Origin of the sequence: Paraburkholderia sp. GAS448, assembly GCF_050435685.1 — a bacterium.
Classification (GTDB): domain Bacteria; phylum Pseudomonadota; class Gammaproteobacteria; order Burkholderiales; family Burkholderiaceae; genus Paraburkholderia.
In genome coordinates this window covers 1-57671 of the sequence record NZ_JBNDKT010000001.1, presented here as the reverse complement: position 1 = coordinate 57671, position 57671 = coordinate 1, and the positions used below count along the sequence as shown (strand labels likewise).

Here is a 57671-nt window from a genome sequence, read left to right as displayed (position 1 = left end):
CGGACCTCCGTGCGACGTCTCGTCGGCTCTATCAGTGAACCGGCCGCGTAAGGCACGTTTTTATCGTCCACAACCTGTTCGGTATGCCGGTTGCAAAGCCGGAGGAACAACATGAAAGCACCTCGGACCGAACCCTTGCATGGACTGCCTGCGTGGCTGGAACAGAAGCGGGAGTTCGTTACCCGGCGGTGGGTCGAAGCGGTTCACGCGGACCCCACTCTCCAACAGGCCCGTCAAATTACTGCCGGGCAGCTGGTCGATCATGTGCCGGAGATCTACGCCGAAATCTGCGCCGCACTGAAAACCGGCCGGCAGGGAGAGATGCCAGTTACGCTTGAACACGACGCGCGCCGGCACGGTCATTTCCGCTGGATGCAGGGCTACCGGATGGATGAACTCTTTCGGGAAATGAACCTGCTTCAACAGGTCATTCAGGACGCGGCACGGGAATATTTCCTGGAAGGAGACATCCATCCTCGGACGGTCGAAGCGAGGGCACAGCGAACCATCCAGGAGCTATTCAGCGCGATGATCCAGAGTGCCATCGGGCAGCTACTGGAAGAACAGGACAGGCGCGTCGCCGAGTCTGTTCAGGCACGCGATCGCGCACAGGCTGCCGAACGGGACAGCAAGGAGCGGTTGCGCATTGCAGCTGCGGCAGCGGGATTGGGCATTTTCGAATGGGACCTGACGGAGCGACGCACACTCTGGGAAAATGCGCGGATGTATGAGATCACCGGACAGCGTCCCGAGGATGGCCCGCTATCAAGCGACGAGTTCATGCAAACCGTTGTTCATCCGGACGACGTCGCCGGACTGGCACAGAGCTTCGATGACGGGAAGGTGCCAGGCCGCCAGGTGCATACGTCCTTCCGGATCTTCCGGCGAGGTGATCAGGCTTTGCGCGTGCTCGAAATGTTCGGCCGCTTCCAGTTTCTGGACGACGGCGTCGCCCACTCCTGAAGAGTCATCGGGCCTTCCGGTATCTGGTTCAGCACGCCTGCCGCCAGGTGCATATCGTTAAATGAGGCAACGGTCGGTCGAATTCCCGTTCCCCGGTGCCATGTTTGATAGCGGCCACCAGACGTTCGACCCAACGATGGATTGAATATGCAGGGGACGCGCCGGTGTCTGACATCTACAAACTTCGTCTTACTCTCGTGCCGTCACCAGTCGACGAACCATTGTCGCGGACCGACGACGGTTTTCAGCAAGACATTCAACAGTTCTGTCACTTTGCGAAGGCTCAAGGTAGACGAATATCATCCCTGACACTCACGATAGATAGCGCTCAGGTGGCCGTGGTGGTGGAGTTTGCGCAGGTGTTGGCACCCCCAGTCGGTCCGGCGTTCGGTGCGGCGGTAGGCGCCTGGTTGCACGGGCGAGCCGGTCGCGAGGTGCGGATGAAGGCCGGTGACATCGAGATCGAAGCGAGTACGCCCGAACGAGCCATGCAGGCGCGTCAGGTTTGGGTCTATTGACCGTTTTCCATCTTACGGAGGGGGCATGCACATTCTCACGAGCGCGGGCCCGCTGGTTTCGCTGATCGCCGGCATCCTGATTCTCGCGGTGCCTCGCCTGTTGAACTACATCGTGGCGATCTACCTGATCATCATCGGGCTGCTCGGGTTATTCGGGGGACATCTCCACTGACCCGAAACCACCCGAAAAGGGCACGTCGCGAACATTGGCGTTTCTCAACAGTGGTTTCAGGTTATCAATCGGTCTGCTTGCCTGGAGCGCGGGCGCATCCGCGCACAGCATCGACACCGATTCTGGCACCCGAGCGCATCGACCCGCAGGTCGGGTCTGTTTTTCCGGCCGAGCTGTATCAAAACAGTAAATCTCGACATTTTGAGCGGTCGCCTTACCCTTGCCGAAGCCGTTGTAGGCCATTTTCGCAAGCCGATTTCGACAGCCATCGATAGAAGCGAACAGCGTTTCCGCGCAACGCTTGCCTTCGTCGTAACACGAGCGAGCGCGACGAGCCGTTCGCACACATGCGAGCCAGGAAAGCCGGTTCCACCTGCGACGAGGATATTCGCGAGGACTCTTTCGTCTTGCAAGCTCCGGTGTTAAGTCACGCGGCGTCATGCTGTGACCTGTAGCAGCGCGTCGTGCCAGTCCTGCACGAACCGGTCGATATGAAAGCGCTCGAGCGCCGTGCGGCGCGCGCCGTCGCCGAGGTGCCGCGCCTCGGCCGGATCGCGCAGCAGACCGACCATAGCGTCGACGAGCATCCTGACGTCGGTATGCACGAAACCGTTTTCGCCATTGTGGATCAGGGTAGCGAGTTCGGCCGTCGCAAGCCCGATGATCGGCATGCCGATCATCATCGCTTCGATGATCGCGAGGCCAAGGCTGGTCCAGCGGATCGGATTGAAGAAAAAACGATAGCGCGCACAAAACGCGGCAAGATCGAGATTGCCGATTTCGCCGATGCCGCCGAGACTCTGTGCGTCCATGCCGACGAGATCAAGCGGCACCTGGCTGCGGACCTGAGAAAAAATGTCCGCGCCCAGAGAGCGCCCACGCTGCGCGAGGTGATTGACGACGACGATCCCTCGCTCAAGTTCACCGCTGTAGTGCACACCTTCGGGCACCACGACGCCATGCTCGATCACCCGCGTCGGCGTGATGCCGTTGTCCCACATCAGCTGATTGAAATGCGTGACATGGACAAGCAGCGTGTGCGGATCGTCCACCCAGTGCCACTGCCCGAACGGACTTTCCTGCGGGGGATCGTGCTCGAGATAGACGCGCGGCAACCGGCGCTGCGCGGGCGACAACAGCGTCTCGCGGTCCCGCTCCCAGTGGCTCCTCTGCTGATAGAGAATCACGTCGAATTCGCGCGACGCGACGTCGTCGGCATTCACTTCGTGTACGTTGTCGTCCCACGGCAGCAAGCCGACCTTGCCCGCGTAACCAGTCGGATGATCGGGTTTCGTGACCAGATAAAAGTCGAACGGCGTCTGAGTGAGGTAGTAGAGGTAGTTGCCGTGCACGTGCCATGTCAGCACGCGAAGCCGGCGGCAGTTGCGCAGCATGATTAGTATCCTCCGTGAAAGGCGCCGATTCCATCGGCACGTGAAATAAGAATGGCGCTGCCGGTGTTGCGCGATCGTTGTGGGCAAGCTGCGCGCGGGCGGCGTCCACGACGCTCGCGAAGCTGACATTGAGCGCACATGGATGGTCATCGCTCTCTTGCGCGGCGCTCCCATTGCGCTACAGCGGGACTGGTCAGATCATGGCTCGCGCCGTCGAGGAATCCCGTGCGCGTCACTGTGCGTGATCGGGCACAGCCGACGGTGTGCTCGTCGGATCGCCGCCCTATGCTTTTTTCTCTGCATGCTGGATGTCGTCCGGATAATGCGGATCGTCGTCGGCAGGCTTATAACCGTTCTGCTCCAGTTTCTTCAGCTCGGCCTTTTGCGCCTTGCGGGTCGTTGTGCTGTTCCGTTGCGGCGACTGAGGCTGCTCCGATTGCATCTGTTGTGTTGGCTGCACCTGCTGGGTCTGCTGTGCCTAAGCAGGCTGTATGCCGAGGGAGATCAGTATTGCTATCGCGAGCGCACACTCGAACAGCACCAATGCCGCAATTCCACGGGTGCATTTGAGCGAGTTCTTTGTGCCTTCGATGGTGTTCATGCCGGACTCCTTTGAACTTTCTCTTACCGGTTGAGCAAGCATCCGTTGTGCCGCCTCTAATGAAGCAAATCGATAAGGCCGTCGAGCATACATTTCCCGCTAGCGATCCGCCGTCGATAGGTGGCACAGAAGCGCTGATGCTGCAGGCGTTCACTGACGGGGTCGGACACCGGGACGTTCGCCGCCAGATAGTCGCTCCGGCGGCTCTGAGGTCAGTACTTTTTAACCCGGCTGTTGCCTGCACACCGCCTGCAGGTGCCAGCAGCCTTCGACCGGCATGAGTCGGGTGGTCGATTGCCATGTCGCTGCGCCCTCGACAACGGACGTGCACTGATAGCGGTCCATATGCAGACCGCGCAGCGCGCACAGCGGCGTCTCCGAGCTGGGTGCACAGAGTAGGGTGAGACCGCCCGTGTCGTGTATCTCGCCGAACGGAGGAAGTTCGATTCCGTTACAAAGCTGTCGCGACCACGCTTGCTCGACGATATCGAGCCACAACACGGCGTAGTCGTGACTGACGGTCGGATCGGAACAATTGATCAGAATCGATAGGCGCATGCGGTTTCCCTTTGAGAAAGTTGTCCCTTGCCTCTGCGCGTTCTTACCCGCAACGCGCTCTTTTTGCAAAGCTTGCCGTGAGGCATGTAGATCGTCCATCAGCCGCAGAGTCCACTCGCCGCGTACGTATGTCTCCGCACGTGATCTGGATAGCGCAAGCATTCTTGATGCCGCGGACCGCGGTTAACGTCGAATTTCATTCATCGGTTTTTTCCGCATTCGATTGCCCCACCGCAGCGCAAAGCGCGTAGACGATCGAGCAGATAGAGGTTCGCCGGCGGGCCATGAGCAGCTAATTTTCGCTGCTGCGCATCCGCCCATACCAGTTCATCAACGCCGTGGCCGAGACACCATGGATCACCACCGACGCCCCGACAACGGCCAATGCAAGCGGCCCCAAGGGCATGACGTCGGCAGCAGCGCCATATTCGAGCGCGTACGCCAGGTAGTAAAACGAACCGATGCCGCGAATTCCGAACCAGCACGCCCAGCCGCAGGCGCAGGCCGATCGCAAACAGCGACACCAGCAGCGCGATTTCGGTGATGGTGCGCAGAAGGTGCGCGTCGGCGGCGATATCGAGGCGCAGCAGGTCGATGCCCGGCGGCCCGAGCCTGTAGTCGATGGCCAGATAGAACATCGCGGCTGCTACAGGGCAGCCGCCGCAAGGTCGTCGCCGCGATGCCCATAAAAACCAGCACCGCGCCGACGATGAGAAACCGGAGTGTTTCTTCGCGCATGGCCATCCGCTTGAGGCTGGCGCGCGAACATTGCGCGCGTTGCCGGTTGTGAAAGGCACGCATTCGGGCGCGATGCCCGGTCGCGCCCGCGCGCATGGCATCGGACGCTACCGGGCCGATGGTGCGCGCGGTGGCGCTTCAAGGCGCGCGTCCGAACGCCTCGCGTAATTTGCGCTTGGCCTGTTGCAACGTATCGCGGCGCTCCTTCGGCAGATTTCTGCCCGCGCGATTGATATAGAAGTTGAGCATCGACATCGCCGACTGGAACGGCGTGCCCTTGCGGCGGCGGCTCTGTGTCGACGAACGTTTGAGCGACTCCGCGATCGACTGCGGGCTACCGGTTTTGAAAATGTTGTGCTCGATATCCATCGCGTCACTGGTTTCCATCACGTGATGCGACCATTTCTGTCCGCTCTTCGTGGCGCCGCTTTTGGCGGCCTTCGCGCGATGGGCCGCGTGCGCTTGTGCATGCCGCTGGCGTGGCGGGCGTCCCCCTTTGCCGCGCGCGACTGGGCGTTTCGATTTGCCGCTGGTTTTCCTGGTGGCCATGGCTTTGCCTCGTATGAAGTCGGTTTGGCAAGTGCTTCGCGTTGCCTCTGTGCTCAATGCTTGCTCAAAGCGAAACGCGCGTGATACCGCGTCGGCGGCATGCCGCCACATCACGGCGGGCGCGGTCCGAATCTGACGCTGTCCGGACCAGCCCGCAACAGCGTCCGGATTACAGCTTCAGACCGCCGGCTTCCAGTGCATCCGAGGAGACCGCCGGAATCTCGCCGGCGCCCAGATCGTCGCGCCGGTCGAACGGGTAGCGTCCCCAGTACGGTTCGCTGCCGTAGTACTGGTGCACGGAGGTGGCCCACGCCTGATCCGCCATTGAAGGCCAGTGGTCCTTATCGAAGCCCGGCGCGTCTTTCACGCGCTTGGCCGTCATCGCCAGTACGAAGCACCTCTGTTGTGTATCGGGCGTCTGCGCGCGGCATGGAATGGCGAGCAGCTTGTCGTCGATGCCGAGAAAGCCGCCGCTCGACAACACGGCATATGCGATGCAGCCGGAGCCGACGTCGAGCATGATGTCTTTGATCTTGCCGATGTCTTTGCCGTCACTGCTGAGCACGTTGTTGCCGTCGAGGGTCGCCGCCGCCATCACGTCCGGCCCCGGGGCCGTCCGCGCTTGCGCGGCCACGGCCGACAATGCGCGCGCCCTGGCTCTGGCCCAGGTTGCCTTGTGTCTGTGTCTGGAACGGCATGATTTGCCTCCTCTACAGATTGGGTGCATGGGTGTCGCAGCAACGGGCGTTCCATTGGTTGCGCAGCCGCTGGCAGGGATCAACCCGCAACGAAATTCGATGCGCCGCGGTGCGGCTCGTGTAAAGGATGCTGGCGGGTTTGTAATTCTTTCGTATGAATAGACGAGGAGAACTGATGAATGGTTTTGACACGCGTTCCTGCGAATGCAGAAGGAAGCACGTCTCGCGCTGCATCGTTAGGGAATCGCCGACGAACAGGGGCATGACAGCGTTGCGCATGGTCCCTTATGCACGAACACGACGCGCGCCGCGTGCCAATGCTCTACACGCCTGGCATCACCGCTTTTTTCGCGAGCGCGCGCCCAGAAGGCACAGACCTTGCTCGATCCCGGGTGACAGCACGCAACAGTTGCGCTGCAAACGGAGGATGCCGCATTCACCTACGGAGACTTCGATGAAGGAGAGGGTGATGAGACACCTAACTAATCAAAGCAGGGGCAAACAGCTACTGATGGTGGCAGCGCTCGTACTGTTGACGGCCGCTGGCGGCTGCAAGCGCTCCACGAACTAGAGCACCGGCGCCGCGCTGGACAGCAGCGGCGTGATGGACGGTCACGCGGCCACCGCGGCGTCGGGCGCCAGCCAATGACATCGGTCCGGCGCCGATTTGCAGTAAGGCGGTCGGGGTTGAACGCCCGATGACCAGGAAGACGCCGGAGCAGAAATACCGGCAAGTTGGGGAGGTGGACAAGCGCGGACATACTGCTTCGGCTGTATCGATGCATGCGGCTCGGTTCTCGCGAGGGTGGGAATGAACGCATGCGCCTGCATCGTGGGAGATGCAATCATGGACTCAAGAATTCATTACCAGATGAATATCTTCGGCGGCGATTTCACGCACGTCAGAGAATGCTTCCTCGACTGGAAATCGCAGCCGCTCATGTACCGCTGGAACCAGCGGATGTTCGAGGGAAAACAGGAAGTGCGTCCTCTGTCGGGACGTGCGTTCAACAACGGCGAAGTCGCGCATCGGGCGCTCGAGCGCGTGTGTGGACCGGGCGATCCCTACGCGCTCGCCGCCGAGATTTGCGACGGCGAGCGCGATCTGTGGCTAGTGATGGCTGCGTTCGAAGAAGAAGCTTGAGGCGGTCCGCGCGCCTTGTCTCCTCTGCTCGCGGCCGCTAATCGGCGTGCTCAACGAGCCTGCCTCGCCGCACGCGAGGACGCCGCGTCAAAGGATGCCAACAGGCGAAAACAGGCAGCACCGATGGCAAAATCGTCTAAAAATAATCTGATCCGATCCTGATTTGAACAAGGAGAAGATAATGATTCGATTGATTGCATTAATGCTGATTGCTGGTACCGCAGTCCTGGCCGGCTGCAACACGGTGGCGGGCGCAGGCCAGGACATTTCGAAGGGAGGCCAGGCGATCAAGAATGAGGCACAAGAATCCAAGTAAGGGAACGAACTGAGCGAGTGCGCCAATGAAGTCAAGACCCGAAGTCAGGAACCCAGGGCTGTTAAGTTTTTCGGGCTGCGTAAGCGAAGCCCCGGGCACGCTCAAAGTTCATCGCGTTTCGATGCGCGGATGACGGCAAGGGTACGGAAGTGACTATTCGGCTGCCTATCGTCCGCAAGAGTCCCCAAGCACCCACCGCAGCCACGACGCACGGGAAATTACCGATGCGCATCCTGCTGGTGGACGACGACGCGGACGCCACCGAGGCGCTCGGCGCTGGAAGTTCACGAGGTCAAACTCGCGCAGAGCGGACCGGAAGCATTGTCGATAGTGGATTCGTTCACGCCGGACGTCGCCCTGATTGATATCAACATGCCTGGCATGCGCGGTCACGAGCTTGCTCGGCTGCTTTGTGAACGCGAACCATGTTCGACGAACAGACTGGTGGCACTGACGGGCTCCACTACCGCAGCAGAACTCGAAGCCAGCGAACGCGGATTCGACTGCCATCTCGTCAAGCCACTGTCGCTTGATGACCTTGCGGATGTTCTGCAGCGCTCATAGGACAACGTAAGCATGCGGTTCGACGCCGCCACAAAGCCTCGGAGGGGCGCTTTAGAAAGCGAGGCGAGATTGTGGCCGAATCCGCCACCACGTCGTCAGTTCGGGAGGCACCGACGACGCAGGCCGAAACCGCACCACTTCCACAGGGACTGGTGACACCCGCAACACACTCGCAGGTGATTATTGTGCCTGGCTACTTTGACTGGAGTCGGATTGCGAATGCGGATTTCGTACAATAAGACCGTGATCGTCCGTCATATCCAGGCGAACTTTGGACTCCACAATATCGCAGTTGAAGACACCGTAGCCGGCTGAACAACGCCGATACCCGAATGACGGGAATGACCGATTAACTGGCGCTCGCTTGATAGGCCAAACAAGGATTATCTGGTGTCACACGAGACGATCTATCGGAGACTCTATATACAGGCTCGTGGCGCACTAAAGAAGGAATTGCCGGAGCACTTGCGGCGTCCACGAGCCATGCGCCGTTCACGCCATTACACGGCGAAGACGGATGAGCGCGGCAGAATCTGTGACGCCGTATCGATCAGCGAACGCCCTGCCACGGCCGCTGACCGCGCGATACCGGGCCACTGGGAAGGAGATCTGCTGTTTGGCAGCGCAAACAGCCAGATAGCGACTCTGGTCGAGCGTCAAACCCGGTTCGTGATGCTGGTGAAGATCGCCGGCAAGGATACAGAGACCGTCATCAACGCGCTGATCAGTCACGCCCGCAAGCTGCCCGACGAACTGTACAAATCACTGACGTGGGATCGGGGCAAGGAGATGGCTGACCATACGCGCTTCACCGTGGCTACTGACATCCAGGTGTACTTCTGCGATGCGCATAATCCATGGCAACGTGGCTCGAACGAAAACACGAATGGCCTCCTGAGACAGTATTTCCCGAAGGGAATTGATCTCTCCGTGTATTCGCAGGCAAAACTCAATGCCGTCGCCAGGCGGCTCAACGAACGTCCACGGAAAACTCTAAACTTCGATACACCGGCTGAAAGGTTTCATCAATCTGTTGCATCGACCGGTTGAATCCGCAAGACGAAACGGCCGTCGTCGTGCATTACGTCGGTCGTTATGGGCGAACTGCGCTACCTGCGTGTAGCTGCTGGAGGTCGATTTGCCCTGCTGGATTGTGGGATGCCTCGTGCAGGTCCGTTCCGCTGGTCTCGGGCAAGAAGAGGGCGGCACCGAATGCGACGGCGTAGGCGCACAGAGCGCACGTGGCCATCGCCGTGCCGAGCGACAAAGACGCGGCGAGGAGTCCCGTCGTCGCCGGAACGATGGACCCGAAACCGCGCCCACCTCCGAGGCAAAAACCCTGACCACTGGCCCGAATGTTGGTCGGGAATAATTCGGCGAAGGTCGGAAGCATGCCAGACGCCAAAGCGGCCTGAAAAGCGCCCAGAAAGAAGCTGAGCGCGATAGTGACGGCGGCCCCTATCGGAGCGAGCAAATAGGCGGCGACGTTCGCGGCTTGAAGGACCAGGAACGCCATGAACGCCGGTCGTCGGCCCACGCGGTCCGACATCCACCCGTAGAAGAACGGCCCGACAAGGGAACCCAGGATATTAAAGGCGAGATAGCCAGCGCTCGTCGCGACCGAGAGGTGCAATGCGGTGCGTAGATAGGTCGGCAACCAGGTGATCATGACATACGCTCCCCCGTAGATGCCCGTTGCCATGACCACGGCGGCCACGGTGCGACGCAGGTGAGCTCGGGCGAAGATCTCCCAAAACGGCGCTTGCATGGCCCCACTGTCGCGAGCCGCTTTCGCGTCGGAGTACACGCCCGACTCGGGCACGAGGCGGCGGATGAAGAAAACCAAGCCGGCCGGCAAGATGCCGATAGCGAAGAACACGCGCCATCCAATCTGCTCGGGGAATAGTGAGGCTATGACCGGCAATAGTGCGACCGAGATAGCATAGCCGAGGGCATAGCCACTCTGAACAGAGGCAGCGACCCGGCCACGCAGCGCGGGCCGGATGACTTCGCTGATTAGCACGCCACCCACGGCCGCTTCGCCGCCGTAGCCTAGGCCTTGCATGAAGCGGATGCCGAACAGCACGGGAAACGAGTTGGCGAAAGCCGCGGCGACGGTGAAGATAGCAACCCACAAGATGGTGAACTGCAACACCCGGACGCGCCCGATTCTGTCGGCAAGAATTCCCGCACCCCAGCCGCCGATGGCAACCCCCAAGAGCGCCGCGGTGGCTAGATAGCCTACTTCTGGGCGAGTCAGGCCGAGCGTCGCGATCAGGGCCGGAATCACCAGCGAAAAGATAGTGGCGTCCATCGAATCGAGGCCAAGTCCAGCGAAACAGGCCCAGTATGTGCGCCGCTCAACAGGCGTGAGATTAGAGTACCAACCCAGACGCATTTTCTGTCCCTCTCAATTGCAGTGGAGTCGCGCTCGATGCTTCGGCGCCGTTTGGCGAGTCACACGAGCTGCCTGATTGGCGCGCCTGTGGACGACGTAGTCAATCGCACGGTGAGTGATGGCCGTAGATCTCAGAACGGGCGATTGTTCGAGGATTGCCGGGGGCATCGGATGGCCGCAGGCACGTCGATCAGCTTCAGTTCGAAGCGTACCGTCCCGCCGGGTGCTAGAAGGTGGATCGAGCAAGCTGCTATCAAGAGATTCGAACCGCCGTCTTGGAAGCACGATAGCGAAGTGGCGTGCGGCTTAAAAAGATCGGGTTAACCACATGCAATGACGCTCGCGTTCGGTTTTTTGCGTTTCCGCATACGAACCAGGGGGACCGGAAGTCCGCGAGGAGCCCCAACCGCAAAGACTCCGCGCGATTTTTCTGCATCTGAGAGGCAATCTTCGCGCCCCCTTGCTACAAGACCACGCAATAAGTAAATCAGATGGGGCGAGCAGGAAGTCGCAATAAAACCGGCGTGCGTCGTACAGCGACTCCGTGCCGTATTCATTTCGACCGGTGACGTTGGGCAGGTCGGTCCCAAGTCCCACAAATCTGGAGGGAGGTTCGCTCGCGCGGCACGCCCCCTCGGCCTGGAGTTCGCGAGGGTGAACGTCGCTTCATCGACTTTGGCCGACCTGTCCAGGCTCATACATTGCATGCCAGAGACGGTTCCATATGCCGATAAAGGCTCGCCTGTTCATCGGCGTGCTCGTCGAGCGTTTCGAGCAGAATAGGTACGAGCGGCATTGGACCGTATGACAGACGGATAAACACGACTCACGCCTGTCGCTTCTCCAGCTTCCCACCAACTGCGAAAGAGATTCCCTTTTCTGCTCTGTTTTGCGGAGTTTGGGAAATATACACTCGGTTCAAAGTCATGCAAGAACTCTGCTGGAGACGTGCAAGGCAGCAAGCAGCAACCTCTACCAAGCAGGCTTCTCCACGTTGAGAGACCATCGCTGCAAGTCGGCGTATGCATTATCACGCAGGCCGGTCGCACAACGAGGCAGCTTCAGTTCAGATGCCACACCCAGAAGGCATTGGCAGCGCCGTCTTCGTAATCGGTCTCAGGTGCATGGCAAGATTTTAATCGACCAGGGTATCGAGTAGGCGCCCCTTTAATGGGAGGCGTCAGCAGAGCGTCCTTGATCACCGGAAACAAAAGGCAGTACCAGATTGCCACGGGCTAATTCTAACCAGATGTGCAATTAACAAATTAACTACGCATAACTAAATATATAGGAGATGATATGAAAAAGGTCCTGTGTGGCTTGGTTGCAGTGACTGCGGCGGCGTCGGCAAGTGCGCAAAGTAATGTCACGTTGTATGGCATCGTCGATAACGGCCTTCAGTATGAAACGGGGTTGCCGAAAGGGAACGTGTTCGGTGCACAAAGTGGAGGGTGGGCTCAATCCCGCTTTGGTCTCAAGGGCGCCGAGGATCTTGGCGCTGGTACGCAGGCAATTTTCCAGCTTGAGTCGCGTCTGAATACGCAAAACGGAACCGTTGCGAACGGCACGTTCTTCGCGGGCCAGGCGACCGTTGGCGTGCGCAATGATACGTGGGGCCAGTTGAAGGCCGGGAATATGGGTTCAGCCGAAATCAGCCAGTTTTCGGGCGATGTTGATCCTCAGCAGACGAAGAAGTACGCCATTGGAACGCTGGTGCGAGGGCGAATTTTCTCGCAAGCAGGCAATGGTATCGAATATCTGTCGCCGACGATCGGAGGCTTCACGCTGCAGGGCCAATATGACCTGACAAATTCGCCGAAGTGGAACGCCGGCGATCCAGGCAGCGCGCCGAGCCAACTGGGAACGTCGACCGGTCTCGGCAGCGCGCAGGGACGCTCCGACGGTATCAAGCTATCGTATCAGGGTAGCGGCCTTTTCTGGCAGGCGACGTACGATGAGATTCGCGATCCAAACGGGCAGTTCAGCAACGTGTATTTGACCTCGCGTTCCATTCTCACGGGTGCGAGCTATGCATTTGGTCCTGTGCTGGCTTTCGTTGGATATCAGCATCTCAGCGCGCCGGATGCATCGATCGCAGGGTATTTTGGTGAAGCAACGCCGCCTGCGTTGCCGGCCGGCACAACGTTGCCGACTGCGGTGAATCACGTATGGGTTGGGGCGATCTGGCACACAACCCCGGCACTCGCTGTTTCCGGCGCGGTCTACCACGCGAACGCCAACAATGGCAATGGCAACGGGACACTTTATACGCTTGGCGCAAACTATTCGCTGTCCAAGCGAACGCTCCTGTACACCGAACTGGCCTACCTCCATAACAGTTCGACCTCGAACCTGGGTCTGGACAGTGGACTCTTTGGTCCGAACACCAACAATGATCCGATCAATGGCAGTCCAACCAGTAACAATCCGAATTACGGCAAGAGTCAGTTCGGGGTGATCACGGGCATCGCAACCCAGTTTTGACGGGACGGCGGACCGGGTTCGGGAAAAGCTTGTATCTAGAACCTCGTTCGGCACACCCGGACGCCTTTCCCGAGGATTGCCAACCAGCATTCGCGACGCAGGCTGGCCTCCCGCTGGACGGTTTGCCGCTGAGGGAATGGACGGCCGCCGGTCACCTGTCTGCCGTTGTCCTGAACGTTGGACCCTTCAACATTGTCATCAGCGAAATCGGCTCGCGATGTGCTCCGGAATATTCTCGGGCGTCACGACGACGACCGATGAAGACGACGATACGGCCGACGCCGGTAGCAGCTTGTGGAAGTGCAAGACGTGTTGGCATGCCGACCGCATGTCCTGGCGTAGCTCATGATGCAGAATCGCCTGGACCTTACCTTCGCGAAGGAGATGCACGTTGTCCCTATCAAGGTCGTGTCCAATGAAGCACACTGAGGACCGCTGTCGCGCTTCGAGCGCTCGAAGAATGGCGACGTTTCCGCCCCCCATGGAGTAGACCGCGTCGATTTCGGCATGTGTGGCGATGACATCGAGGACGCGTTCTTCGGTGAGCGTGTCAAGGCCGTGGCCGCCGCTGGCATCGATCAACGTAAGCTGCGGATATCGGGTTCTCAACGCCCGTCGAAAGCTTATTTCGCGTTCCTCTTCACCCCGGAAGTGTTCATCGCTCATCGTAATTAAAACGTTGCCAGGCCGTGGACCCAGCCACTGGGCGACAAGGTATGCCGCAGTGGCGCCTGCGACCCGATTGTCCGGCCCCGCATAGGCAATGCGTCCGGACAATGGGATATCGGTGAAGGTCGTGATGACGGGAATGCCGCGCTGCTGCAATTCGCCTATTGCTTTCGCAATCTCGGGAACATCGCGGGCCTTCAGAAAAACCCCATGGCTTCCTCTGCGTCCAATCGACTGAAGAGCTTCGATGACCTCATCCGTTGTCATTGTTTCGCGCATCAGGAAACGCGGTCGAAGGACGGCCGGGTGCAGCAGGGGCAATTCTGCCTCAAGTGCATCCTTGATCTCGTCGGCAAAGCGCGCGGGGGCTTCTACGACCACGTCAACCATGAGCTTCCGCCCGGTGTTTGCCAGGTTCAGCTCCTGCTTCTCAAGTTCTTTTATGGCTTGCTCAACCCGATTGCGAGTGTGCTCCCGGACGTTTGCGCGTCCATTCAGCACCCTGTCTACAGTTGCCACTCCGAGCCCTGCCTGAAGCGCGATTTCCTTAATCAAGAATCGGTGAGCCAATCCGGCCCTCCTTTGCTGATAGTTTTTTGATGCATTTCTGAGGCTTCGCTTGGTGCCTTCCGCGCTATCCTACATCGAAAATAGGAGAGACGGATGGACTGCGAACGCGGAGACAATCTCACCGAGCGAACTAATTGGTATCGCGAAAGCGACTGCCAGTTGGGCGACTTCGTAAAGGCGCTCGAAGCGGACGGAGAGCGACCGTTGCGCTACGCCGCAAGGTCGATTCAGGCGATTCCTGTATACGAATGCTGCGATTTGGAAGAGGTTGTCTCATCCGATGAGAGGATTCGGCTACTGTCGGAATGGGCCGGGGTCCTGCGGGATGGCGCAGGGGTCTTCGTGCTCAAGCGCGCGATTACCGATACCCGATGCGTGGACGAGGCGACAGCAGTCTTCGAGTCGATTATTGAAGCGGAGAAGAAGTCGGGGCCGGCAGCTGACCATTTCGCGAAAGCAGGCGCGAACGACCGTATCTGGAACGCCCAGGAAAAACTCTGCGTTACCGCACCGGGGGTCTTCGCCAGGTACTTTTCAAACCAGTGGCTGACGGCGGCCGCCGAGGCATGGCTCGGCCCGTGTTTTCAGGTTACGTCCCAGGTCAATGTTGTCAGGCCCGGTGGGGAGGCACAGCAAGCCCATCGTGACTACCATTTGGGCTTCCAGACGGCTGAGGTGGCCGCGTCTTTTCCCGCGCACGTACACGAGATGTCGGCTTTCCTCACGTTGCAAGGTGCCGTTGCGCACAGCGATATGCCCATTGAGAGCGGTCCGACCAAGCTCCTGCCTTACTCGCAGCGATACGCTCAAGGCTATGTGGCCTGGCGTAGAGCTGATTTCCGGGAGTATTTCGAGAACAACTTCGTCCAGATGCCGCTTGCCAAGGGCGATGCCATCTTCTTCAATCCGGCGCTATTTCACGCAGCCGGCTCGAACCGAACGAGCCACGTTCAGCGCATGGCAAACCTGCTTCAAATCTCGTCAGCTTACGGTCGGGCGATGGAAGCTGTGAATCGAACGCGTATGTCCGAGACTCTCTTCCCTGTCCTTCGAGACCGGCTGAAGACCGGCAGCATGACCGAGCTCGAGGCGCTATCCGTAATTGCATCGTGCGCCGAAGGCTACTCTTTCCCGACAAACCTGGACAGAGACCCGCCTTTCAAGGGACTCGCGCCGGAAAGCCAAGGCGAGATGATGGTCCGGGCGCTTCGGGAAGATTGGGCGCCGACCAGGTTTGCGCGAGCTCTCGCCACGCATGCGTGGCGTCATGGGACTGGCGAATCCGGCCAACTGATAGATTCTTGATGTATTTTAGTGATAAAAAGATGCAGTAGCAGCACTACTATGATGCCAACGCGATACACAAAATGACTCAGCGAAATCGCGCGTGCTTCCGTATCCGGCTCGGATGCGGGCTGAGACAAGGCGTAACGGTGCAAGGGCATGGACCAGTTCAAGGAACTACAACTGTTCGTCGAGGTGGCGGAGACGGGCAGCATCAGCCGAGCTGCGGAAGCTACCGAGCTTTCCATCTCGGCGGCGAGCCGGTATCTGATTTCGCTGGAGACGAGACTCGGAGTCCACCTGGTACGGAGGACGACCCGCAACCTTTGCCTGACTGAGGCCGGCGCCGAATTTCACCGGCGGTGCAGATCTATCCTTGCTGACCTTGGCGAAGCGGAGGCTGTAGTCAAGGAAGCGGTTGTGCGTCCAAGCGGCGTTCTTCGCGTTACAGGTTCTTTGTCGTTCTGCATGCTGCACATCGCGCCGATGCTTCCTGATTTCACGGCGCGTTACCCCGACATCACGGTGGACGTGGTAGCGGCCAACCGTTACTGCGACATTATCGAGAACGGCATCGACGTCGCGATTCGTACGAAAGTCCTTGAGCCAGACAGCAACATCACGATTAGAAGACTGGCGTCAACGCGCCGGATTCTGGCTGCTTCGCCAGGCTACATTGAGGCGAACGGCTGCCCCCAATTCCCAGCGGAGCTCGTGAAGCACAGCCTGCTGAACTATCAACTTGCCGACAATCCACGCGAGCTTTCGTTCACACGAGGGCGCGAAAACGTTGTTGTCAAAGTAAAGCCATTGGTCGAGTCGAATGACGGCCAGATATTGCGCGTCGCCGCGCTCGACAACATGGGCATCCTCGTACAGCCCAAATACATCATCTACGACGACGTCAAGGCCGGTCGCCTTGTCCCGGTGCTCGACGACTGGGACCTTCCTCGGCTCACCATGAACATCGCGTTTCAGACCCGCTCGCATCTTCCGGTGAAAGTACGGTTGTTCATTGATGCGCTTGTGGAGCGGTTCCAGCGGAACGACTACGAACGGCATTGGACGGCGTGAGGCCTGTGCTCACCGCAGTTGAGGCGTCTTCCCACTCAGCGCGAAAGACTTTCCCTTTCTAGCTCTGTTTTGCCAACCACGGCGAATATAGACTCGTCTCAAAGCTGCAGAAAAGATTGATGGAGACACTCGATGCAAAGCGCAACCTCTACAGTTCAGTCCACGTCGCCGTACTTCGATGAAGCTCGCTCGGCCGAAGTCGTCAATGCACGCATGAGCGAAGACGCCGACGCTCGCCTGCGCCAGGTGATGTCGGTCCTGGTCAAGCATCTTCATGCTGCGGTCAAGGAAATTGAGCCGACCCATGAAGAGTGGTTCACCGCCATCCGCTTCCTGACCGAGACTGGGCAAATGTGCACGGACTGGCGGCAAGAGTACATCCTGCTCTCGGATATCCTCGGCGTCTCGATGCTCGTTGATGCAATCAATCATCGTCGCCCGAGCGGTGCTACGCCGAACACGATTCTGGGCCCGTTCTACATCGCCAACGCACCCGCATATCCGAACGGCGCGAACATCTGCCTGGATGGGAAGGGCGAGCCCATGGTTGTCGAAGGTCGGGTAACCGATATCAAGGGAAACCCGATTCCGAACGCGAAGCTTGAGGTGTGGCAGACCAACGACGACGGCTTCTATGACGTGCAGCAGAAAGGCATCCAGCCCGATTCCAATCTGCGCGGCGTCTTTACGTCGGATGCTGAGGGCCGCTACTGGTTCAAGTCCGTCAAGCCCCGTCACTATCCGATTCCGTCGGACGGCCCGGTGGGTAAGCTGCTCGCTGCAATGGGTCGACACCCGAACCGAGCTGCTCACCTTCACTTCATCGTGACCGCGCCTGGTTTTGACCCGGTCATCACTCACATTTTCACGCCCGACTGCCCGTATCTCCCCGAAGACGCGGTCTTCGGCGTCAAGCGCGAACTCATCGCCGAATTCAACAAGATTGACGACCCGGAAGCGGGCAAGCGCGTCGGGTTCTCGTCGCCGTTCTGGACTGTTTCGTGGGACTTCAGTCTCGCGACGTCCACCAAGCCCACACGGGCAATCCCGTAATCGTTTGGGGCGCGGGAGCGTGCCACCGAAAAACCGATGACATTGAGAGACAAGGAGTACTACATATGAGCGCGAAGAAAGAACTGCTGGCTGCGTACTGGACCCTCGCTGGCGACGTTTATCCGTGTGCACCCAACGAAATCAGCCCGTTCCCGTTGCGCGACCGCTGCGAAGCGGCTATGCGTGCAGGCTGGAGCGGCATCGGCCTCATTCTCGATGACCTCGAATACAGCATCGGGAAGTACGGGGTGTCCGGCGTCAAGAATATGCTGGATGACACGGGCATGAGGTACTTCGAACTCGAAATCCTCATGGACTGGTACTTCGACGGAGAGGCGCGTGTCAAGTCGGACGATTGCCGTCGCCGTTTCATCGAACTGGGCGGCGAACTGGGCATGCGCAATCTGAAAATCGGCGCAAACCCCTTCGACAAAAATCCGGCCGACTTTCCGCGCATGACCGACGAATTCGCGAAACTTTGCCAGGACGTGGCGACGGTTGGCGCGACGGTCGCAATCGAGTTCATGCCATTTTCTCCCATCCGCAACGTCGCTGAGGCACTGAAGGTTGCTGAAGGCGCCAACCAGCCCAACGGGGGGCTGATGGTCGACCATTGGCACGTAGCACGCGCCAAGACGCCATATAGCGAGGTTGCGAAAATTCCCGCGCACTTCATAAAAGGTGTTGAGTTGGACGACGTCGGCGCACACGTCAAGGGCTCGCTGTTTGACGACTCGACTTTTAACCGCCAGCTTTGCGGCGAAGGTGCCGGCGACTGCCCGGCCTTTGTTGATGCCTTGGAACAAGCAGGCTGCACGCTCCCGTACTACGGCGTGGAACTCATCTCGGAGGTGCACCGGAAATTTCCGCTCGACGAGATGGCAAAGCGCGCTTACGACACCACCATCGCGCAGTTCCCGGCGAAAAGCGCAACTTCCGCCTGACTCTCTTGACCTTAAACGACAAAGTATTTGTGGAGACTCACATGATTCGAATCGCCGTACTCGGTGCAGGCCGCATTGGTCGCATTCACGCTGGCAACGTCGCCGCGAGCCCGAACGCACAACTGGTCGTGGTGGCAGACCCGGTCGAAAGTGCAGCCAGGTCGTTGGCTACCCGTCTGGGCTGTGAAGCCTCGACGGAGCCCTCGGCCGTCCTTGAGCGCAAGGATATAGACGCAGTCGTCATCGGCACGCCCACGGACACGCACATCAAGTTCATGCTTGAGGCCGTCAAGCGCGGCAAGGCTGTTCTGTGCGAGAAGCCCATCGACCTGGACATGGACAAGTCGCTTGCCGCAGCAAACGAGGTCGAGCGTCTGGGTGGTCGCGTCATGCTGGCTTTCAATCGCCGGTTCGACCCGACGTCGCAAGCGTTCCGCAAAGCGATAGACGCAGGTGACGTTGGCGAAGTGCGTCAGGTCATCATTTCGAGCCGGGACCCGGGCATGCCTCCCCGCGACTATGTCGAGCACTCGGGCGGTATCTTCCGCGACATGGTTATCCACGACCTGGACATGGCCCGCTGGCTGCTCGGCGAGGAGCCGGTCGAAGTGATGGCCATGGCCAGCCGCCTCATCGACGAGTCGCTTGAAAAACTGACTGACTTCGATACGGTGATGGTTCAGTTGCGCACCGCCTCGGGCAAGCAATGTCACATCAACTGCTGCCGCGAAGCCGTGTATGGCTACGACCAGCGCATGGAAGTGTCGGGTTCCAAGGGCATGCTCCTGCAGGAAAACCTCCGTCCTTCGACAATTCGTCGCTGGTCGAAGGAAGCCACGGACGTGCGGGAGCCGCTGCTCAACTTTTTCCTCGAGCGCTACGTGGAAGCATACAAGGCTGAGCTCGAAGCTTTCGTCGAGGCACTGAACACGAATTCACCGCTGCCGACGTCTGTGCAGGACGGGCTGAAGGCGTTGCGCCTGGCAGATGCCGCACTCGAGTCCGCGTTGTCGGGAAAAACAGTCAAGGTGTAACCAGGAATCCGCAGGAGATAAGAGTCATGACGCGAAAAATGGGTCCGAACGAAACGCTTGGCGTGGCATGTCTTGGAATCACTCACCCGCATACTTCCGGGCGAGTCAAGGCAATCCAGCGTCGTACCGATGCAAAAATGCTGGGGGCGTGGGATACAAGCCCGCTGCTCACGCCATTCGTCGACGCCCTCGGTATCGAGGCGCGCTCAAAGGAAGATATCCTGGCGGACGAGAATGTGCATGTCGTGCTGGTCCACTCCAAGAGCGAGAAAATGGCCGACCTGACCATTGAGGCGCTCGAAGCGGGCAAGGCAGTGTTGTGCGAAAAGCCCGCTGGCCGCAGTTCGGTCGACGCCAGGCGCATCGTCGAAGCGGTGGAGCGTACTGGCGGACTCGTGCAAGTCGGCTATTGCTGGCGTTTCGCTCCTTCGGTCGATGCCATGCAGGCTGCCCTCAAGAGCGGTCGTCTCGGGAAAGTCGTGCAGGTGCGCGCCCACGGAGGCTGCTCACATGACGAAGCGGGCACTGCGCACATGACTCAGCCAGGCGATATCGGCGGCGCAGTGTTCGTTATCGGCTGCCACCTCATCGACCGCATTCTTTTGCACTTCGGCCTGCCGCGCTCGGTGAACGCCCGAATCACGAAGTTTCCGAATTTTCACGGTGACGAATCGCGTGAAGATGCGGCAGGTGCAGTGCTGAACTACGAAGACAAGATTGTCACCGTCGACTTCATGTCGTGGGACGTCCTGCCGTGGACCGAGAGCTGGGACATCACCGCCTACGGGACGGAAGGCATCATGTCTTCCCGCTCGCTGCCCGCGAGCTACAAGATTTATGACGTTGGCAAAGGCGCCCATCCGGAAGGCTGGACCGAATGGCAAGAGACCAGCTTCCCTGAAATCTGGGCGACGAAAAAGACAGAGTATTCGCCCGATATCGCTGAAATCGGCAATCCGGTTTACTTCGACCGTGAGTCGAACGCGTTCTTCGACGCAATGCGCAACGGCACGCAGTCGGTTGTGCCTGCCATGCAGGCGTACAACATCAGCCGTGTCATCGAGGCCATGTTCGCTTCGTCCAATGAAGCCGGTGCAGAGGTCGTTATCGGTTAAGAGTTTGAATGGCTGACGCCCTCGAGCGTCGGCCGGGGATTCCGCACTTCACAAAACGAAATCATAGATACGTATTACTAAATAGGAGATGATGTGATGAAGATTCTGAAAAGTGTCGCGCTCATTCTGGCCGCTTCGGCAGCTTTCTCGGCTATGTCTGGTGCTGCTTTCGCCCAGGATAAGGGCGTTGTTGGAATTTCGCTGCCTGACAAGACCGAATCGCGGTGGATTACCGACGGCAAAAGCATGGTCGATGCACTGAAGGCGAAAGGCTACTCGTCTGACCTGCAGTACGCGAACTACGACGTTCCGACGCAGGTGAACCAGGTCGAGAACATGCTTGCGAAGGGTGTCAAAGCGTTGGTCATTGCACCGATTGACGGCAAGACTTTTTCTGACGCCCTGGCGCTCGCCCAGAAAAAAGGCATCAAGGTCATCTCATATGACCGCCTGATTAGCCAGACCAGGAATGTCGACTACTACGCTACCTTTGACAACTACGGCGTCGGCGTCCTGCAAGCACAGAGTATTGTCAGCGCCTGGCAGAAAGCTGGCAGCAAGACCCCGTTCAACATCGAAGTGTTCGGTGGTTCCTCGGACGATAACAACGCGCATATGGTCTACGCGGGTGGCATGTCCGTTCTGAAGCCGTACATCGATAGCGGCAAGTTCGTGATTCGGAGCAAACAGATTGCCTTCGAAAAAGTCGCGACACGCAATTGGGATGGCGCGACCGCTCAGGCCCGGATGGACAACTTGCTGAGCGCATTCTATGGCAAGGACCATCTCGATGCGGTCTGGGCGCCAAATGACGCGTTGGCGATTGGCATTATCTCGTCTCTCAAAGGGGTGGGATACGGGTCGGGTCAGCAAGCGATGCCTGTCATCACGGGACAGGACGCGGACGTACAGAACGTGAAGAACATCGTTCGAGGTGACCAAACGTCAACCGTGTTCAAGGACACGCGCAAGCTCGCCAGCGTGGCGGCGGACATGGTCGACGACGCGCTGACCGGCAAGCAAGTGCCCGTCAACGACACGAAGAGCTACAACAACGGAGCGAAAATTGTTCCGACCTACCTCGTGAAACCTATCCTGGTCGACAAGGCTAATTACCAGTCTGAGCTGGTGACCAGCGGTTACTACACGCAGGGCCAACTTAAGTAAGGCATCTGAACGTCAGCGTGTCGGGACCCACAGCGAGTGGGACCCGCTTCACGCAGGCACGCTCCCGAGCGTGACCAATCGGAGGAGTTTGACCATGGATACCATTCTGGAGATGCGCGGAATTCAGAAGAGCTTTGGTGCAGTCAAAGCCCTGAACAACGTAAATCTGAGGGTACGGCAGGGCGAGATTCACGCCATTTGTGGAGAAAATGGCGCCGGAAAATCGACCCTGATGAAAATCCTCAGCGGCGTCTATCCACACGGCTCTTATTCTGGCGACGTCCTTTACGACGGTCAGGAGCGGGCATTCGCCGATATTTCCGATAGCGAGGCGGTCGGAATCATCATCATCCACCAGGAGCTCGCCCTCGTACCGATGCTCTCGATCACCGAGAACATCTTTCTTGGTAACGAGCAGTCGAAGCGCGGCATCATCGATTGGCAGGTATCGCGTGCGAAGGCCAAGGGGCTGCTGGCGAAGGTGGGGCTCACGGACTCCCCGGATGCAGCAGTCGGCACGCTCGGCATTGGCAATCAGCAGCTTATTGAAATTGCCAAGGCGTTATCGAAAGAGGTTCGCTTGCTCATTCTCGACGAGCCTACGGCCAGCTTGAATGAGAAAGACAGTGACACGCTTCTCACTCTGCTACTCGAGTTGAAATCGCGTGGCGTCACGTCAATCATCATCTCGCATAAGTTGAATGAGATCTCGCGAGTCGCGGACGGTATCACCGTGATTCGTGATGGCTCGACGGTTGACGAGCTCGACTGTAAAACTGAGAGCGTAAGCGAAGACCGCATCATCAAGGCGATGGTCGGTCGGGAGATGTCCGACCGCTACCCGCCACGCACGCCGGACATCGGCGAAATAATCTTTGAAGTCAAGGATTGGCGTGTCCAGCATCCCACACAGCGGGACCGTGCGGTTATCAAAGGTGTGAACCTGGCCGCGCGTAAGGGCGAAATCGTCGGTATCGCCGGGCTGATGGGTTCTGGACGTACAGAGCTTGCCATGAGCGTCTTTGGCGAGACGTATGGGCAAGACATCACGGGCCAGGTTTTGATACATGGAAAGCAGGTTGACGTTTCCTCGGTTCAGAAGGCCATCAAGGCGGGCATTGCCTACGTGACGGAAGACCGCAAAGGCAACGGTTTGCTCCTCGACGACAACATCAAGCGAAACATCACGCTCGCGAACCTTTCGGGGGTCTCTAGATTAGGCATCGTCGACGAGCACGAGGAGATAACGGTTGCGACTGATTTCCTAAAGAAGCTTCGAATTCGCGCTCAAGGCGTCACCCACGTCGTTGGGAACCTGTCGGGCGGAAACCAGCAGAAGGTCGTGTTGAGTAAATGGCTGTTCTCTGAACCGGAAGTGCTGATTCTCGACGAGCCCACGCGAGGCATCGATGTGGGAGCGAAGTACGAGATTTACAACATCATCAATCAGGCGGTTGCGGCAGGTAAGTGTGTGGTCATGATTTCCTCGGAAATGCCCGAACTTCTTGGCATGTGTGACCGCGTTTATGTCATGAACGAAGGCCGGTTCGTCGGCGAATTCACCGCAGAAGAGGTCTCGCAGGAAAAAATCATGCGAGCGATTATGCGAAATGGAGGTATCGAAAATGCGTAAGTCACTCTCTCCCGCGGCCGCCGAAGGCACCGAGATCAAGAAAAGTGAAGTTTTTGGTGTGGCCAAGCGTATTGGCAGCGAGTATGGACTGCTTCTTTCGCTCGTCATCATCATGGTGTTCTTCCAGATTTCGACGAGCGGCGTACTGATGCAGCCGCTCAATCTGACCAACCTGGTGCTTCAGAACAGCTACATCGTCATCATGGCTCTTGGAATGCTCATGGTGATTGTTTCAGGTCACATCGACCTCTCCGTCGGTTCAACGGCCGGTTTGGTAGGCGCGTTAGCGGCAGTATTGATGGTGCAGTATGACGTCAACTATATCTGGGCGACCATCATCTGTATCGCGGCCGGCGCGCTGATTGGCGCCTTGCAGGGCTACTGGATTGCGTTCTGGCGGATGCCGTCGTTCATTGTGACGCTAGCCGGCATGCTGGTTTTCCGTGGCATGACAAACCTCGTGCTCCAGGGTCAGTCCATCGGCCCGTTCCCTGATGCATTCGGCGCCGTGAGTTCGGGTTTCATCCCTGACCTCTTTAACGGACAGACGCTTCACATCACCTCGATTCTCCTCGGCGTGTTTGTCGGCGCGCTTTTCTTTGTGATTGAGCTTCGGCATCGTGCTGGCGCAGCGAAACATGGAGTCGAGAGCGGTTCGTTCTCAATGTTCGTGGCGAAAAATGTCGTCCTTACGGCGCTGATTGTGTTCTTCTGCTACCTGCTCGCATCCTATCGTGGCTTGCCTACCGTGCTCGTCATCATGGGTGTGCTGATTGGCGTGTACACGTTCATCATGAATCGCACGACCATCGGCCGTCGAATCTACGCGGTTGGCGGCAACGCGAAGGCTGCGCGGCTGTCGGGCGTCAGCGTTCCGGCAGTGAGCTTCCTGACCTTTGTGAACATGGGCATCCTTGCCGCGTTGGCAGGTCTGATTTTCGCCGCACGTCTGAATAGTGGAACGCCGAAGGCTGGCACCGGGTTCGAGCTCGACGTCATCGCAGCATGTTTCATCGGCGGTGCATCCGCCTCGGGTGGTGTCGGGAAGGTCGTCGGAGCGGTCGTGGGTGCCTTCATCATGGGCGTGATGAACAACGGTATGTCCATCATGGGCATCGGCGTGGACTATCAGCAGGTCATCAAAGGCATCGTTCTGCTCGCAGCCGTATTTGTTGACGTGTACAACAAGAACAAGGCTTGAGCTTCGGATTCCGGACGTGCAGCCAGACGGTGCGGACGAGAAGCCAATTTCAACGGCAGAGTGCCCGGCGGAGCCCAGGCAAAGCGTCTATCGATATGGATGCCCAAACGGATGGATCGCACGTGCATCATTAGTAAACATGGAATCGATATGATCAAGCACATCGTTATGTGGGATGTTCGCGGTGAGACGCCCGAGCAAAAGAAGAAAACGGCTCAACTGGTGAAGAGCGCCTTTGAAAGTCTCAGTGGAAAGATTCCGGGACTAAAGAAGCTCGAGGTCGGTATGGACCTGAGCGGCGTCGATTATGCCTGTGACGTCGTGCTCTACACGGAGTTTGAGGATTTTGAGTCGCTGGAGGCATACGCGTCCCATCCGGAGCATCTGCGTGTCAAGCAGGTGATTGGGGACAGTCGTATCGCGCGGCATCAGGTCGATTACATCTGAGTCGGCGAACGATAGGGAGCCTTATGTACCAATTTACCTATACGACGCCTGCCTCGCGGGTGGTGTTCGGCGCCGGCAGCATGAAGCTCATCCAGCAGGAAGTCGAAGCGCTGGGAGCTCGCAGGGCGCTGGTTCTGTGCACCCCCGAGCAGAGAGCGCAGGCCGAGATTGTTTCGGCCCTCCTCGGTCCGTCGAGTGCTGGCGTCTTTGACGGGGCGCAGATGCACGTTCCCATCGAAAACGCCCGCCGCGCGCGCGAGCACGCGAAGATGGTTGACGCTGATTGTGCGGTGGCCATCGGCGGAGGCTCGACGATTGGGCTCGGCAAGGCCATCGCACTAGAGTCGTCACTGCCGATTATCGCCATTCCAACGACGTACGCGGGTTCGGAAATGACGCCTATATACGGTATAACAGAGGCGGGCCTGAAGAAGACGGGGCGCGACGCAAAGGTCCTTCCGAAGACAGTTCTCTACGATCCGGAGCTTTCGGTCGGTTTGCCGGCTCATCTTTCGTTCGTGAGTGGCCTGAATGCGATTGCGCATGCAGCAGAGGGGTTGTATGCAAAGGATGGGAACCCCGTCATGTCGCTGATGGCAGAAGAGGGAATCCGCTCGCTCGCAAAAGGGCTCCGGGGTGTCAAGGCTGGCACCAGGGACAAGGGTGCACGCAGTGAGTGCCTCTACGGCGCCTGGCTATGTGGGATGGTTCTCGGCAACGTCGGTATGGCACTTCATCACAAACTTTGCCACACCCTCGGCGGAACCTTCAACCTGCCGCACGCGGAGACGCACGCAATTGTGCTTCCCCATGCTCTCGCCTACAACAGTGTTGTCGCAGATGAGGCAATGACGCGAATTGGTCGGGCACTGAATGTGGCCTCTGCCGCAGATGGCCTGTATGACCTGAGCCAGGAACTCGGCGTGCCTCGTGGGCTGAGTGAGATCGGCCTGCTTGAGAGCGACCTCGATCGTGCGTGCGATGTAGCAATGTCCAATCCCTACTGGAATCCGCGTCCCGTAGAGAAAGCGCCCCTTCGAGCATTGCTCCAGCGCGCCTGGGAGGGAAGTCGTCCCTGTCCTTGACGGAACGACTCGAGGCTTGGGCCACGGCGCAAACCTGCCGTCGACTTCGACGCGCGTGGCGAGATAGTCGTGAAAGATGCGTTTAGGGTGACAGCAGCATTTCCGCGTAGGGGTGGGAGCGAGGGATCAGATGTGTGCAGCTTGCACAGTAGGGGTTCATGTCCAATGACGATCTGGTCCAACCGGATGATCTGTCAGCGGCAGATCGGTAAACGGCGCCACTCACCTCTCATTCACTGCCGGAGTCCGGCCGGAGCCCCATATCGCGCGAGCGGTTTAGTCCCTTTGGGCGAAACCCGCCGTTACCGGAACGATATGTTGTAGGACCGGTATGGGTCAGACCGGCCACTAAGCGTCATTCGCCCGCCGCGTCTTTCGGACACTCAGGCGACGGCCGCGCCCAGCAAACGGCCATTCGACTGCCGGACACTCTCTGATCAACCGCGCGACCGGTCGGCAGCATCCATTGTGTGATGATATGAACTATCTCGCGACCACAGCGGCGTAGTCAATGACCAAGCTTGCCTTGGTTGGGCGAGCATACCGAGGAGGTGGTGAAGACACTGCAGACATGATCATACAAACAGGAGGCCGACGCCGGTTCGCACCGGTCTTGCTGAACGCGCCTCACCCTTTACTGTCACTGCCCTTCGTCCCCTGCGCGTGACTTAGAAAATCATCCTGAAGATGCTGATCGAGCCGCTTGAGATGCATCCGCATTTCGGCCGCAGCGGCGTCCGCGTTGCGCGCGCGCAGGTGACGCAGGACGTTGCGGCGGGTGGCAATTACGTCAGTGCGGGGCGTTGCACTGACTCTGAGCAGTAACGCACGGGTCAGCTCCGAGAGCGACTCGAGCAGCATTACCATGACCTGATTGTGGGTCGCCTGCGCGAGGACGCCGTAGAACTCCACGATGTAGGCGTCGCGCCGGCTGAAGTCGCCGCGCAGCGTGAGATCTTCGGTGCGGTCGATGTTCTGCTCGATGGCGTCGAAATCCGCCTCGGTGGCGCGCTCGCACGCGAGTCGGATCACCTGCTCGGTGAGAATCAGCCTCGCCTCCATCACGCTCGACGATGGAATCTTGCCCAGCATCACCATATCGCTCACCGCTTGCGTCACGGCGTGCGAATCGCGTTCTCGAATGAAAGCGCCTCCCCCCATCCCTTGCTGGCACTGTACCAGTCCTGCGTTTTCCAGACTGCGCATCGCCTCGCGAATCGCGGTGCGACTCACGCCCAACTGTTCGGCGAAGTCGCGCTCCGGGGGCAGGCGATCACCGGGCCGCAACACACCGAGCGCCACCTGCTCACGAATCTGCTCGCACACCTCCTCGAAGGCACGCTTCGTCTTGATCGCCCGATAGGTCGGCAACGTCTGGGCGTCGTCAGTCGTGTTGGCGGGGACCAGTTGGCGTCTTGCGTTCATGTGGATTCTCAACGATTAAAGGCTATAAGGTGTGACCATATACCACACTGATGGGGCGTCGTCTATTCGTAATTGTCGGCGGTATAAGGTATAACCTTATGAGCTATTATTCGTCCATCGACCGGTTTGACCGGTTCGAGAGGAGGGCCGCCAAATGCGGAGCACGGTTTGGCATGACGACAGGCGCCCAGAAAGAGACGGCCGACGCGTGCATGCGCCGGACCCATAGTGGGGAGACATAGGTGAAAAAGACATTCCTGTTTGCCGGGTTAATGGGGGCGGCGTCCCTCGTTCACGCGCAGTCGAGCGTGACGCTTTATGGCATCGTGGATGCCACGTTCGCGTACGTGAGCAGCGAGGCGAAGTCGGTCGCTACCAAGGGCTCGCGGGTGTTCCAGTTGAGCAACGGCGCGCAGGCATCCAGCCGTTGGGGGATCAAAGTCCAGGAGGACCTTGGCGGCGGGCTGAAGGCCATCGCGACCCTGGAGAACGGCTTTAGCGCGACGACCGGCTCGGCCTTGCAGGGCGGACGCCTGTTCGGCCGGCAGGCATTTGTCGGACTGGACAGTCCGGCCTACGGCCAACTGACCGTTGGCCGCCAGTACGAATTCGGCTTCCAGTTCGTCGGGGACATCACCGCAGCCCGAACCTTCGGCACGCAGTGGGGCGCGCACGTTGGCGACGCCGATAACCTCTACAGCACCTGGCGCTTCAACAACTCGGTCAAGTACGTCTCGCCGAACTATGCCGGCCTGACGCTTGGCGCGATCTACGGCTTCGCGAACCAGGCAAATACGGGCGGCGGCACCGGTTTCGGCAACAATCGCAGCTTCGCGCTGGGCGCACGCTACGAGCACGGGCCGGTCACGGCAGCACTGGCCTATACCGGGCTGGACACCCCATCGGCCGGTATCAGTGGCAACAACACCGGTGGCGCCGTGACTGACGCCGTGCCCAACACGGGCATTTTCTATCTCGCCTACGTGACGAAGCAGACCATCGTCAACAGCGGACTTCGCTACCGCTTCGGCGAGTTCGCGGTCGGTGGCGTCTACAGTCACGTCCGGCTCGACTATCTCGATCACACCAGCCTGCATCTCGACAACTACGAGCTTAACGGCACGTGGAGCCCGACGCCGGCACTGCTGCTCGGCATAGCCTACATCTACACCGACGGCAAGGCCAATGGCGGCAGCAGCATCCTGAACTTTGCCAGTGGCAACAAGCCTGCCTGGAACCAGTTCGAGGCAGGTGCGGTGTACTCGCTTTCCAAACGCACGAGCGTCTATGCGGCGGCCATTTACCAGAAGGCCAGCCGCGATGCGACCGAAGCCTCCCTCAACCTGGTGGGCGGACCCGCCGGTATCGGCACGAGCAAGCAGGTCGCCGTTCTCACCGGTCTCAAACACTTCTTCTGATCATGAAAAACGTAACAGTACTGATTGTCGGTGCCGGCCCCATTGGGTTGGCCCTCGCGGGCGATCTCGGCGAGCACGGCGTATCTTCGCTGTTGATCGAGCGCACCGACGGCGCGATCACCCAGGCCAAGATGGATATGGTGGGCATTCGCACCATGGAATATTGCCGCCGCTGGGGCATCGTGCCTTGGGTGCACGCGGCGGGCTATAACCGCGACTACCCGCAGGATTGTGCGTGGGTCACGAGCTTGACCGGTCACGAACTGGGCCGTGAGCCCTTTGCCCCGGTACGCGACGAAGCCAGGCCGCCACAGAGCCCGGAAAAGCGCGAGCGTTGCCCGCAGAACTTCTTCGACCCCGTACTGCGACGCTTTGCCGAGCGCTCGGGACACGCCGAGCTGCGCTACCGCACGCAGTTGATAAGCCTCGAGGAGCGCGAGGGTGCTGTGCTGGCTCGCGTCGCCAATGTCGATACCGGGGAAGAGGAGACGATCGAGTGCCGCTATCTCGTCGGCACGGACGGCGGGGCGAGCACGGTGCGCAAGTCGGTCGGCATTCCGATGATCGGCCCGGACGCGCTGACCTACACGACCAACGTCATCTTCCGCTGCGACGGGCTCGAAGTGCTGCACGACAAGAAGCCGGCGTACCGCTACATCTTCATCGGCAAGCAGGGCACATGGGCTACGCTCGTCGCGATCAACGGCCGGGACCAATGGCGCTTCTCGCTCATCGGCGATGCGAGCAAGCGGCAGTACACCGAGCCGGAATTGCGCGAAGCCATCGTGCAGGCCGTCGGCATCCCGTTCGACTTCGAGATCCTGTCGGTACTGCCGTGGGTGCGTCGTCAACTGGTCGCCGAACGCTATTCGACCCGTCGCGTCTTTATCGCTGGCGATGCGGCGCACTTGACTTCCCCGACCGGTGGCTTCGGCATGAACACCGGTATCCAGGATGCCGTCAACCTGTCGTGGAAGCTCGCGGCAACGCTTCAGGGGTGGGGAGGCGAGCACCTGCTGGCCACGTACGATCATGAGCAACGGCCCATTGGCGTGCGCAACGTCACGGAATCGACCGGTAATCTGAAACGCATGCTTGCGCCGCGTGTGAAAGAGCCGCCAGCCGAGCTTTTCGACGATTCGGAGGCCGGCGATCGCGCGCGCAAGGCATTCGGCGATGCGTACACCGATGCGATGAAGCGCGAGTGGTTCAGCATCGGCATTCACTTGGGTTATGTCTACGAAGGCTCGCCGATTGTCGTACCGGATGGCACGTCGTGCCCCGAAGATACGGTTTCCACTTACACGCAGACTGCGCGGCCCGGCTCACGCGCACCGCATGCCTGGTTGGGTGAGGGGCAATCGACGCTCGATCTGTTCGGCAAGACCTTCGTGCTGCTGCGTTTCGGCGCGCAGGCACCGTCCGGACAAGGGCTGATCGAGGCGGCCGGACGCGCCGGCGTGCCGTTGACGATGCACCTCATCGAGAACGACGAGGCTGCCCGGCTCTACGAGACGGCATTGGTACTTGTGCGTCCCGACGGGCAAGTATGCTGGCGCGGTAACGTCGAGCCTGCTGAGGCGAGCGAAATCATCGACGTCGTGCGTGGCGCTCACGCAGCAGTGGGTGGCGAGCGTGAGGCAGCGTAACGCGAGCGGCGCAAGGAATTCGAATTGAACGTCCACCAAAGACGCGGAGACAGACATGCAGCGGGAAATATTGAGCGAGATGGACACGCGGGCCCCTGCCGCGCGTTCGCTCAAGGCACGTGCGCGGGGCGTCGTGATCGGGGCAGGACTGAACCTGTTTCTCGGGACGGGGCAGGTCCTGCTGTTCAGCTTCGGTGTTTTCGTCAAACCGATTATCGAGAGTACCGGCTGGTCGCGGGCTGACGTCAGCGCCGCCGTCCTGTGGGGGCAATTGCTGGTGGCGCTTGCGTCGCCGTTGACGGGGCTCGCGGTCGACCGCTTCGGCGCACGGCGGGTTGCGCGTTTCGCCGGGCCGTCGCTGGGTGTAGGCGTGATGCTGGTCGGCCTGATGTCCAACAGCGCACAGAGCTTCGTGTTCTTCTTCGCACTGGCCTTCCTGTTCGGGGCTGCGCAGGTGCCGGTGCCCTATGTCAAGGCCGTTGCCAATTGGTACGACAAGCGTCTCGGACTGGCGCTCGGTTCGGCCATGATTCTCAGCGGCGTCGGCGTCGCGTTGTTCCCGCCCTTATCGGCCGCATTGATCGACGCCTTCGGATGGCGTAATGCCTACGTCGCGCTGGCCGTGATCGTCTGGGCCGTGAGCATTCCGTCGGTGGCGTTGCTGCTGCACGAGCCTCCCAAGGCAGTCGCGGCAGCCAGTGAGGGTAGTCGCGTCGTCCCGGGCGCTGGCAAGAACGAGGTGGCTGGCATGCGCTTGCGCCAGGCCGTCCGTACGCGGCCGTTCTGGCTGATCGCCATCGGCTTCTACTTGATCTCGATTGTCGTGGGGGCGGGCACGCACGTGCTGCCGATCATCCTGTCCGACTATGGACTCAAGACGCAACAGGGTTCATTCGTCATGACGATCGTCGGCGTCGCGATGATGGTCGCCCGGTTCGGCTTCGGCGCATTGCTCGACCGCTTCCGCGCGCCACGCCTGACGGGACTGGTGTTCTTCGGTGCCGCCGTCGGCTTCATCTGCCTTGCCGCCGGAATCTCCGCGATCACCGTGCCGGTGGCGGCCGTGCTGATCGGCATTGCCCTCGGTGCCGAGGTCGATGCGCTCGCTTACCTCGCCTCGCGGACCTTCGGACGGCGGCATCTGGGCTCGGTCTACGGCGCCCTGATGTTCTGTTTCAGCTTCGGACTGGGCTGCGGACCAGCGTTGTTCGGGCAGATCCACAAGCATACCGGTAGTTACCAGGACGCGTTCGTCATGGCCGCCGCCCTGGCGGTCGTGGCGACCTTGCTGGTGCTCGCCGTCAAGGATGCCGATCTCGATGGCGCGGCGGGAGGTGCCTGAATGAACAGAACACACGATATGCATGACGCGCAGGCGCGACGCGCACTGCAAGCGGATCTCGCCAAGTTCAACTATCGCGTTCACCAGCCGGACGATCCGCCGCTATTCACGCGAGCACCGGTGTCGGACATGCAGACCGTGCTCTGGCGTGGCGACGACATGCAGGCACTGCTCGCGCGACTGGGCGCCGAAATCAGCCTCGAGCCCGGCGGCCAGCGCCGCACGCTGCGTCTTCACAACCCGGGTCTGCCGTTCGGCACCACGCCGACGTTCTGGGCTTCGGTGCAGGTCATCCTGCCGGGCGAGGTCGCTACCGCGCATCGTCATACGGCCAATGCGTTTCGTTTCATCATGAAGGGCGGCGGCGCGACGACCACCGTCGACGGCGAGCGCTACACGATGAACGAAGGCGATCTGGTGCTGACACCGGGCATGATGTGGCATGACCACGAGTATCAAGGTGATGAGCCGATGGTCTGGCTGGACGTGCTCGATATCTCGCTGATGCGAAGCATGCATGCGACGTTCTTCGAGCCGGGTAGCGCCGCACAGCAAGCGGTCGACCGAATCCCCGACCGTTCTGCGCGCGCGTTCGGCAGCGGCCTGATGAGTCCGCCCGGCGCGCCGCGCCCCTATCCGCACAACCCGCTGCTCGCCTATCCGCAGGCGATGGCACGGGGCGCGCTACAGCAGGCGGCGGGGCTGGATCCAGACCCGTTCGACGACGTCGTTCTGGAGTACCGCGACCCGACCAATGGCGGTCCCGCGATGCGCACCATGGGCATGCAGTTGCAGACGCTCCGCCCGGGCTTTCACGGACTGGCGCGCCGGCATACAGGTAGCAAGCTCTACTACGTCGTGCAAGGCGAGGGCGCCACCATCGTGGCCGGCCGGCGCTATGACTGGCGTGCCGGCGATTTCCTTGCGATTCGTCCGTGGGACTGGCACGAGCACCTGAACGGGTCGGCATTGGAGGATGCCGTGCTGTTCCAGGTCAACGATGCGCCCGCCATGCGCGCGCTCGGCTTCTACTACGACGAATCGCATCCTTCTGGCCAACAACAAACCGCTTGATATCAACATGAAAATTGCATCGTTCAACGACTTCCGGGTGGGCATCGTCGACGGCTCCACGCTGTATGACATGACCGACGCGCTGCCGCGCTTTCTCGACATCATGCCGCGCCAGCGCGTCAACTTCCTGATCGCCCGATGGGACGAGTTCGGCCCGATATTGGCAGACTATCGGAAGACCGGGACGCAGATCGCACTCGACGCGGTCCGTTTGCGTTCGCCCAATCCTGCACCACAGCATGTGTTCGCCGCGCCCGCAAACTACCGCAAGCATATTGGCGAACTGGGGGAACGGTCGGTCACGACAGGTGGGCGCAGTGCGCGCGAACAGGGGTTCTTCCTCAAGGCGCCGGGCTCGCTCACCGGCGCCGGCGAGCCGATCGTGTTGCCGCGGGGTTCGGCGCGCCGCTTCGACCACGAGTCCGAACTGGCGGTCATCATCGGGCGAGAGGTGCGTAACGTGCATCGCAACGACGCGATGTCCTATGTGTTCGGGTACTCCTGTCTGATCGATGTGACGATGCGCATCGAGAAGGGCGTCGGCGAGGAGGAGCGTTCGATGCGCAAGTCGTTCGAGAGTTTTACACCCATGGGGCCGTATCTGGTAACGGCAGACGAGATTGCGCGGCCGGACGCGTTGCGCAATCGCCTCTGGGTCAACGACGAGATCCGGCATCAGGCCAACACCAGCGAAATGATCGTCGGCATAGCAGAGTTGATCGAGCTGGTGTCGTCCGTGCTGACGCTTCAGCCGGGTGATGTCATCGCCAGCGGCACGCCCGAAGGTGTCGGCCCGATCCAGCCTGGCGATGCCTTGCGCATCGAACTCGAAACGGTCGGCAGCATGTCCTTGCAGGTCAAGGAATGCGACGCGCGGGCACCGCGTCCGTTCTGACGTTGCCGGTATTGGCGCGACGAGCCACCGACGTGGAGCTGAATGCCGGGCTGAGTGATCGCGCAAGCGCGTGGACTCATCGCTGTCGATGCGAAATCAGGCAGCTTCTATGCTGCCGCGCATGTCAATCGAGGGAACACCATGAGGCGCATGATTGTCCGGCGATCGCCAGTTCACGGCAGGGGCGCGTTCGCAATGAAACCGCTCGCCGCGGGTGAGCGCGTGCTCAAGTACAAGGGTGAAATTACGTCATGACGCAATGCCGTGCGCCGTCACCAGCGCGAAGGCGTCGAAGGGCTTTGTCACATTATCGAGGTGTCGCTTAGAATCCTTGAGATGAAAATTTCAAACCGCTCTATCACGGACATCGCTTTTCAGCGGCGGTCATCAGTTGCGCCGTTCGCTGGTACTTTCGGTTTCAGTTGAGCTTGCGAGACATTGACGAGTTGCTGTTCGAGCGCGGCATCGTGGTGAGTTATGAAACCGTGCGCCGCTGGTGCGATAAATTCGGGACTGCGTTTGCGCATCGGGTCAAGGCTGTCCGGCGAAAACCGGGCAATACATGGCATCTCGATGAGTTGTTCGTGACGCTGCGCGGTGAACCTTATGTGCTGTGGCGGGCCGTCGACGAGCACGGCACCGAACTCGATGTCCTGCTGCAGACGCGGCGCGACACGGCCGCCGCCAAACAATTCTTCAGGCGCGTGCTTCGTTCGTGCCCGGTGCCGCGCAAGATCGTCACCGACCAGCTACGCAATTATCCAGCCGCGAAGGAAAGCTCGGTTCGTCACACTACCGCGACGCGATCAAATAACGTGACAAAGCCGTATTAGCTGATACTCGACGGTCAGCCAATATCAGTGGGACTAGAGCGACGCGTGTCGTCGCGTGCTCAAAGCCGCAAACGTCCAAGCGTTTGGGTCGAGATATTCGTAGCCCGCGGGTGCATGTTCCGCTTGCACTGGCAGCAAGCTGCCAGTGCAACCAGTATCAGCGAAGGCGGAACGGACTATCTTCGCAAGGTACTCACGAACGCTCTGTGCCGATCCACCGACGCCGGTGACATACCCCATGGCGCACTGCTGTTTGGGTGTATCGCTGCCCCCGGATGTTTCGGCTGTCGCGGCCGTGCTTGCGGTCGCGATGACCGCCGCGAGTGTCAATGCAAGGAGGTATCTCATGGCGCAAATCACGGTTGTCGGATCGAGGTGCTGGATTGTAATCGCATCTTGTCCAAGGGGTCTGAAAGCGAAGAACGGCTGGTCCACCCCGGAACCTGCCGGATGCCCTATGGAAGTATCTCGGCCGTTGCCGACGTTGGTGCGGGTCGGCTTCTACGTCAACAATGTGGCGGATTGCTGAGTGTGGCGACATCGAGCAGTCGAATGGCAGCTTCCTGCATCAGCGAGCTCACACTCCCGACCCTAAACGGTCCTTCAGAATTGCCAAAAGCGGTCGTTTCGACATGCTTGGCTAGCCTCGCGAGTGGTCCGTCGTCCGCACAACCACCCGTGCACCATTCTTATCCGTCAATGGAATCCGAAGTCGAACGCAAGCGACCATATCATTTTGCAATGATGGTGGAGTGCGCTACGGACTGACCTAACCGGGCCGCGCCAGCAATGACGCGCGCTGGGATCATGGAGTCGTCACCGGGCCAAGGACGACCAGTAAAGGACACGCCCCGCACGATGCGAACAGGGCTACGCGCACAACGAGCATACCCTGCTCAACGTGATAGGACAGTCTGTGTAACTGTTGCAACCGTATATCGCTCCAGTCAGACGCAGACCCGACAAAGTTGTAGGTATCATCGCGCCGGCCTGCAAGGAGGTCTCGAATCTCGGAGCCATCAAACCCGCCGAACTCAAGTTCACCGATTGCATAGCAATAGCCAATTTTTGCGATGCTGAGCGCGAAGGCAGTGTGATCCATGATCACCCGTGTGCCTACTGACCGGCGCTCAACAGAAAGTTTGACACCGAGATTGAGGATCTGTATGCGCAAAGTAGAAAGGCCTGAGCCCTGATTGGGGCCGACGAGCTTGCCCGGTATGGGTAGCACAAGCCATTCAAACTTCGGGGGGTACTGCGATAGTTCACATCGATATCGAACGTTGTATCCGCGATCGAGCTTGCATTGAGCGAGATGGGTGGGAGCTTCTTCGGTGGTTTGCTCTTTTTTCGTCTTCGTTTCAGTTCCAGTAGCAAACGTGGAACCAGAAAGTTTGTGTTTAATGCCTTTTGCTCGTAACGCTGACTTGCTCCACCGTTACACGTCTTACACGCGCCTTTTTCAAGAATGTAGCGGCCACTCAGTGCTAGCGGTATCACATGTTCGTCAGTCAGATCGTCAAGCTCAAACTCGTTCAGGCAATAGGCGCAACGCTCGGTGCTCGGATACGTCTTAGAGGGCATTTCAGTCGACGGCTTCATTGGGCGCTCCGGCATTAACTAGACCATTAGAAATGGGCATTAGGCATCACAGCGCCGACACCAGATGCGGCGCTCGAAGACGTGAGGGACGCGTAACAAAAATGAATCGGCAACCTGGCTTCTTCCAGGACGAACCGGCTCATCTTTCTATCTCGATTGTGGGCGATTTGTACTCTGGTGTCGAATGGCCGAAACTGGCCGAGGGCGTGTGGAAACTGCTTTTTGATGGCTGCAAGCGAGTTCGCCAGCCCGATCAATCGATTTTGGCAGATCGGGCGCGCGCTAGCGTAACGTATCAAGCGCAAAAAAGCCCCTCGGGGCCTTAGGTTTCAGCTCTTCTCATCGCCTTTATTGTCCCGGCAACCCCAAGTATTTTCATGACGCGCTTCAGGTTGTACGCCAATACTTGGAGACTCATTTCGGTGCTCACCCGTCCGAGCGTCCGGGTCAAGAAGTGTGTCGCACCCATCCAGTGCTTGAGGGTGCCGAATACATGCTCAACGGTGCTTCTTCGGATGGTCATTGCATCAGGCTTGCGGTCGAGTCGACGCTGCATGGCTTCGAGTACATGTTCGTGCTCCCATCGTCGGATGCGGCGATAGTCGCTGGGCGAACATCGATCCTTGAGATGGCAACGCGGGCATGCGCTGGGCCAGTACACGTTCAGATTCATGCCATTCTCAACGGTCTTGAATCGAAGAATTGCGCGCTCGCCGGCGGGGCATCGATACTCATCGTTCCTGGCAACGTAGATGAAGTCGCGTTTGGTAAAGAGCCCTTTCTTCCTCGACGCTGAGGTGAGTGGTTTCGGGACATACGTGGTGATCCCGGCCAGTTCACACGCGCGGATGTCCGGACCACTGAAGTAGCCGCGGTCAGCCAGCACCTTCAGCTTCAGCTTGCCCATCGCGCTCTTCGCCGACAGAGCCATCCTGCTGAGTTGGCCGTGGTCCCCTCCAATATTCGTCACCTCGTGTTCGACAATCAGATGATGCTTCGTATCCACGGCAGTCTGGACGTTGTAGCCGACGGTGCCGGTTCTCTTGCCACCGCTGGTCATGGACCGGGAATCCGGATCAGTAAGCGACAACTGTTTGTCCGGTTCCTTCTTCAGTTGCTCCCTGATCTGCTCGAGCTCACGCATCCGCTGACGTAAGAGCGCGATCTTCTCGTACAGGCGAACGGTCTTCACATCGAAGCCTGTCGGGCTGATCCGGTCTGCGGTTTCAATCATGTCGAGATATCGCTGAACGCTTTCCTCGATCTGCTGCTGACGCTTGTCGATCTTGCCTGCCGTGTAGTTCCTGTCACGGCTGTTCACAGCCTTGAACTTGCTGCCGTCGATTGCCACCATGTCGCCGGATAGCAGCTTCAGTCCGCGACATAGTTCGACGAAACGACGGCACACGTTGCGAATAGCCGGCCCGTTGTCGCGGCGAAAGTCGGCGATCGTCTTGAAGTCTGGCGCCAGACGTCCTGTCAGCCACATCAACTCCACATTGCGTTGGCATTCACGCTCAAGACGCCTGCTAGACGGCACCCGGTTCAAATACCCGTAGATATAGATCTTGAGCATTACGCCCGGATGATAGGACGGGCGGCCTGTGAGCGCCGGCGTGGTACCGTTGAAGCCGAGTTCCGCAAGGTTCAGTTCGTCGGCGAAGGCATCTATCACCCTTACTGGGTTATCCTGTCCGATGTAGTCATCGACGCATTCGGGAAGTAGTGCGACCTGTTTGCGGTCATCGCCTTCAACGAATCGCTTCATGAGTCACCCGGTCTCAATGCGTTGATTCAGTTTAGGCGATAAATGCGTTTTCACACGCCCTCGGCCGAGTGCTGCCTGACACCGCTGGCTTAACGCGCCCGAGTGTTGGCTCCGATCCCCTTGCGCGTCTGTTCACCCGGCGGACTGGGAATTGGTGCTGCAGCACATCGGAACGCGCGCAGCGTGGGTATCGCTACGCTGGCGCTCGCGGAATTCTCGCCTATCGCGCGCGCAATATTGGAAGAAGCGGAGTCGGATTAGGCGACCAAAGGTTCGACACTTTTTTCAAAGGTAGCGGCAACACCCGACGTCAAGATTGGCGCCTTATCTAGCGCAACCTTCGAACTCTTCCAACTCCACTGCTCTTCCATTCCCTACGCCGAACTCATCGACCTTATTACGGCCATCGAATATGAAGTAAAGTGTATTCGTCGATTTCGTGTTCGTAATGTAGATAAGCGGAAAACTCCCATAATAAGTCTTTGCTAGCCTGATTCTCGAGTCATAAAACGCCGACCGAACCTCCTGCATTCGACTTCCGATTTTCACTCCGCGAATGACACTATCTGGACCGGCGAAAATACGCGCCAATTTTCCAGCCTGGAATAGAAACTCGGGTTTGTCTGGATTATTCGGCAGGTGTGCAAAAAAGCAATCGCCTGAGGCATTATGTTCGAGCTTCAAGCCCGCTGCGGCATTTGCCGAGTCGAGCGACATTCCGAGCTGAATATTTCCGAGTCCGCTCCATGTAAGCGCCGATTTAGTGGGCGGGCTAGACGTGGCTATGGGTACGCTAGTCGGTGCCGCACGATCCGATGCGAGAGCGGCATATGTAATTATCTTGGTGCCGCCGTCGCAATGACCAACAATCGTCATGCCGTCCGAATCCCCATTTGTACGGACTTCGAGCCTGTAGCGGATCCCCTTAGAATCCAGGTCTGCCGCGATGCGAGTCTTGAGCGTTTCACACGAGAGCGAATCGGCTTGAACTTGCTGATGCGCAAGGCAGAAAAGTGCGCAGAAACATATATAAATGTGTTTCATATTTTGCCTTTCGTGAACTACCACCTTAGTCAACGATTGCAGCACTTATTGCGAAGCTGGTTTAGACAATTGATAACTCCTTTGCGAGCTCCATTGATGCACGAGCCAACTCAAGCCGCTCCGGCCGATCGCAGCTCGCTCCGTTGACCGTCAAACTCGACAAGGTGATCGGTTCTGAACCACGTCCCGGCGCGAGCCTGTGCGACCAACTGCCCCACCACACCACAAGGTAGCAAAGCAGCTCAGCGCGCGCTTCGTCATCGAGGCTGTGAGGGACCGGACATAGGTCGATCGGTGCCTGTGCGTAGACCATAGTTTACGCGACTCTTCCTGGCCTCATTGCGCTTCAAATTTGAGGCCGCCCACCCTCGACGCAACCCAAGGTTTGCTTAAGATTCGACGCGCTAGTATTTTATGTGCGAAGGGAGGTGACATGATCTCGGAAAGCGTGGAGACCTACCGTGGTATGAGGATATTCATGAACCTGACGAAAATGAAAGCTCGCTGGACTTGCAACATATGGTATGGAGCGCACAGACGGTGACACCAGCCTGTCGACACCGCCCAGATTGGAGAAAGCGGTTGCCAAGAGCGATACGGCCGCAATTAACCTTGGAATCGAAATGTTGCGCAAGGCAGAGGCGTTGATCGATGAATGGTACGAGAAGGGGAAACGCTGACGCTTGGATCACTCTTCCTGTCGTTCACTTGCATTTTTTGAGCAGGTGCAGGATTCCTTGGGTACCGGTCTCAACCGAATTAGTTTCGAAACACTAATTATTTCTTCATATCTAAAGGACGGCGATATGACTTCGAATTGTGTCGAGACATATCGCGGTTTCAGGATATACATGAGCCTTACGGAAACGGCAGTTCATTGGACCTGCGGCGTATGGTTTGAGCGCGAAGTCGATGACGGCAACAAGCCGACGCTGTCCCGATTCGAGAAAACAGTCGCCAAAGCCGATGCAGGCGTGCTTAACCTGGGTATGGAGCTGTTGCACAAGGCAGAACTGTTGATTGATGACTGGTACGAGAAAGCACATGGCTGAAGTCGCGCGGCAGTCCTCGTGCGCGTGGCGAAGCGTAGCCGCCACCGCGCGCTAGCCATCGCCTTTGCGAGTCCATCTGCCTGCCATAAATCACCATCCCAATAACGCAGTCTGATCTGCGATCCGATCAGCCAGTGACTTTCGTAAAAGCCTTTTCGCACAGGCTTGATCGTGGAAGGGAACCAGGGTGTTCTCTCATCCTGTTGGGTACCGCTCATCAGACGCTCCTCCCTGCACCCAACCAGAATAATACTTCCCACTATTGTCTCTCACCGAACTCACTACATGGTTGCCGTAACAAATGCTGTCGCAACAGGGCGAGGTCCAACTTCGTTAAGACACAATGACTTTCCGTGAGGCAGAGGCTGGCCCGCCGTGGAATCAGACGCGGGTTAGCGTTTCTGCCAGAGCCGCACGGTGTGGACGGCGCCACACCCGGCGATTTCCCCCACGGAGGCCAGCATGGAACACGATAGCACGCTGTACGTCGGCCTGGACGTTCACAAGGACTCGATCACGGTGGCCTATGCGCCCGGCACGGGCGAAGTCGACCTGCCCGGCAAGATCGGCACGACGAAGACGGATATCGATCGCCTGTGCAGGCGTCTTCAATCGAAAGCGCGACACGTACGCGTCGTCTACGAGGCGGGGCCATGTGGCTACGGCCTCTACCGGCAACTGGTCCAGAAGGGATTCGACTGCATGGTGTGCGCCCCGTCGCTGATTCCCAGAAAGCCCTGCGAGCGCGTCAAGACGGATCGACGCGATGCGGTCAAGCTTGTGCGGTCCCTACGGGCTGGCGACCTGTCAGCTGTGCACGTGCCGACCGTCGAGGACAAGGCATTTCGCGATCTTGCCCGTGCATGGATGACGGCCAAAGACGATTTGAGGCAGGCACGGCAGCGGCTCAAGTCGTTTCTGCTTGCACACGATGTACGCTATAGCAGTCACGCCGACTGGGGACCGGCTCACCGACACTGGGTGAGCCAGTATGCGTTCGAGAGCGAATGGCAACAATTCGCGTTTGAGGAACTTCGGCGCACGATTGAAGACCGGCTCGCGCAATGCCAGCGTGTTGACGTAGCCTTGCGTGAGGCAGTGATAAACTGGCGGTTCTATCCGGCCGTCCTGGGCCTGCAGGCCACGCGCGGTGTGCAGTTCATCACCGCCGTTGGAATGCTCGCCGAACTCGGAGATCTGTCGCGCTTTGACCATCCGCGTCAATTGATGGCATGGGTCGGCGTCACCCCGTCAGAGCGCTCATCGGGTGACAAGCGACGGCAGGGAAGCATCACCAAGACCGGCAATAGCTATGCAAGAAAGTTACTCGTCGAGGCTGCCTGGAGTTACCGGCACCCGGCACGTGTAAGTCCCGAAATTCAGCGTCGGCATGAAGGCATTCCCAAGGCCATCATCGATCGCGCGTGGGACGCGCAAGTTCGACTATGTCGGCGATACCGGAGGCTGGCCGCGCGTGGTAAGCATGCGAATACCGCGGCCGTGGCCATTGCCCGTGAACTGTCGGGTTTTATCTGGGGCATCGGGCGTCTGGCGATATCGCTCGCGTTACCTTCTAGCAGAGATGCGACCTGATTACAAAGCACCACGGCGCACACCCATAGATCCACGAGTTTCCTGAAGGCGGCGTAGCCCGGCTACTCGAGTAACCCGCGGCACAACCCCGCAACGGATATCACCCGACTTGCGGCTTAAGAATGCGGCAGGCTCATGAGACGGTCCACTGTAATGCGGTAACCAACCCGCGGATATCAGGATGATCCACCGTCGAGATTTACTGCCACGCCGCCCTCAGGGAGTTCATTCGCGCATGGGCACTGGACACCAAACATTCCGATTGACATGGAAAGTCATGTCAGGGTTATTCGACGCCTGCCTTCATTCACATGGCTGTGAGTGTGCCGCGGCGCGTGTGGGCAGGCGTCGAATAAGCCTTAACGGGAGTGTGAGTTCACTGGCGCAGAAAGCTGCCGCCCGGCTGGTCAACGCCGCCACCGTCGGCAATCCGCGACATTGCCGACGTAAAACCTAGCTTCCGCCAATGCCAGTAATGGCCGAACTGCAATTATGGGTTATCGGGCAGGTTTCTGATGTGGAACAGCCGTTCGGATAAAGGCCTCGTAGGATGGGCGGGCGGCAACAACTGGCGTGGTTTTGCCCGGTGAGAGTTGCGCCAGAAAAAGGCCGCACGAACCCGAACGTAGCGTCGTTTCGTGCGACCGGCCCCGGTGGCGCTAGATTTCAGTCTGCTCCGAAAATCTCAAGCGCGTCGTCGACTTCGATGCCAAGGTACCTGATTGTGCTTTCAACCTTGCTATGGCCGAGCAACAACTGGACGGCCCTGAGGTTCTTCGTGCGTTTGTAAATCAGGGTTGCCTTGGTACGGCGCATCGAATGTGTTCCGTAGACTGTCGGATCAAGTCCCGCCGCTGTTGCCCATCGACGTATCATCCGGGCGTATTGGCGCGTTGAAAGATGTGGGGACGCCGATAACCGACTTGGGAAGAGGTACTGATCCGGCCTCAGAGCAGCCTTCTCAAGCCACGCACGGACCGCCGACCGGGTTGGCTCGGTCAGTTCAAACTGGACGGGGCGCTGCGTTTTCGCTGAACGACCAGCGCCCGCGGCAGAACCTGATTGCCGTGAGTGACATCGCGGACTCGCAGACTGACCAGATCGCAACCGCGCAGCTTGCTGTCGATTGCAAGGTTGAACAAGGCGAGATCACGGACAACATGAGCGTTCTGAAGGTGGCTCCGGATGGCCCAAACGTCCCTGGGCCGCAGCGGTGGCTTCTGGCCGACCAGTTTGCCTTTGTTCCACGCCGCACGGGTTTGTTCGGTTTTCATGACAGACTCCCACAGTGATGATGGGAGTTAGATTGTGTTACCCGGCCTCGACGCCCGCTCTGGGCGGATTTGCCCGAGCTTCACACCTTGCGTGGCTGGGTGTTGCCTCTCACCGATCCGGCGAAACCTTCACCCGAACGGCTGGTCCACATCAGAAACCCGCCCGATGGCCTACAGGTACTTTTCGGCCTGAGCTGTCATTGGGATGGGCTGAGATCTACGTCAGCAATGTAGCAGATTGCTGACGGCGACAGCGTTAAGCAGGCGGACAGCAGCTTCCTGCATCGGCGAACTCACACTCGCCACCCACTTCTGCCGTTCGGACCAGCGCTACCGCGAGGACTGCTTCCAGGATGAAACGGTCGCTGGTATTTTCGAGTCGCAAGGCAGCAATCTGCAACGCGTACTGGAAGACATGTTCATCCCGTCCCCGAACAAGATCACCGCCGCGACTGCCCGGCGCGGCAGCGGTGCAATCGCCCAACAATCAACGCGACGGCGGTCGCCATGCGCACGCCGTCGCGCTGCAATGCGGCCATCGACTCGCGTGTCGCGGTCGAGCCTTTCGCCCGCGCGACAGCAATCACATAGGAAGCTCGTGGAGACCAGGGACGCTTCGACCGCTGTACCGTCGTGCTGCCTCATGTATTGGTGCCGGATGGCGCGCAGGCAGAGTCTGGAGGTGTATAGCGCGGTGCTGCTATTCAGCGGTGGCATAAGAGAGATGCTGGCTGCGATCGGCAAATCAACGAAAAGAGGCCAGAAAAAAGGCCTATTCGTGATGCAAACGCACGCACATGACCCATAGAATTTCGTTACGCACCGTCACGCGTCCGATACCTGTCGGATCGCTTTCTCACATCGGATTTCCGGTTAATTCAGCATGACACGGCTTGCACGGCACTACGTCCCAGAACAACCGCAGCACGTTATCTTGCAGGGGCTCACGGGGCCCGCATTCCTGGACGAAGGAGACTACCTGTACTTCCTCGCCTGCCTGGCAGACGCAGCGCGCGTCGCCGATCTGGCAGTCCACGCGTGGGTACTCATGCCTGACGCGGTACAGTTCCTCGTCACACCTTCATACGAGTCGAGCGTGGCCATCGCGATGCAGGCGGTCGGCCGTCGCTACGTCGAGACCTTCAACCGCCGCCATGGACGCCGCGGTTCGGTGTGGCGTGGCGGATACTGGGCAACAGTGATTGAGCCCGACCGGTATTTCCTGCTCGCGAGCCAGGTCATCGATCATGCGCCGGTGCGCAACCGCCTTGTGGCAGAGCCGGGAAACTACCAGTGGTCTAGCTTCACGCATCACATCGGGCTGCGTGTCGATAGCTTCATCAAGGACCATCCACTCTACCGGTCGCTCGGCAATACACCGTTCGAGCGCCACCAGGCTTACCGCGATTTGGGCGCACAACCCCTTGACGAACTCGAGGTCAATAACCTGATGCAGTCGACGCTCAACGGCTGGGTGCTCGGCAGCGCCGCGTATTGCGAGTGGGCGGCGCAGACAGCCAACCGGCGGTTGATGCCCCTGCTGCTGCGCGACCGGCCGCCCAAGGTTCGCACGACAGGCGTCCTCGCACACGTGGGCTAATCAAAAGAAAAACAAGCAAGGAAACCTTGCTTGTTTGAGAGATGCTACGCCAGGTCAGAGCGTTTCAATCCGCTCGGCCGGTGTCGCGAACCCACCCTGCCCATCGCGTTCATCCCCGAACGCGGTGGCTGCACTGGAATAGGCGGCCACGTCGACCTCCCCGCTCAAGACACTCGAACGCATCACGCGACAGTCGGCAACCTTGCCGTCGCGATCCTCGGGTTCGATCAAGACAACGAGATCTCGATTACGATGGAAAGTGTCAAAAAGACGGACGGACTACGGAAAGCGAATTTGTCGGACCGACGCAGACTTTCGGTCGCCGAAAAAATGGGCGTACTACTACACGTCTGTCGCGGGCACGGTTGCTGACATTCCAGTCGTCCCGGGGCTGGAATGCGCCAGCACGTAGTTTACCAGGGCCTTCAGCTTGGCAGGCTGCTGGCGTCTGCTCGGGTAGTACAGGTAGAACCCGGGGAAAGTCGGTGAGAAGCTCCTCAAGACGCGTTTCAACTTTCTGGCCCGGATGTGAGGAAGCGCGAGCTGCTCGAACGTGTACGCCAGTGCAATGCCATCCAGCGCAGCCTCAACCGAGAACAACGAGTCGCTGATCGTGAGATTGCCGCTGATCTCGTATTCGACGATGCGGCCGTCGACCTCGAGTTCCCACTTGTGAATGGCCCCGCTGCCGGAAAACCTGAACCGCACGCAGTTGTGATGGATCAGATCGGAGGGGTGCCGCGGCACGGGATGCTGCTTGAAGTAGCCAGGCGATCCGACGATGGATACGGCAACCGGGCCGCCGAGAGGCAGCGCGATCATATCCTTCTGAACACTCTCTCCCATTCGAATGCCGGCGTCGAACCCTCTTTCGACGATGTCCACGTAGCCCTCGTCATTCGTCAGCTCCACGTGGACGTCCGGATAGGCCTTCAGGAACCCGGCCAGCAGCGGCTGGAGGACCATCGCGGTCGAGATTCGCGCTGCGTTGATGCGCAGGACGCCCGATGGCCGGCCCTGAAGCTCATGAAGCTGCTCTCCGGCCTCCAGCACGTCGCTCAACGCCGGTCCAATCCGGGACAGGTATGCCTGTCCGGCTTCGGTGAGGCTGACGCTGCGCGTGTTCCGGTTGAGAAGCCTGACGCCGAGCCGGGCCTCCAGATGACGAATCGCCTGGCTGAGCGCGGAAGGAGAAACCTCGAGCGCTGCCGCGGCGGCAGAGAACCCGTGGTGCTCCGCGACCTTCCAGAATGCGAGCAGTCCATCAAGCTGATTGAGTCTCATACTTTGAAGAATATCTTCAAAGCGTGTTCAGTACCAGGGCGTTTTTCTTCTAGATCCATCGGCCTAGAGTGAAGGGCATTGAAAAGAACTGGGAGTTTGAGCCATGAGTAAAGTGTGGTTTATCACAGGTGCCGGCAGTGGTATCGGCGCTGGTACGGCCAGGGCCGCATTGAAGGCAGGTGATCGAGTCGTTGCCACAGGCAGGAACCTGGCCAAAGTGGGCAATGCCCTGCGCGACCTGGCCGGCGAGAACCTGGAGGTCCTCCCGCTGGACGTCTCCGACGAGGCCCAGGCAACGGCCGCGGTCGAACAGGCGCAAAAAAAGTTCGGTCGTATCGATGTAGTCGTGAGCAGTGCCGGCTACAGCCTGCTGGGCAATTTCGAGGAATTGGGAACGCAGGACATTCAACACCTGTTCGCGACGAACTTCTGGGGCGTGAGCAATGTGATGCGGGCAGCGCTGCCGGTCATGCGCAAGCAACGCTCCGGAAACATCATCAACGTCAGTTCCGTGGCGGGCGCTGTCGGTCTGACGCACTGCGGCGCCTACAGCGCGAGCAAGTTCGCCGTCGAGGGCCTTTCGCTCGCTGTGGCGGAGGAGGTCGGAAAGTTCGGCATCAAGATCACGGTGGTCGAGCCAGGATTCTTCCGCACGGATCTGCTGGACGCAGCTAACGCCAAATGGCCGGACAAGCGCATCGACGATTACGCAGCCGCCGAGGTCAGCGCCGAGGCGATGTGGTCTCCCTACGCCGGCAAGCAACCGGGCGATCCGGACAAGCTCGGCCAGGTCCTGGTAAAGCTTGTGGGCATGGATACTCCGCCCCTCGTGTTCGTGGCGGGAAGCGATGCACTGGCGGTGGTCGGGCCGGCAGTAGAGGCTCGATTGAAGGCAGTGCACGCCTTCGAGGCGCTTTCCAGGTCGACGGACGGCAGCTTCTGATCGCGAGGCGAGTCGCACTTGCCACGACACAGCTAACCTGCGAAGGACTAACCCATCATGAGCACGCTCCATGTCAACGGTGGTGAGCACACGGTCGACGTCGCCCCGGACACCCCCATTCTCTGGGCCTTGCGCGACACGCTGGGCATGACCGGCACGAAGTTCGGCTGCGGCGCCGCGCTGTGCGGCGCCTGCACCGTGCATCTGGACGGGCAGGCCATCCGCTCCTGCATTACGCCGATCTCGGTGGCCCAGGGCAAGCAGATCACTACCATCGAAGCCACCACCGATGGCAGCGACAAAGTCGGCGCCATCGTGCACGCAGCCTGGGTCAAGCACGACGTAGCCCAGTGTGGCTACTGCCAAAGCGGCCAGATCATGAGCGCCACGGCGTTCCTGAAGTCGTTGCCCCGCGGCAAGCAGCCTACCGCCACCGAGATCGACGCGGCCATGGCGGGCAACATTTGTCGCTGCGGCACCTATGCCCGCATCCGCGCCGCGGTGGCCGACGCCGCCAGGGCCCTGGCCTGAAGGAGCCACCATGTTGCCTGAATTCGACTACAGCGAAATGCCGCGCGCCCTGCAGCGCCTGCTGAGCGGGGGCCAAGCCGACGAAGCCGCCAGGATGCCGCGCCGCAGCTTCCTGAAGCTGGCGGGTGCCGGCGGTCTTGCGCTTGGCGTCTTTCCCTACCTGGCCATAGGACAAACCAGTAGCACGGCCCAGGCGGCCAGCGCCCTCAAGCCGACGCAACAGCCATCGGCCTTCGTGCAAATTGCTCCTGGTGGCGAGGTCACGGTGACCATCAACCGGCTGGAGTTCGGCCAGGGTGTGCAAACCGGCTTGCCGATGATCCTGGCAGAGGAGCTCGACGCGGACTGGAACCTGGTGCGCAGCCGGCAGGGCTCGAACGACTCCGCCTACGTCGACCCGCTCTTCGGCATTCACCTCACCGGCGGTTCCCAGTCGATCAAGAACAGCTTCACGCAGTACCGCGAGCTCGGCGCGCGTGCCCGGGCCATGCTGCTGTCCGCGGCGGCAGCGCGCTGGAACGTGGACGCGGCCATGCTACGCACGCAGGCTGGGACCGTGCTGGGCCCCGGTGGTCAGAAGCTGAGCTACGGCGAACTGGCCGAGGCCGCCATGGCCCTGCCTGTGCCCGAGAAGGTCACGCTGAAGAACCCCAAGGATTTCCGCATCATCGGCCGCCCCACCACGCGCCTGGATGCTCGGGCCAAGAGCAGTGGACATCAGGACTTCGGCATCGACACGCACCTGTCCGGCCAGCTCACCGCCGTGGTGGCGCATCCGCCTGTGTTCGGCGCGCGACTGACCACGGTAGACGACAGCGCCGCCCGCGCCATCAAGGGGGTTAAGGCTGTGCTGCGCGTGCCGCTGGATCGCGGTGGCGAAGGTGTAGCCGTGGTGGCCGGCGGCTATTGGCCGGCGAAGCAGGGGCGTGATGCGCTGAAGCTGCAGTGGGACACGGCCTCGGTCGAGAAGGTGGACAGCGCACGGTTGCTGGCCCAGTACCGCGAGCTGGCCATTCGCCCGGGTCCGCGCCAGCTCGACGCCGATATGACGCCGCTGACCGCTGCCCCGCATCAGCTGGAAGCCGAGTTCGTGTTCCCGTACCTGGCCCACGCGCCGATGGAGCCGCTGAACTGCACTGTCCAGCTCTCTGACGGGCGCGCCGAGCTATGGGTGGGCACCCAGTGCGCCGGTCTGGACGGTGTCGCGGCCGCGCGTGTGCTGGGTCTCAAGCCCGAGCAGGTGAAGGTGCACGTGCAGATGGCGGGCGGCGGATTCGGCCGGCGCTTCGTGGGTACGAGCGATTACGTGGTCGAAGCCTCCGAGGTGGCCAAGGCCGTCCGTTCTGCTGGCCTGAACGCGCCGGTGCGCACGCTCTGGAGCCGCGAGGACGACATCAAGGGCGGCTACTACCGCCCCATGCATCTGCACCGCGCACGCATCGGCTTCGACGTGCGCGGCAACGTGCTGGCCTGGGACCATGTCATTGTTGGCCAGTCCATTACCTCGGGCACGGTATTCGAAGAATTCCAGGTGAAGAACGGCATCGACGCCACGGCCACGGAGGGCATGCGTGGTCCTTACCCGTTGCCGATGCGCCTGACCGTGCACCACCCCACGCCCAACGTGCCAGTGCTGTGGTGGCGCAGCGTGGGTTCCACCCACACTGCGTTCGTGATGGAGACTTTGCTTGACGATATCGCACGCGCCACGAAGCAGGATCCGGTGGCTTACCGCATGCGCCTGTTCGGCGACAAGCATCCGCGCCACCGCGCTGCGCTGCAACTGGCGGTCGACAGGAGCGGCTATGGCAAGAAGCAATTGCCGACCAGCCGTGCCTGGGGCGTGGCCGTGCATGAGTCCTTCGACTCGGTGGTCGCCTACGTGGTGGTGGCCTCGGTGCGAGAGTCGCGTCTCGTGTTGCATAGTGTCACAGCCGGGGTGCATTGCAACCTGGCCGTGAACCCGCGCAGTGTGGAAGCCCAGGTGCAGGGCGCGGCGGTCATGGGGCTGTCTATGTGTCTGCCTGGCGCCGCCATCACATTGAAGGACGGCGAGGTGGAGCAGAGCAACTTCGGCGACTTCACCGTGGCCCGCATCACCGACATACCGGAGTTCGATGTCCACATCGTGCCCAGCGCCGATGCACCCACCGGCATGGGTGAACCCGGCCTGCCACCGCTGGCGCCGGCGTTTGCCAACGCCATCGCACGGCTGACCGGCAAGCCGCAGCGCCAGTTGCCGTTCAACCTGGCCTGACCCGACACAGTCAGCGGCGGGTATCCGCCCAGATGGAAGCATGATTCACGATATGTATCTGAAGCGGGTTAAAACGCCTGCCGGGCCACTATCCGTGGCGAGCAGGCCTTTACCACCAAGGCAGAGACGCGCTGCAAACTATGGAATTAATTTCTCGTATTTTAGGTCTTTGAAGGTACTAATTTGCAAGCAAAGCTCGGACTGTGATCGAGCAACATGATTGCACCTGCAGCCGATTCATGGAGTTCCTTCTTTACGGAACAATCGGCACCAAAGGCCGGGCGCCCGCATCGCCGATTCGGAGTGACGAAATGAAGGACCGCGTAAATGAACCAGTCAGTGCCCGCTACCGTTCGGTGTTTCGACTGGGCCTGTTTGACGGAAAAGTTGTGATGGTAACCGGTGCTGGAAGTGGCCTTGGTCGCTGCACGGCGCATGAGCTTACCTCGCTGGGCGCGACACTGATCATGGTCGGACGGAATCCGGACAAACTGACTGTGGTTCGTGACGAGCTTAATGTGGACTATCCGGAAAGTGCGGACCGAATCGGCTTATATTCTTGCGATATTCGCGATGAAGCCAGCGTGAAACAGACGGTTGCGGCGGCTCTCGCGGACTTCGGTCGCATCGATGGCCTGTTTAACTGTGCCGGCGGACAATTCCCGGCAAAGCTGGAAAGAATCTCACTGAATGGCTGGGACGCTGTAGTGCGTAACAACTTGCACGGGACATTCCTCATGTCGCGCGAGTGCTTTAGCCAATGGATGGCGGGGCACGGTGGCGCGATCGTGAATATGCTCGCGGATATTTGGGGGGGCATGCCCGGGATGGGTCATTCGGGTGCCGCACGGGCGGGTGTTTGGAATTTGACCGAGACGGCAGCCTGTGAATGGGGGCATGCCGGCGTTCGGGTGAACGCCGTGGCGCCGGGATGGATCGCCTCCGCAGGCATGGACAGCTATAACGAAGAATACCAGGCACTGCTTCGCCAATTGAAGCATAAAGTGCCGCTTCAACGTTTTGGTACCGAATCTGAGCTCGCGAGCGCTGCGGTTTTCCTACTCTCGGAGGCATCGGCCTTCATTAACGGTACAGTGATCCGCGTGGACGGCGGGGTTCCCAACGCCCGACATTCCTGGCCGCTCGCCAACGCTGAGCGAATCACCGAATATAACGGGTTCCCTCGCTACGAGCCGCCTAAAGGGCTCCAGGACTAGCACAGAGGTACTTTGGTGGTTGGGGGCGGAGATGAAGCTAGAAGGACAGACGTACGAGAGTGTTACAGCGGACTTTGCCTGAAATATCCACGCGAAGTCAGATAGACATCCAATTGTTCCAATACGGCCTATCACTATTAAAACCCACAAAAGAAAACGCCCGCGTTCTCATCGCAGGCGTTTCCGTGGCCCCGCTACCGCGTCCCCATGGACGATTTCCCGTCCGTTGCTAGATTCAGGACCGGCTTCCGCGCGGCTCTCTTCCAGTATAGGGCACGGATCAGGATATCCAAGCTCGCCTTTCGCCAGCCGCCCGTGCGGTCGCGATCCGCTTGCAGCGATATCAGCCGGCCAGACCTCCGGGGCATGCCTCATGCGTCACGTATCGCTGCCAGGTTGCGAAAGGCAAGCCCGCGTTGGCACTGGATCGCTCCGATCGTAGGCGCGTTGACATTTTGGGCCTTCGGCCTTCCCGACTATCGCGACCGTTTGCGCAATGCCGACCTTTCACCCCAGTGGCAGACACGCTACACCGACCTGGTTGGTCATCTTAAAAGAAACATCTCTGTAGTTCGAACCGATACGTTATGGGCGGCGGGGTTGCACGACGCCAATGTAGATTTTGATGTTCCTGCTTTCCCGTACTGCGCACCTTCGGGAACCGTGGGCGGCGCTGATACGATCTACGCATCCACCTTTTCGCTCTGGGATCCGACTAACAAGGAGATTCTCCACGAGGACAGAAAATATTATGTTCTTGCAGTTCCGTTACCGGCGCCCGGACGATACTCCATAGCCGTGTGGCAGCCATAACATATGGGAGGGGCCCGCTTATCCAGTCAAGGCGGACGCACACGTCTAATGCTGGGACCGGACACCATCTGAGCCAGCGCCCCGAACGCCTTCCGGATATGCACAACATCCATACACCGGCAAATCCGGGACGATTTTGGCGATTGACGAAGCCCGGTTTCCGCTCGGCGGCCGAGTCTGTCCCGGTGAGGTAACAGCCGAAAACATTGGGGACATCATGATGGATCTGTTGCAGGCTTTTGTGGAAGTGGATCTGTTGGAAGAAACGCGCGCAGCCGCCATTCGCATCTTCCGCTCGCTGCCACGAGATGAGACGACGTTGGAACGTTTCGCCCAGACCGGTCGTGACGAACCTCTGCTACGCAGTCTTGCCGATGCCTTGAGCAAGCAACTTGCTCAGAGCACCGTCCAGGACTTCACCGCTCTGTCGTCAAGGTTCCGCCCTCGACCGACCCCGTCTGTGTCTTCTCCACACGTTCAATCTGCACGCGCATCGACCGCGCGTCTGGCAAACCCAGGGCTTCCGCCGCAGCGTAAGAGAGATCGATAATCCGGCCTTTGACGTATGGTCCCCGATCGTTGATGCGAACGGCAACCGACTTTCCGGTAGCCGACGATCTGACGCGCACATAGCTGCCGAGCGGTAATGTTCGATGGGCGGCAGTCAAGGCGCCGCCATCGTAGCGTTCTCCGTTTGCGGTCAGATGTCCCTGGAACGTTGCCGAATACCATGACGCCTCGCCGGATTGCAACATCTCGTGCTCGTGCCGAGGGCGACAGGAATCAGCTCTGCACGCAGCATACCTGGACGGAATCTGTCCGCAAGCAGTGAACAAAGCGCAGATTCCCAATATTCCCAAATAGCGAAGTGATAGCACCATAGACCACCCGTCAGTCAATGAGACGTGGTTCTAACGGTCTCCAAAAGTTCGCGTTGGCGGCGTGCCCGGGTTACGTAACACCTTAACAATATTCTAGGTGACACGCGACGCCCCTGAAAGTCCGACCCTCATTTCGTTGCAGGGGGCGTCGATCCGATTGGCACAGGCCTTTAGATGCGTATTGGCGTCGTCGCATATGGTCCAACATGTATTGCCGACAGCAAATTCCTTTGCCTCTCAGATCTAAATCCCATCTCGACTTAATTCGGCATTCGTCGGTCTGCTCGGACATTTCGAGTGCAACATCGACATCGATACCCAGGTACCGGACCGTGCTCTCCAACCGGGAATGACCAAGCAAGAGTTGCACCGCCCGCAGATTTTTCGTGCGCCGGTAGATCGGCGAAGCCTTCGTGCGCCGCATGGTATGCGTACCGTATGCCGTATCGCCGAGCCCGATCGTGGCGACCCTTCGATGCACGATGCGGGCGTACTGGCGTGTCGAAAGATGCGGTGACCCGCCAGGCGGCTCGGAAGCGAACAGGAGGATGTTCCAGGCTGCCAGGGCACCATCAGCGGATGGGGCTGATGTCAAACAGGCTGCGCGACCAGTCGTCATTTGAACCGCACACGGTGCGATCTGCGTCTCACCGGTCAACGTCGGCGCAGCAGGAACGAAAGACCGAACGTGCCTTCCGGCGGCAGTCAGTGCCGTAATGGGGCGGTATTCCCTCGTTTCTCATTGCGGATGTTCGCGCAGTGAGGAACTTCAAACATACATGTCGTTGGCTTTGAGTCGAGCATCGCTGCCATGACTCACTCTATCTTTTCCGGCTCCGCCCGAACCTTGTCCTCGATCGCACTAACGCAGTTCGTGAACTGGGTGCGAAGCCCTGTAGAGTTGACGATCGGAGGAGCGAGGCCGTCCGATGTGACGGTCCATCCGCTGGACGTACGGACGACATCGAGATCGAAGGACTCGGCCGACTTGCTCTCCAGGATCACGGACTCACGAAAATGACCGCTCGCTGAACGGATGATCGCCTGGCATCCCTGCTGGAGCCGGGCTGGGGGATGAGCGTACCCACCGACTGGGCCGCCGCTATCAGGGGCTGCGCTGTACATCCGGAACGACTCGAACTGTGGTGGCATCCCGGCAGCGACAAACTTGACGTCGGAATCTGAAACGCCGTCGCTGCATCCGGCGAGGACACCGACCAAGGCCGCCAGCGCGATGAGGTTGAAAATGTCCCAGAAGGTGCGCACGTAGCGCGTGCGTCGCATGGTTGCTTCTGCGACTCGCCGGCAAGGAACGAAAGGGTTGCCTACCGGTTCCTTGTATTCAGGGGTGTCGGGAGAGAGCGCTGTAGACGACTCCTTCCTCAACTCGTCTACGGTCGGCATGGTGGCATATTTCCGTTGTAGCATCGGCTCATTCAAGTATTGAGTTATAGACATCGTCGTCTGCTCAGGGAGGTCAGCCCATCAAATCCTCCAGAAGACGCCTGATTGCGCAATCCGCGGCGGGTACAGATTCAGCGATTCAAACCATTCGCCCCACGGTCTCAATTCGGAGGCGAGTCCATCTTGACCCACTTTTCGTTCGACAGCACTGCTCAGGATGTTCACGCGGTGAGGCATGTCAGACATACATATCGTCAGCGTTGTCACCAGGCGCTATCTCGCCGCTTCCGGCAAGGTCGCGTACGACCTGCAGAACTTTTGCGCTGCTGTGCTTCGCCTTCCGATAGGCGCACCGGGCCGCGTGTGCCCATATCTTCGGAAAACAGTTCAGCCGCACGTTGCGACATATTCGCCATGAATTTCTGACGCAACTTGGGCGGCCCGACCGTCAGTGCGATGACCAGTGTCTCCGTGCCAACTTCCCTGAGCAGCAGCCGTATCGCGCGATCATCAAGTTCGACCAGTTTCTCGAACGTGAACATCTCGTCGAACATGATGATTTCCGATAGCTCAGCAGGCGCGTTCGTCGTTAGTGCACCCACAGACACTGCAGACAATCAGACGACGCGACAGTGTCTGACATCGCGCAACGTTGTCTGCGAATTTCTGGCGCGTGACACGCGCCGCAATTGATGCGACTGCGGCGGAGGTCTTCGGCGGAATCGATGCGCTTGCCGCAACGGCAATCGGTTTCAAAGAACCCTAAACCCGTCAGTCATGGTTGATACCTCAAAGACTTTCCGCTCGGGTTATCGTGGACCGCAGCAGACACCTCATTCGGGAGATGTCAGTGGCTTTTTCCATCATCCTTCGCGACGTCATGGCGCTCATGCATCTGCTGGGGCACAACACGCTACATGTGGCGCACCATCCGCTACAGGTAATTTAGCCACACCACCATCAGGACGTAGCTGAGGACGAAGAGCCAGCTCAGAGTGCGATTAGGCCATGGCGACATCGGCTTTCTCCATCGATACCGGGTGGTGAGTACGTGCGCTCATTTCGCGCTGTCACGCCGGCTCGGCAGCAGTCCACTGCGTCCAGCGGCTTTGTCCATCTGCGTCGGTGACGCGCAAGGCGCGGGAGCCGTCGGTGAACGTCAGGCATTCAACGCGAAGACGCCGGTCTGCGTCAGTACCATGTGCGTGGACATCACCGCCTTCATGCCTGAAATGCAGCTTGCCTTCCTGCAAGAGGTCCAGCGATGACTGATCTCCTGGGTATGCACGTTTACGGTCCCACCGGTTCAGGAGCGTCGCGGCAATTTCGGCGTCGAACATGTTGAAATTTCCTCAGCGGGCAGATAAGGATGTCAGCCCGAAGCCTATAGAAGTGTGTCTTGGCCGCCTTGAAACGCGCGATCGCGCCCGGGTATCGACGCTCTGCTCGTTCGATGCGCCTGGTGCAACAACCATACGTCGAATCCCTTGATCGCGGTCAAACAGACGAGGTTTGGGAGCAATGGCAGCCACAGTCTTTGGGCAAACGTTTGCTTTTCCATCTTCGACCCGCCGTCACGGTATGAATGAAGTCAACATGTATTACGGCGTCCATTCCGATATTTTGACAGGGGTAAACCCTGTGCCAGCATGCCATCCGCATGGGAGCCCAGACCGTGCAGGTCTATTTCTGAACCGCATGCGCTTCGCTGGCGTAAGAAGACGCCGCGGGCCCAGGCAACTTACTCGACCGGCAACATCGGGGTCCACTCATGCTCAACACCCACACTTCCACTGCGGCGGCTGCAACGTCATCCCGTGCCGCCCCTTGTACGCGGCCACCGCAGGCGAGGTCCATCCCTCCAGCATCTGCGGAGACTCCTTCATAAGACATACGGACAGGCTGCGCTTGTTACGCGCTGTTGCCTGTTTGAGCGGTGGCCTGAATCGATGAATGAAGCTGGAATGAGGAACAACGAATCAAAGGTAATCGAGTAGCGCGTGTTCCGATTGCTTCAGATAATCGGCGAGCGCGGCGCTGGCTTCAGCGGTGCGCCCGCTCGCGATCAGCTCCAGAATCTGCTGATCCTTCGCAATCCAGGGACGCTGGAAGCGCCGCTCGTCAGGGGCGGAGGCGAACACGAGACGCAGTTGCGCCAGAATCGTTGTGAAGAACGTGTCGAACAGCGGGCTGCCGAGCAACTGCACGATGCGCCGGTGAAACAGCAGGCTGTAGGTGCCGACGCTGCGCCAGTCGCCTTCGTCCGCGGCCGCTTGCGCGTGCACGACTGCGTCGCGCATCGCCGCGATTTCATCTTCCTCGATCGGGTCCTCGCGCAAGAGGGCTTGCAGTTCGAGCGCGCGCCGCACCCGATAGATGCCGCGCACATCGTGGCGCTTCAGGGTGCGCACGATCACGCCACGATGCCGGTAATGCACCGCGAGCCCTTCGCGGCACAAGAGACGCAGCGCTTCCCGCAACGTGTTGCGCGAGACGTCGTGCGCCTGGGTCAGATCGTTCTCGACGAGTGCGGTGCACGGTGGTAATTTCCCTTCAATGAATGGAGTGTGAGCTTGAACGCTTGCGACCAGGATCCTCAAATGATCGCGCCGGGATGCGAGCGCGGGAGCCGATGGAAGACCAGTGGGGCGCTGCCCAATGGCCGCCAGTATGATATCGAATCACTGAACACCGTTCGCGAACGTCGGGTTTGTGGGTGCAACGGTCATAGAACTATCGCCGCATCATCCCAGAACATCCTCAACAAAGCCCTGGTTCGGCTTGTCTACGCTTGTGCCATCGAGCATTGATCGGAGCCTTGCCCCGATCAGTGTCTTCGCCTCGTCGATGATATTGTCGATAAGTGCTTTTACGGTCGGAACATCGTGAATCAAGCCGGCAACCATGCCGCAGCTCCAGGCGCCGGAATCCAACAAGCCGTTGCGCATTACTTTAGGATAAACACCCGCCACCTGGTCAATGATGTCTTCGATACGAAGATTGTTTCCCTTCTCGCGTTCAATCTCCAGAAGACGTTCCACACCTGCATTGTTGAGCACACGCTCAGTATTTCGCAGACCACGCATGATCAGCCGCGTGTCCAACTCGGATGAGGTAACAATCGCCATTTTCACGTTCTCATGGACCGGCGCTTCTTGCGTAGCAACGAATCGTGTGCCCATGCTGATGCCTTCAGAGCCCAGCGCGAGCGCAGCCACCAAACTGCGTCCGTTAGCCATGCCACCGGAAGCAATGATTGGAATAGCCAACTCGTCTGCCGCACGTGGCAGCAAGATCATATTCGGGCGGTTTCAAAGGGGAAGCGCAACAGGGGGTTAATGAACGGAAGCTGAAGTGATCGAAGCGGTTTTGAGCATACGTTCGAAGACCTCGAATGGG

At 59.4% G+C, this 57671-nt stretch carries 50 protein-coding genes and 10 pseudogenes (1 of these 60 running past the window's edge); 36 read left to right on the top strand and 24 right to left on the bottom strand.

Translation table 11 applies throughout. The features are described 5' to 3' along the window. The 4 genes from P3T23_RS00300 to P3T23_RS00285 form a co-directional block, all read left to right on the top strand. Positions 1-51 carry the 3' portion of a recombinase family protein gene (locus P3T23_RS00300; protein WP_429314214.1) on the top strand. Its footprint begins 537 nt before the window's first position, so 51 of the gene's 588 nt are visible here — the last part of the coding sequence; its start codon lies beyond the left edge, outside the window; its stop codon occupies positions 49-51. 60 nt (positions 52-111) lie between these two features. Further along, on the top strand, positions 112-963 hold the full coding sequence (locus P3T23_RS00295; RefSeq protein ID WP_429314213.1) for an RsbRD N-terminal domain-containing protein: 852 nt from the start codon (positions 112-114) through the stop codon (positions 961-963). A 164-nt stretch (positions 964-1127) separates the two neighbouring features. Continuing rightward, on the top strand, positions 1128-1481 hold the full coding sequence (locus tag P3T23_RS00290; RefSeq protein ID WP_429314212.1) for a hypothetical protein: 354 nt from the start codon (positions 1128-1130) through the stop codon (positions 1479-1481). Positions 1482-1506: 25 nt separating this feature from the next. Next, complete coding sequence (locus P3T23_RS00285; RefSeq protein WP_114179984.1) at positions 1507-1653, top strand: DUF3096 domain-containing protein; 147 nt, start codon at positions 1507-1509, stop codon at positions 1651-1653. Positions 1654-2090: 437 nt separating this feature from the next. On the opposite strand, the gene P3T23_RS00280 is transcribed toward P3T23_RS00285, so the two are convergent. From P3T23_RS00280 to P3T23_RS00250, 7 genes and pseudogenes are all read right to left on the bottom strand, one after another. Then, complete coding sequence (locus P3T23_RS00280) at positions 2091-3047, bottom strand: glycosyltransferase family 4 protein (RefSeq protein WP_429314211.1); 957 nt, start codon at positions 3045-3047, stop codon at positions 2091-2093. A 283-nt stretch (positions 3048-3330) separates the two neighbouring features. Beyond that, positions 3331-3489 (bottom strand): DUF4148 domain-containing protein, encoded by a 159-nt coding sequence (locus P3T23_RS00275; protein WP_429314210.1) that lies wholly within the window; start codon positions 3487-3489, stop codon positions 3331-3333. 36 nt (positions 3490-3525) lie between these two features. Then, positions 3526-3648, bottom strand: coding sequence for a hypothetical protein (locus P3T23_RS00270; RefSeq protein ID WP_429314209.1), 123 nt, complete (start codon positions 3646-3648; stop codon positions 3526-3528). 222 nt (positions 3649-3870) lie between these two features. Further along, positions 3871-4206, bottom strand: a complete 336-nt coding sequence (locus P3T23_RS00265; protein WP_429314208.1) for a DUF3564 family protein — start codon at positions 4204-4206, stop codon at positions 3871-3873. 488 nt (positions 4207-4694) lie between these two features. After that, positions 4695-4944 (bottom strand): annotated as a pseudogene (locus tag P3T23_RS00260) (cation:proton antiporter); the annotation flags it as partial. Positions 4945-5082: 138 nt separating this feature from the next. Beyond that, positions 5083-5493 (bottom strand): DUF3175 domain-containing protein, encoded by a 411-nt coding sequence (locus P3T23_RS00255; RefSeq protein ID WP_429314207.1) that lies wholly within the window; start codon positions 5491-5493, stop codon positions 5083-5085. 169 nt (positions 5494-5662) lie between these two features. Beyond that, positions 5663-6191, bottom strand: a pseudogene (locus P3T23_RS00250) (PRC-barrel domain-containing protein). 847 nt (positions 6192-7038) lie between these two features. On the opposite strand from P3T23_RS00250, the gene P3T23_RS00245 reads away from it, so the two are divergent. From P3T23_RS00245 to P3T23_RS00230, 4 genes and pseudogenes are all read left to right on the top strand, one after another. Beyond that, positions 7039-7335, top strand: a complete 297-nt coding sequence (locus P3T23_RS00245; RefSeq protein WP_429314206.1) for a hypothetical protein — start codon at positions 7039-7041, stop codon at positions 7333-7335. A gap of 181 nt (positions 7336-7516) precedes the next feature. Beyond that, positions 7517-7651 (top strand): entericidin A/B family lipoprotein, encoded by a 135-nt coding sequence (locus P3T23_RS00240; RefSeq protein WP_429314205.1) that lies wholly within the window; start codon positions 7517-7519, stop codon positions 7649-7651. Between the two features lie 330 nt (positions 7652-7981). Continuing rightward, positions 7982-8215 carry a response regulator gene (locus tag P3T23_RS00235; RefSeq protein WP_429314204.1) on the top strand — a complete coding sequence of 78 codons (234 nt, stop codon included), beginning with the start codon at positions 7982-7984 and terminating at the stop codon, positions 8213-8215. Between the two features lie 384 nt (positions 8216-8599). Beyond that, positions 8600-9265, top strand: a pseudogene (locus P3T23_RS00230) (IS30 family transposase); the annotation flags it as partial. Positions 9266-9308: 43 nt separating this feature from the next. Here P3T23_RS00230 and P3T23_RS00225 read toward each other — a convergent pair. Next, the gene (locus tag P3T23_RS00225; protein WP_429314203.1) at positions 9309-10613 is read right to left on the bottom strand and encodes an MFS transporter; all 1305 of its coding nucleotides are present in this window, start codon (positions 10611-10613) and stop codon (positions 9309-9311) included. Positions 10614-11912: 1299 nt separating this feature from the next. Between P3T23_RS00225 and P3T23_RS00220 the strand changes: the two genes are divergently transcribed. Further along, positions 11913-13097, top strand: a complete 1185-nt coding sequence (locus tag P3T23_RS00220; protein WP_429314202.1) for a porin — start codon at positions 11913-11915, stop codon at positions 13095-13097. Between the two features lie 198 nt (positions 13098-13295). Here the strand turns inward: P3T23_RS00220 and P3T23_RS00215 are convergent, their stop codons facing one another. Next, positions 13296-14336 carry a LacI family DNA-binding transcriptional regulator gene (locus P3T23_RS00215; RefSeq protein WP_429314201.1) on the bottom strand — a complete coding sequence of 347 codons (1041 nt, stop codon included), beginning with the start codon at positions 14334-14336 and terminating at the stop codon, positions 13296-13298. A 93-nt stretch (positions 14337-14429) separates the two neighbouring features. Here P3T23_RS00215 and P3T23_RS00210 point away from each other — a divergent pair, with 93 nt between their 5' ends. The 11 genes from P3T23_RS00210 to P3T23_RS00160 all read left to right on the top strand — a co-directional run bounded on the left by P3T23_RS00210 (position 14430) and on the right by P3T23_RS00160 (position 26373). Further along, a complete protein-coding gene (locus tag P3T23_RS00210) occupies positions 14430-15641 on the top strand; it encodes a phytanoyl-CoA dioxygenase family protein (protein ID WP_429314200.1) in 1212 nt (403 codons plus the stop codon). A gap of 138 nt (positions 15642-15779) precedes the next feature. Further along, positions 15780-16694, top strand: a complete 915-nt coding sequence (locus P3T23_RS00205; protein ID WP_429314199.1) for a LysR family transcriptional regulator — start codon at positions 15780-15782, stop codon at positions 16692-16694. A 132-nt stretch (positions 16695-16826) separates the two neighbouring features. After that, on the top strand, positions 16827-17747 hold the full coding sequence (locus tag P3T23_RS00200) for an intradiol ring-cleavage dioxygenase (protein WP_429314198.1): 921 nt from the start codon (positions 16827-16829) through the stop codon (positions 17745-17747). A gap of 65 nt (positions 17748-17812) precedes the next feature. Next, on the top strand, positions 17813-18691 hold the full coding sequence (locus P3T23_RS00195) for a sugar phosphate isomerase/epimerase family protein (protein ID WP_429314197.1): 879 nt from the start codon (positions 17813-17815) through the stop codon (positions 18689-18691). 41 nt (positions 18692-18732) lie between these two features. Continuing rightward, positions 18733-19725, top strand: coding sequence for an inositol 2-dehydrogenase (gene iolG / locus P3T23_RS00190; RefSeq protein WP_429314196.1), 993 nt, complete (start codon positions 18733-18735; stop codon positions 19723-19725). Positions 19726-19751: 26 nt separating this feature from the next. Continuing rightward, the gene (locus P3T23_RS00185) at positions 19752-20840 is read left to right on the top strand and encodes a Gfo/Idh/MocA family protein (RefSeq protein ID WP_429314195.1); all 1089 of its coding nucleotides are present in this window, start codon (positions 19752-19754) and stop codon (positions 20838-20840) included. Between the two features lie 96 nt (positions 20841-20936). After that, the gene (chvE, locus tag P3T23_RS00180; protein ID WP_429314194.1) at positions 20937-22007 is read left to right on the top strand and encodes a multiple monosaccharide ABC transporter substrate-binding protein; all 1071 of its coding nucleotides are present in this window, start codon (positions 20937-20939) and stop codon (positions 22005-22007) included. 94 nt (positions 22008-22101) lie between these two features. Continuing rightward, positions 22102-23640, top strand: a complete 1539-nt coding sequence (mmsA, locus tag P3T23_RS00175) for a multiple monosaccharide ABC transporter ATP-binding protein (RefSeq protein ID WP_429314193.1) — start codon at positions 22102-22104, stop codon at positions 23638-23640. Beyond that, positions 23633-24841: a multiple monosaccharide ABC transporter permease gene (gene mmsB / locus P3T23_RS00170; RefSeq protein ID WP_429314192.1), complete on the top strand. Its 1209-nt coding sequence runs from the start codon at positions 23633-23635 to the stop codon at positions 24839-24841. Before mmsA ends, mmsB begins: the two co-directional genes overlap by 8 nt. Positions 24842-24991: 150 nt before the next feature. Further along, positions 24992-25288 (top strand): Dabb family protein, encoded by a 297-nt coding sequence (locus P3T23_RS00165; protein WP_429314191.1) that lies wholly within the window; start codon positions 24992-24994, stop codon positions 25286-25288. Between the two features lie 23 nt (positions 25289-25311). Then, on the top strand, positions 25312-26373 hold the full coding sequence (locus P3T23_RS00160) for a maleylacetate reductase (RefSeq protein ID WP_429314190.1): 1062 nt from the start codon (positions 25312-25314) through the stop codon (positions 26371-26373). 627 nt (positions 26374-27000) lie between these two features. Here P3T23_RS00160 and P3T23_RS00155 read toward each other — a convergent pair. Next, entirely contained in the window at positions 27001-27744 is a 744-nt protein-coding gene (locus P3T23_RS00155) for a FadR/GntR family transcriptional regulator (protein ID WP_429314189.1), read from the bottom strand. A 296-nt stretch (positions 27745-28040) separates the two neighbouring features. Here P3T23_RS00155 and P3T23_RS00150 point away from each other — a divergent pair, with 296 nt between their 5' ends. From P3T23_RS00150 to P3T23_RS00120, 7 genes and pseudogenes are all read left to right on the top strand, one after another. Next, positions 28041-29216: a porin gene (locus P3T23_RS00150; protein WP_429314188.1), complete on the top strand. Its 1176-nt coding sequence runs from the start codon at positions 28041-28043 to the stop codon at positions 29214-29216. A 2-nt stretch (positions 29217-29218) separates the two neighbouring features. Beyond that, entirely contained in the window at positions 29219-30865 is a 1647-nt protein-coding gene (locus tag P3T23_RS00145; RefSeq protein WP_429314187.1) for an FAD-dependent oxidoreductase, read from the top strand. A gap of 55 nt (positions 30866-30920) precedes the next feature. Further along, complete coding sequence (locus P3T23_RS00140) at positions 30921-32207, top strand: MFS transporter (protein ID WP_429314186.1); 1287 nt, start codon at positions 30921-30923, stop codon at positions 32205-32207. Continuing rightward, the gene (locus P3T23_RS00135) at positions 32208-33281 is read left to right on the top strand and encodes a cupin domain-containing protein (RefSeq protein WP_429314185.1); all 1074 of its coding nucleotides are present in this window, start codon (positions 32208-32210) and stop codon (positions 33279-33281) included. It begins immediately after the preceding gene. 7 nt (positions 33282-33288) lie between these two features. After that, entirely contained in the window at positions 33289-34176 is an 888-nt protein-coding gene (locus tag P3T23_RS00130) for a fumarylacetoacetate hydrolase family protein (protein WP_429314184.1), read from the top strand. Between the two features lie 141 nt (positions 34177-34317). Continuing rightward, positions 34318-34428 (top strand): annotated as a pseudogene (locus P3T23_RS00125) (SET domain-containing protein-lysine N-methyltransferase); the annotation flags it as partial. A 95-nt stretch (positions 34429-34523) separates the two neighbouring features. Then, a pseudogene (locus tag P3T23_RS00120) lies at positions 34524-34991 on the top strand (IS6 family transposase); the annotation flags it as partial. Between the two features lie 823 nt (positions 34992-35814). Here P3T23_RS00120 and P3T23_RS00115 read toward each other — a convergent pair. From P3T23_RS00115 to P3T23_RS00100, 4 genes are all read right to left on the bottom strand, one after another. Beyond that, positions 35815-36111, bottom strand: coding sequence for a hypothetical protein (locus P3T23_RS00115; protein ID WP_429314183.1), 297 nt, complete (start codon positions 36109-36111; stop codon positions 35815-35817). 14 nt (positions 36112-36125) lie between these two features. Next, positions 36126-36593: an HNH endonuclease gene (locus P3T23_RS00110; protein WP_429314812.1), complete on the bottom strand. Its 468-nt coding sequence runs from the start codon at positions 36591-36593 to the stop codon at positions 36126-36128. 340 nt (positions 36594-36933) lie between these two features. Beyond that, positions 36934-38379, bottom strand: a complete 1446-nt coding sequence (locus P3T23_RS00105) for an IS1182 family transposase (protein ID WP_429314182.1) — start codon at positions 38377-38379, stop codon at positions 36934-36936. Positions 38380-38703: 324 nt separating this feature from the next. After that, the gene (locus P3T23_RS00100) at positions 38704-39423 is read right to left on the bottom strand and encodes a DUF1161 domain-containing protein (RefSeq protein ID WP_429314181.1); all 720 of its coding nucleotides are present in this window, start codon (positions 39421-39423) and stop codon (positions 38704-38706) included. A gap of 524 nt (positions 39424-39947) precedes the next feature. Here P3T23_RS00100 and P3T23_RS00095 point away from each other — a divergent pair. The 3 genes from P3T23_RS00095 (at position 39948) to P3T23_RS00085 (ending at position 42068) form a co-directional block, all read left to right on the top strand. Further along, positions 39948-40103 carry a hypothetical protein gene (locus P3T23_RS00095; protein WP_429314180.1) on the top strand — a complete coding sequence of 52 codons (156 nt, stop codon included), beginning with the start codon at positions 39948-39950 and terminating at the stop codon, positions 40101-40103. A gap of 171 nt (positions 40104-40274) precedes the next feature. Further along, positions 40275-40475: a hypothetical protein gene (locus P3T23_RS00090; protein ID WP_429314179.1), complete on the top strand. Its 201-nt coding sequence runs from the start codon at positions 40275-40277 to the stop codon at positions 40473-40475. Between the two features lie 462 nt (positions 40476-40937). After that, positions 40938-42068 (top strand): IS110 family transposase, encoded by a 1131-nt coding sequence (locus tag P3T23_RS00085; protein ID WP_429314178.1) that lies wholly within the window; start codon positions 40938-40940, stop codon positions 42066-42068. A 659-nt stretch (positions 42069-42727) separates the two neighbouring features. Here P3T23_RS00085 and P3T23_RS00080 read toward each other — a convergent pair. Further along, positions 42728-43342 (bottom strand): annotated as a pseudogene (locus P3T23_RS00080) (tyrosine-type recombinase/integrase). 883 nt (positions 43343-44225) lie between these two features. On the opposite strand from P3T23_RS00080, the gene P3T23_RS00075 reads away from it, so the two are divergent. Then, complete coding sequence (locus P3T23_RS00075; protein ID WP_429314177.1) at positions 44226-44942, top strand: transposase; 717 nt, start codon at positions 44226-44228, stop codon at positions 44940-44942. 54 nt (positions 44943-44996) lie between these two features. On the opposite strand, the gene P3T23_RS00070 is transcribed toward P3T23_RS00075, so the two are convergent. Next, on the bottom strand, positions 44997-45173 hold the full coding sequence (locus P3T23_RS00070; protein ID WP_429314176.1) for a hypothetical protein: 177 nt from the start codon (positions 45171-45173) through the stop codon (positions 44997-44999). A 111-nt stretch (positions 45174-45284) separates the two neighbouring features. Further along, positions 45285-46226: a LysR family transcriptional regulator gene (locus tag P3T23_RS00065; protein ID WP_429314175.1), complete on the bottom strand. Its 942-nt coding sequence runs from the start codon at positions 46224-46226 to the stop codon at positions 45285-45287. A gap of 103 nt (positions 46227-46329) precedes the next feature. Here P3T23_RS00065 and P3T23_RS00060 point away from each other — a divergent pair, with 103 nt between their 5' ends. The 5 genes and pseudogenes from P3T23_RS00060 to P3T23_RS00040 all read left to right on the top strand — a co-directional run bounded on the left by P3T23_RS00060 (position 46330) and on the right by P3T23_RS00040 (position 51174). Then, on the top strand, positions 46330-47169 hold the full coding sequence (locus P3T23_RS00060; RefSeq protein ID WP_429314174.1) for an SDR family oxidoreductase: 840 nt from the start codon (positions 46330-46332) through the stop codon (positions 47167-47169). A gap of 57 nt (positions 47170-47226) precedes the next feature. Beyond that, positions 47227-47700, top strand: coding sequence for a (2Fe-2S)-binding protein (locus P3T23_RS00055; RefSeq protein WP_429314173.1), 474 nt, complete (start codon positions 47227-47229; stop codon positions 47698-47700). A 10-nt stretch (positions 47701-47710) separates the two neighbouring features. Next, positions 47711-49957 (top strand): molybdopterin cofactor-binding domain-containing protein, encoded by a 2247-nt coding sequence (locus P3T23_RS00050; RefSeq protein WP_429314172.1) that lies wholly within the window; start codon positions 47711-47713, stop codon positions 49955-49957. A 22-nt stretch (positions 49958-49979) separates the two neighbouring features. Further along, positions 49980-50107: pseudogene (locus tag P3T23_RS00045) on the top strand (ABC transporter substrate-binding protein); the annotation flags it as partial. A gap of 161 nt (positions 50108-50268) precedes the next feature. Continuing rightward, entirely contained in the window at positions 50269-51174 is a 906-nt protein-coding gene (locus P3T23_RS00040) for an SDR family oxidoreductase (RefSeq protein ID WP_429314811.1), read from the top strand. A 1229-nt stretch (positions 51175-52403) separates the two neighbouring features. Here P3T23_RS00040 and P3T23_RS00035 read toward each other — a convergent pair. The 7 genes and pseudogenes from P3T23_RS00035 to P3T23_RS00005 form a co-directional block, all read right to left on the bottom strand. Beyond that, a complete protein-coding gene (locus P3T23_RS00035; RefSeq protein ID WP_429314171.1) occupies positions 52404-52742 on the bottom strand; it encodes a septal ring lytic transglycosylase RlpA family protein in 339 nt (112 codons plus the stop codon). A 400-nt stretch (positions 52743-53142) separates the two neighbouring features. Continuing rightward, positions 53143-53493: pseudogene (locus tag P3T23_RS00030) on the bottom strand (tyrosine-type recombinase/integrase); the annotation flags it as partial. Between the two features lie 191 nt (positions 53494-53684). Next, positions 53685-54152, bottom strand: a complete 468-nt coding sequence (locus tag P3T23_RS00025; protein WP_429314170.1) for a hypothetical protein — start codon at positions 54150-54152, stop codon at positions 53685-53687. A 358-nt stretch (positions 54153-54510) separates the two neighbouring features. Further along, positions 54511-54826 (bottom strand): annotated as a pseudogene (locus P3T23_RS00020) (FliG C-terminal domain-containing protein); the annotation flags it as partial. Between the two features lie 516 nt (positions 54827-55342). Further along, positions 55343-55612: a hypothetical protein gene (locus P3T23_RS00015; protein WP_429314169.1), complete on the bottom strand. Its 270-nt coding sequence runs from the start codon at positions 55610-55612 to the stop codon at positions 55343-55345. Between the two features lie 639 nt (positions 55613-56251). After that, entirely contained in the window at positions 56252-56872 is a 621-nt protein-coding gene (locus P3T23_RS00010; protein ID WP_429314168.1) for a GntR family transcriptional regulator, read from the bottom strand. Positions 56873-57016: 144 nt separating this feature from the next. Beyond that, positions 57017-57577 (bottom strand): annotated as a pseudogene (locus tag P3T23_RS00005) (NAD(P)H-dependent flavin oxidoreductase); the annotation flags it as partial. Positions 57578-57671 lie beyond the last annotated feature (94 nt).

Coding starts and splice junctions, on each gene's coding strand:
- P3T23_RS00295 (WP_429314213.1), top strand. CDS start 112: ATGAAAGCACCTCGGACCGAACCCTTGCATGGACTGCCTGCGTGGCTG.
- P3T23_RS00285 (WP_114179984.1), top strand. CDS start 1,507: ATGCACATTCTCACGAGCGCGGGCCCGCTGGTTTCGCTGATCGCCGGC.
- P3T23_RS00280 (WP_429314211.1), bottom strand. CDS start 3,047: ATGCTGCGCAACTGCCGCCGGCTTCGCGTGCTGACATGGCACGTGCAC.
- P3T23_RS00275 (WP_429314210.1), bottom strand. CDS start 3,489: ATGCAATCGGAGCAGCCTCAGTCGCCGCAACGGAACAGCACAACGACC.
- P3T23_RS00270 (WP_429314209.1), bottom strand. CDS start 3,648: ATGAACACCATCGAAGGCACAAAGAACTCGCTCAAATGCACCCGTGGA.
- P3T23_RS00265 (WP_429314208.1), bottom strand. CDS start 4,206: ATGCGCCTATCGATTCTGATCAATTGTTCCGATCCGACCGTCAGTCAC.
- P3T23_RS00255 (WP_429314207.1), bottom strand. CDS start 5,493: ATGGCCACCAGGAAAACCAGCGGCAAATCGAAACGCCCAGTCGCGCGC.
- P3T23_RS00245 (WP_429314206.1), top strand. CDS start 7,039: ATGGACTCAAGAATTCATTACCAGATGAATATCTTCGGCGGCGATTTC.
- P3T23_RS00240 (WP_429314205.1), top strand. CDS start 7,517: ATGATTCGATTGATTGCATTAATGCTGATTGCTGGTACCGCAGTCCTG.
- P3T23_RS00225 (WP_429314203.1), bottom strand. CDS start 10,613: ATGCGTCTGGGTTGGTACTCTAATCTCACGCCTGTTGAGCGGCGCACA.
- P3T23_RS00220 (WP_429314202.1), top strand. CDS start 11,913: ATGAAAAAGGTCCTGTGTGGCTTGGTTGCAGTGACTGCGGCGGCGTCG.
- P3T23_RS00210 (WP_429314200.1), top strand. CDS start 14,430: ATGGACTGCGAACGCGGAGACAATCTCACCGAGCGAACTAATTGGTAT.
- P3T23_RS00205 (WP_429314199.1), top strand. CDS start 15,780: ATGGACCAGTTCAAGGAACTACAACTGTTCGTCGAGGTGGCGGAGACG.
- P3T23_RS00200 (WP_429314198.1), top strand. CDS start 16,827: ATGCAAAGCGCAACCTCTACAGTTCAGTCCACGTCGCCGTACTTCGAT.
- P3T23_RS00195 (WP_429314197.1), top strand. CDS start 17,813: ATGAGCGCGAAGAAAGAACTGCTGGCTGCGTACTGGACCCTCGCTGGC.
- iolG (WP_429314196.1), top strand. CDS start 18,733: ATGATTCGAATCGCCGTACTCGGTGCAGGCCGCATTGGTCGCATTCAC.
- P3T23_RS00185 (WP_429314195.1), top strand. CDS start 19,752: ATGACGCGAAAAATGGGTCCGAACGAAACGCTTGGCGTGGCATGTCTT.
- chvE (WP_429314194.1), top strand. CDS start 20,937: ATGAAGATTCTGAAAAGTGTCGCGCTCATTCTGGCCGCTTCGGCAGCT.
- mmsA (WP_429314193.1), top strand. CDS start 22,102: ATGGATACCATTCTGGAGATGCGCGGAATTCAGAAGAGCTTTGGTGCA.
- mmsB (WP_429314192.1), top strand. CDS start 23,633: ATGCGTAAGTCACTCTCTCCCGCGGCCGCCGAAGGCACCGAGATCAAG.
- P3T23_RS00165 (WP_429314191.1), top strand. CDS start 24,992: ATGATCAAGCACATCGTTATGTGGGATGTTCGCGGTGAGACGCCCGAG.
- P3T23_RS00160 (WP_429314190.1), top strand. CDS start 25,312: ATGTACCAATTTACCTATACGACGCCTGCCTCGCGGGTGGTGTTCGGC.
- P3T23_RS00145 (WP_429314187.1), top strand. CDS start 29,219: ATGAAAAACGTAACAGTACTGATTGTCGGTGCCGGCCCCATTGGGTTG.
- P3T23_RS00140 (WP_429314186.1), top strand. CDS start 30,921: ATGCAGCGGGAAATATTGAGCGAGATGGACACGCGGGCCCCTGCCGCG.
- P3T23_RS00135 (WP_429314185.1), top strand. CDS start 32,208: ATGAACAGAACACACGATATGCATGACGCGCAGGCGCGACGCGCACTG.
- P3T23_RS00130 (WP_429314184.1), top strand. CDS start 33,289: ATGAAAATTGCATCGTTCAACGACTTCCGGGTGGGCATCGTCGACGGC.
- P3T23_RS00115 (WP_429314183.1), bottom strand. CDS start 36,111: ATGGATCACACTGCCTTCGCGCTCAGCATCGCAAAAATTGGCTATTGC.
- P3T23_RS00110 (WP_429314812.1), bottom strand. CDS start 36,593: ATGCCCTCTAAGACGTATCCGAGCACCGAGCGTTGCGCCTATTGCCTG.
- P3T23_RS00105 (WP_429314182.1), bottom strand. CDS start 38,379: ATGAAGCGATTCGTTGAAGGCGATGACCGCAAACAGGTCGCACTACTT.
- P3T23_RS00100 (WP_429314181.1), bottom strand. CDS start 39,423: ATGAAACACATTTATATATGTTTCTGCGCACTTTTCTGCCTTGCGCAT.
- P3T23_RS00095 (WP_429314180.1), top strand. CDS start 39,948: ATGGAGCGCACAGACGGTGACACCAGCCTGTCGACACCGCCCAGATTG.
- P3T23_RS00090 (WP_429314179.1), top strand. CDS start 40,275: ATGAGCCTTACGGAAACGGCAGTTCATTGGACCTGCGGCGTATGGTTT.
- P3T23_RS00085 (WP_429314178.1), top strand. CDS start 40,938: ATGGAACACGATAGCACGCTGTACGTCGGCCTGGACGTTCACAAGGAC.
- P3T23_RS00075 (WP_429314177.1), top strand. CDS start 44,226: ATGACACGGCTTGCACGGCACTACGTCCCAGAACAACCGCAGCACGTT.
- P3T23_RS00065 (WP_429314175.1), bottom strand. CDS start 46,226: ATGAGACTCAATCAGCTTGATGGACTGCTCGCATTCTGGAAGGTCGCG.
- P3T23_RS00060 (WP_429314174.1), top strand. CDS start 46,330: ATGAGTAAAGTGTGGTTTATCACAGGTGCCGGCAGTGGTATCGGCGCT.
- P3T23_RS00055 (WP_429314173.1), top strand. CDS start 47,227: ATGAGCACGCTCCATGTCAACGGTGGTGAGCACACGGTCGACGTCGCC.
- P3T23_RS00050 (WP_429314172.1), top strand. CDS start 47,711: ATGTTGCCTGAATTCGACTACAGCGAAATGCCGCGCGCCCTGCAGCGC.
- P3T23_RS00040 (WP_429314811.1), top strand. CDS start 50,269: ATGAAGGACCGCGTAAATGAACCAGTCAGTGCCCGCTACCGTTCGGTG.
- P3T23_RS00035 (WP_429314171.1), bottom strand. CDS start 52,742: ATGTTGCAATCCGGCGAGGCGTCATGGTATTCGGCAACGTTCCAGGGA.
- P3T23_RS00025 (WP_429314170.1), bottom strand. CDS start 54,152: ATGCGACGCACGCGCTACGTGCGCACCTTCTGGGACATTTTCAACCTC.
- P3T23_RS00015 (WP_429314169.1), bottom strand. CDS start 55,612: ATGTTCGACGCCGAAATTGCCGCGACGCTCCTGAACCGGTGGGACCGT.